Below are 57,671 nucleotides of genomic sequence, written 5' to 3' on the forward strand. Positions count from 1 at the left end.
TCTCGGTCGAGGCGCTGTGCGAGATCTGCCAGGCGTCGCCCGAGTTGCCTCGGGTGGCCTGTGCACTCATGGCGATGACCTTCAACGCGCCGGGCTGCACCTGCACGGTCTGCCCGGTGGGGTTGTGCAGCGAGACACTGACCCGGTCATCGCCCACCGCCTTGGCGTGCACGATCAGCGCCTTCAGCACGTCCGCCGGCAGCGAATCGGGCGACACCTTGGTGTGAGCGGCCATCGCCATGTCTCCCACCCGGACCGTGCCCGCCGGTTCAACGTCGACCTCCACGCTGACCGATTCGCCCGGTCCCATCGCCGATGGGGCCCAATTGCCCTGGTAGCGCGCCATGCGTGGGGGGTCGGAGCCGGGCGTATTGAAGAAGCCGATCCGTTCATGGGCATCAAGGGGCGAATCGGGTTGGTCGCTGCGCTGCAGGCGCAGGCCGATCTGGCGCAGGTCGATGTCCAGCCCGGTCTTCAGTTGCCAATCGGCCGAGCAGACCAACTCATACAAGCCATGCGTGTGAAACAGAACCTTGCCATCGGCCTGCAAGCTGAAGTCGGCGCCGGACTGGAACTGCACCACCTTCCATGGCACCAGGTTGTCGCTTTCGGGTGGGCAGAGGAAATCCCCCTTGAGCTTGTAGCGCCCGCGCGAATCGAATCGTGACTGGGCATGAACCCACCCGGGCATCAAGCCGGCGGCACCCAGTGCGCCAGCGACGGCGCAGCGGCCGAGCCAGTCTCGGCGTCGAGAGTCAACCAAGTTCGTCATCCAAGGCTCCCTTTCAATTGGAGGTTAGGGGAACCTGTTTTAGCTCACATGACCGCGCCGCGGAATGACGGCCGCAAAGAAAAAGCCGCCGGGGTCAGCCGGCGGCTTCGTCGAGACTCGCGACGAGCGGGGGTTTTACTTGCCGTCGCCAGGCACCCTGCCGTCAACGCCCTTGACGTAAAACTTGATGCCGCCGAGGAACTCGTCGTCGGCCACAGCGTCCTTGGCCAACACTTCCTTGCCGGCGTTGTCGACGATCGGCCCCTTCCAAATCACGAAGCTGCCGTCCTTCAGGCCCGCCTTGACCTGCTCGAGTTTGGCCTTGGCTTCGGCGGGCACGTCTTCAGCCACAGAGACGAAGTCGATCGCCCCCTCCTTGACGCCCCACCAGGCTTTGCCGGTGCTCCACTGACCTTCAAGGGCATCACGCGTGGCCTTGATGTAGTACGGGCCCCAGTTGATCACCGCCGAGCCGAGATGCGCCTTCGGGCCGTAGGCCGACATGTCGGAATCCCAGCCGACGGCGCGCTTGCCCTTGTCCTCGGCGGTCTTCAACACCGCGGCCGAGTCGGTGTTCTGCATCAGCACATCGGCGCCCCCGTTGATCAGCGAGGTGGCGGCCTCGGTCTCCTTGGGCGGGTTGAACCACTCGTTGACCCACACCACCTTGGTCTTGATCTTCGGATTGACGCTTTGCGCACCCAGCGTGAACGAGTTGATGTTGCGGATCACCTCGGGGATGGGGATCGAGCCCACCACACCGAGGGTGTTGGTCTTGGTCATCGACCCCGCGATCACACCCGCCATGTAGGCCCCTTCGTAGGTGCGCGAGTCATAGGTGCGCATGTTGGGTGCCGTCTTGTAGCCGGTGGCGTGCTCGAACTTCACGTCCGGCGTATCGGCCGCCACCTTGAGCATCGGCTCCATGTAGCCGAAGGTGGTGCCGAAGATGAGCTTGTTGCCCTGCCCGATCATGTCGCGGAACACGCGCTCGGCATCGGCCGCTTCGGGCACCTTCTCAACGAAGCTGGTGACGATCTTGTCGCCGAACTCTTTCTCCAGCGCCTTGCGCCCGTTGTCGTGCGCGAACGTCCAGCCGCCATCGCCCACCGGGCCCACGTAGGCAAAGGCGATCTTCAGCGGCTCGGGCTTGGCAGCAGGGGCCGAAGCGGCAGCACTGGCGGCCTCGGCCACCGGCGCGGCTTCTTCCTTCTTGCCGCAGCCCACCAACGCGGCGAGGGTGGCGACCGCCGCAGTGGCCAGCAGGGTTCGCTTCGAAAGACTCATGAAGGGACTCCGTACAGTGAAAGAAGAAGGTGAGGACATGAAACGGTCGAAATGATAGGCGCGCCGCGGTCGCCGGCTCAGAGGACGCGCGTATTTCTGCCGCGCCCGAAAGGCAGGCCAAAGCAGCGCCGATCGAGGCGCCCAGCGCAGCCATCGCTCGGGCTCTGGCGCGCATTGGCAACGATGCGCGCTGGGACTTTGGCATGCAAAGCGGGCATGGGTGAACGACCCTGTCAGGCCCCAGGGAAAAAGGGCTTGCCCAGCGAAGCAGGCATGTTGGCCTTGATCCAGGCCGGGTTGCGCGAGATCAAGACCAGCACGACGATGGTCGACAAGTAAGGCAGCATCGACAGCCACTGGCTCGGGATCTGCACCCCTTCGCCCTGCAAATGGAACTGCAGCATCGTGACGCCACCGAAGAGATATGCCCCGAGCAACACCCGCGCGGGCCGCCAGGTGGCGAATGTGGTCAGGGCGAGCGCAATCCAGCCCTTGCCCGCCACCATGCCCTCGACCCACAAGGGTGTGTAGATCACCGACAGGTAGGCGCCGGCCAACCCGCACAAGGCGCCGCCCGCCACCACGGCCAGCAGCCGGATGCGACGCACCGGGTAGCCGAGTGCGTGTGCAGACTCGGGCGACTCACCCACGGCCCGCAGCACGAGACCGGCGCGGGATCGGTACAGGAACCAGGCCAGGGCTGCAGCCAGCACGATCGCACCGTAGACGAGCGGGTGGTGGCGGAACAGCGCCGGCCCGATGAGCGGCACGTCGGCCAGGCCCGGCACCGCGAACTGCAGGCGTTCGCCGATGCGCGCCTGGGTGTAGGTGATGCCGACAAAGGCGGAGAAGCCGGCGCCAAACAGGCTGAGCGCCAGCCCGGTGGCGTACTGGTTGGTGTTCAGCCAGATGACCAGCACACCGAATGCGGCCGCCATCAACGCACCAGCCCCCATGCCCGCGACGAACGCCAGGGTGTCGGAGCCGGTGTGGACGGCGGTGGCGAAGCCGGCGATCGCCGCCACCAGCATCATGCCCTCGGCACCGAGGTTGACCACACCGGCCCGCTCGTTGATCAGCAGGCCCAGACCCGCGATGGCGAGCACGGTGCCCGCGTTCAGCGTGGCGGCCAGCAGCAGAGCGATCTCGTTCATGCGGCCCTCCCCTGGCCCCACTTCAGCCGATAGTGGATCAGCGTGTCGCAGGCCAGCAGGGTGAACAGCAGCAGGCCCTGGAAAACGCCGGTGAGGGCCTTGGGCAGGCCCAGCCGAGACTGCGCCAACTCTCCGCCGATGTAGAACATGCTCATCAACACGGCCGAGAAGACGATGCCCACCGGGTGCAAGCGGCCCACGAAGGCCACGATGATCGCCGCGAAGCCGTAGCCTGCCGGCACATACGGTGTCAACTGGCCCAGCGGCCCCGCGGCTTCGAGCGCGCCCGCGAGGCCCGCCAACCCACCCGAGAGAAGCAAGGCCGTCCACAGCGCGCGTCGAGAGGAGAAGCCCGCGTACCGCGCAGCCGCCGGCGCCAGCCCGCCTACCTGCAGCGCGAAGCCGCGGTAAGTGCGAAACATGAACACCCACATCGCACCCACCGCCGCCAGGGCCACGAACAGACCGATGTTCAGCCGCAGGCCCGGCACCAGCCGAGGGATCTTGGTGCTCGCATCGAAGGTGATCGTCTGCGGAAAGTTGTAGCCCGCCGGGTCTTTCCAGGGCCCGTAGACGAGGTAGGCGAGCAGCATGTCGGCCACGTACACCAGCATCAGGCTCACCAGGATCTCGTTGGCGCTGAAACGATCGCGCAGCAGTGCAACGATCGCTGCCCAGGCCATCCCACCGGCCATGCCCGCCAGCAGAATGGGGAGCACGATGCCTTTGCCCAGCCAGGCGGTGGCCGGCCCTGCCTGCATCGCCACCCACCCTGCGGCGAGCGCACCGACAACGAACTGTCCTTCGGCGCCGATGTTCCACACATTGGAGCGAAAGCAGACCGCCAAGCCCAGGGCGATCAGCACCAGCGGCACCGCCTTGACCGACAACTCAGACAAGGCATAGGCACTCTTGACCGGCTCGACGAAGAAGACCTGCAAGCCGCGCCACGGGTCTTTGCCGAGCGCCGCAAACAGCGCCACACCGATCAGCACGGTGATGACCAGCGCCAGCAGCGGCGAGCCGATCGACAGCGCCTTCGATGGCTGCGGCCGAGCCTCAAGCCGCAGCATGCGCCTGCTCCTTCTGGGCGGCGGCGCCCGATGGCCACAGGCCCGACATCCACTCGCCAATGCGCTCGACACTCGCCTCGGGGGTGGCAATCGGCGGCGAGACACGGCCCCGCGCCATCACCACCATCCGATCGCTGATCTCGAACAGCTCGTCCAGCTCTTCGCTGACCACCAGCAAGGCGCAGCCCTGATCGCGAAGGCGCAGCAACTCGCCGCGGATCTGCGCCGCGGCCCCCACGTCGACCCCCCAAGTCGGCTGCGCCACGATCAGCACCTTGGGCCGCGCATCGATCTCGCGCCCCATCAAGAACTTCTGCAGGTTGCCGCCGGACAGCGAGCGCGCCGCCGCATCCGGCCCGCCGGCCTTGACCTGGAAGCGGGTGATGAGGTCGGCCGCCATGTCGCGGGTGGCGGCGAGGTTCAGCCAGCCGCCGCGCCCCACGGCCTCGGTCCGGGTGAGCAAGGTGTTCTGCGACAGACTCAGACTGGGCACAGCACCGCGGCCCAGCCGCTCTTCCGGCACGAAATGCAGGCCTTGCAGGCGCCGATGGCGCGGCGAGGCTCGGGCGATGTCCGTGCCGAACAGGCGCACCGCGCCCGCGGGCGCGCGCCGGTCTTCGCCCGACAGTGCCGCCATCAACTCTTGCTGGCCATTGCCCGACACCCCGGCCACGCCCACGATCTCGCCGGCATGCACCTGGATCGACACCGCGTCCAGGGCCACGCCGAACGGGTCTTGCTGCGGCAGCGACAGCCGCTGGACCTCCAGCGCCACCGCGCCACGCGCCCGCGGCGCCACCTCACCGGCGCTGCGCAGCGCTGGCGGCTCGGCACCGATCATCAGCCGGCTCAGCGACGCATTGGTCTCCTGGGTGGGGTCGACCTCGCCGGTGACCTTGCCGCCGCGCAGCACCGTGCAGTGGTGGCACAGCCGCCGGATCTCGTCGAGCTTGTGGCTGATATAGAGGATGCTGCAACCTTCGCTGCTGAGCTGGCGCAGGGTGACGAACAGCTTGTCGACCGCCTGTGGCGTGAGCACCGAGGTGGGCTCGTCGAGGATGAGCAGTTTGGGCTGGGTGAGCAGCGCGCGCACGATCTCCACCCGCTGACGCTCGCCCACGCTCAGCGTGTGCACCGGCCGCAGCGGATCGACTTCCAGCCCGTAGCCGGAAGCCACCGCGCGGATGCGCTCGGTGACCTGGGCCAGGCTGTGATCACGCCCCAGCCCGAGCCAGACGTTTTCAGCGGCGGTGAGGGTGTCGAACAGCGAGAAGTGCTGGTAGACCATGCTGATGCCCAGCCCCCGCGCCGCCGCGGGGCTGGCCACTTTGACCGACTCGCCGTTCCAGCAGATCTCGCCCGCGTCCGGCTGGGTTGCACCGTAGATGATTTTCATCAGGGTGGACTTGCCGGCGCCGTTCTCGCCCAGCACCGCGTGGATCTGGCCCGGCGCCACGCGGAGCGAGACGCCATCGTTGGCTCGCACGGCGGGGTATTGCTTGGTGATCCCTCGCAGTTCGAGGCGCAACGGTGAAGCGGACATCAGCAGAGGTCGTTGGAATCGGTGGCGATCAGGCCGCGCCGATGGCGCTCGACGCCGGCCACGCGGGTGCTCACCACGTGGCGTTCGTCACCCAGCGTGAGCCAGGCGAAAACCGCATCATGCAAGTCCCGCGCCACCGATTGTCTGCGAGCTTCCACGGGGTTCGCCGCGCGGTCCCACACCACCAGGTCGGCTTGCAGACCGGGCTCCAACGAGCCGATCTCATGGCCCAGATGCAAGGCCTGGGCGGCGCCGCGGGTCGCCGCATGCAGCAGCGCCCAGGCGGTGATGCGCCGACCCGAGAGCGCCTGCACCTGGTACGCATCGGCCAGCGTGCGCGGCATCGACAGGCTGGTGCCGCCCCCCACATCGGTACCGAGCGTCACCGCGGCGCCAGCGTGGCGGGTGGCGGCCCAATCGAACAGGCCGCTGCCGAGAAAGAGGTTGGACGAGGGGCAGTGCGAGATCGAGGCGCCGTGGTGGGCCAGCATCGCGCGGTCGTCGGCATCCAGCCAGATGCCGTGGGCCAGCATCGCCCGCGGCCCGAGCAGGCCGAAGTGCCGATAGACATCGAGGTAGCTGCGCGCCTGGGGGAAGAGCTCGGCCACCCAGCGGACCTCGTCGGTGTTCTCGGCGACATGGGTCTGCAGGTACAGGCCGGGCGCGGCGGACATCAATGCACCGGCCATCGCCAGCTGGGCATCGGTCGAGGTCGGGGCGAAGCGCGGCGTCACCGCGTAGGCCAGTCGGTCGCGGCCATGCCAGCGGGCGATCAGATCGAGGTTGTCGCGCTCGCTTTGTGCCACGTCGTCACGCAGGAACGCGGGCGCGTGGCGGTCCATCAGCACCTTGCCGGCGATCAACCGCATGCCTCGGGCCTGCGCGGCGCTGAACAGCGCATCGACCGAGGCCACGTGCACCGTTGGAAAGACCATCGCGGCCGTCGTGCCGGCGGCCAGCAGGCCGTCCAGGAACAGCGCCGAGATCTGCGCTGCGTGCGCCGGATCGGCCATGCGGCGCTCGGCCGGGAAGGTGTGCTGCTCCAGCCAATCGAGCAGCGCCGTGCCGTAGGCGCCCAGCACGTCGACCTGCGCGCTGTGCACATGGGTATCGATGAAGCCCGGCAGGATGAGCCGCCCGGGGTGCCGCTCTCGGGGCCAGTCGGCCGGAGGGGGTTCGGCCTGCACGGCCGATATCCGCCCGTCGTCACCGATCAGCAGCCAGTGATCGGGCCGGTAGCGCACTGCCGGGCTGGCGGTGTCGTCCAGCGACGGCGCCGAGGTGAAGTCGAGCAGGTCGCCCTGCAAAGCGATGCGGGTCATCGGGCCTTGGGGGCGGAAGGGGCCGGCGCGGCCAGTTCACGGGCCACATCACGCACCTGCTCACGTAGCCAGCGTTGCGCGGCCGAGGCATGGGTGCGGTCGTGCCAGAGCTGGTAGTAGGCCAGCGGCGGAAAGACCACCGGGCACTTGACGATGCGCAGCGCCGCCTGGCCTCCCAGGTAGCGCAGGCAGAACTGACGCCCCGTGGTCAACACCAGCCGGCTCGACGCCACCATCTGAGGCGCGAGGCTGAAGTGCGCGCAGCGCACCGTGATGCGGCGCTCGTGCCCTTGGGCCGCCAGGTGCTCGTCGATCACGCCACGGGCCCCGGGGTGCAGAGGGGTGGGCGCGATGTGGTCGCTGTCCAGATAGCGTGCGGCGGTCCAGGCGCGCGGGTTCTTCACGGCGGGATGGTCGGCGCCCACCAGGCACACGACCTCGTCGGCCGAGAGGCGCCCCAGGTGCAACTCACCCGGCGGCGACAGCCAGTTGCCCACGACGAGATCGACATCGCCGGAGGCCAGCTTGCGGCGGTAGTCGAACTCGGCCGACAACGGGTGCAGTTCCAGCCGAACCCGGGGCGCCAGCTGCTGCAGCCGGGCCACGATGCTCGGCAGGAAAAGAGGATCCAGATAGTCGCTCGCCGCGATGCGCAGGGTTGCGGTGGCCTGGGCAGGCTCGAAGGCACGGCCCAGGCGCGAGGGGCCGAACAGCGCCTCGGCCTCGCGCAGCAGCCGCTCGGCGGGCGCCAGCAGCGCCAGCGCCGTGTCGGTGGGCGCCAGCCCCGAGCCCGCCCGCACCAGCAGCGGGTCGCCCGTCAGCGCCCGCAATCGACGCAGCTGCGCGCTGACCAGCGGCTGCCCGCTGCCCAGCCGCAACGCAGCCCTCGACACGCTCTGTTCGGAAACCACGGTGTGCAGCACCTTCACCAAGTGGAGGTCGATGTTCGCGAAATCTGGTGGCTGCGTCATACGTCTTGACGCATGATATCCATCCACAATCAGACATGCCACACGCCCGCCGACGGAGTAACTTCAAGCGATGAGCGAATCCCCCGCAACGATCCGTTTCGCCTTTCGCGGCGAGGTGGTCGCCGTGCCGGTGCCGGACCCCACACGCAGCGTGCTGCAGTGGCTGCGAGAAGACGCACGGGCCTGCGGCAGCAAGGAAGGCTGTGCCGAGGGCGACTGCGGCGCCTGCACGGTGATCGTGGCCGAGCTGGACGATGACGTGCCCCACCCGAGCCAGGCCGTGCGCAGCGCGGGCCTGGCGCTTCGGCCGGTGAATGCCTGCATCCGCTTCCTGCCCACCCTGCATGGCAAGGCGCTGCTGACGGTGGAAGACCTGGCCTCGACCGGCTCACTGCACCCGGCGCAGCAGGCCTTGGTCGATCACCATGGCTCACAGTGCGGTTTCTGCACCCCGGGCTTCGCCATGTCGATGGCGGCCTGCCACGAACATCATGCCCAGGCGGGCACCCGGCCGAACCGCCAAGAACTGGCCGACACCTTGAGCGGCAACCTCTGCCGCTGCACCGGCTACCGGCCCATCCTTGAGGCCGGCCTGGCGATGCTGGACCAGCCCGGGCCTCGACTGCCCCTGCACGGCCTGGCTGAGCAGCTTCAAGCGCTGCGGCAGCAGGCGCGCCCGGCCTGGCCCGCGTTCACGGCTCCAGGCGATCTGCCCTCGCTCGCGGCGGCGGTGCAGCACGACCCCGAGGCCACCCTGCTGGCCGGCGCGACCGACATCGGCTTGTGGGTCAACAAACAGTTCCGCCCCTTGCCCCGGCTCATCCACCTGGGCGACGTGACGGAGCTGCGCACGATCAGTGATGAAGGCGGCTGGCTGCGCATCGGGGCCGCGGTGCCCCTGGAGGACGCCTGGGCGGCGCTGGTCAGCCATTGGCCCGCACTCGCCGAGATGCACCGGCGCTTCGCCGGGCCGCCGGTGCGCCATGCGGGCACGCTGGTGGGCAACCTGGCCAATGGCTCCCCCATTGGCGATGCGGCCCCGGTGCTGATGGCCCTCGGCGCGGTGCTTCGCCTGCGCCACGGCGATCAGACGCGCGACCTGCCGCTCGACGAGTTCTACGTCGACTACATGAAAAACCGCCTGCAGCGCGGCGAGTTCATCGAAGCCGTGCGGGTGCCTGAGGGGCCACCGGGTTGGCAAGTGCAGGCCTACAAGATATCCAAGCGCTTCGACTGCGACATCTCGGCCGTCAGCGCCGGCCTGGCGCTGAGACTCGACGGTGAGCGCATCGCCGAGGCCCGGCTCGCCTTCGGCGGCATGGCTGCCACGGTGAAGCGCGCCGCGGGCGCTGAGGCCGCACTCGTCGGCCAACCCTGGACGGAAGCCACGCTGCGCGCCGCGCAGCACGCCTTGGCGAGCGACTTCTCGCCACTGACCGACCTGCGTGCCAGCGCAGACTACCGGCGGCAAGCGGCAGCGGGCTTGTTGGAGCGATGGTGGTGGGCGACGCGGCCCCATCAGGCCATGCCCGCCACGATGCTGAGGGTGTGGGCATGAACACCGTGTCGCCCTCCGACAGCCCCCCCCTTGCCGCCGGCGGCGCCGTGGTGGGGCAACCCGCGGTGGGCCAGCCATGGCCGCACGAGTCGGCCACGCTGCACGTCACCGGCCGCGCCCACTATGTCGATGACCTGCCGGAACTCGCCGGCACGCTGCACGCCGCGCTGGGCCTGTCGCCGGTGGCGCATGGCCGCCTCCTGGGCGTGGATGTGCACGCGTTGCGCCGCGAGCCGGGTGTCGTGGCGGTGCTCACCGCCGCCGACATTCCCGGCCGCAACGATTGCGGCCCCATCGTCCACGATGATCCGATCCTGGCCACCGATGAACTGCGCTACCTCGGCCAGCCGGTGTTCGCAGTCATCGCCACCACCCGCGAGGCGGCACGTCGCGCCGCCGCCCAGGCCCGCCGGGTGTTGCAGTTCGAGCCCTGGCCCGCCGTGCTGTCGGTGCGCCAGGCCCATGCCGCAGGCGACCACGTGGTGCCGCCGATGCATCTGGTGCGCAGCCAGTCGGCTGACGCGGCGGGCGCACCGGACACCGCCGCGGCCAGCGTGCGCCGCGCGATCGACCAGGCGCCGCACCGGCTGGCCGGCTCGTTCAGCTTGGGCGGGCAGGAGCAGTTATATCTGGAAGGCCAGATCTCCTACGCCCTGCCGCAAGACGATGGTGGCCTCAAGGTGCACTGCTCCACCCAGCACCCCAGCGAGATGCAGACGGTGGTGGCGCATGCGCTGGCGATTGCCGCCCATCAGGTGCAGGTGGAATGCCGACGCATGGGGGGCGGGTTCGGGGGCAAGGAGTCGCAGTCTGCCCTGTTCGCCTGCGTGGCCGCGTTGGCGGCGAAGGCGCTGAATCGCCCGGTGAAGCTGCGCCTGGACCGGGACGACGATTTCCTGATCACCGGTCGTAGGCACGGCTTCGAATTCGACTGGGAGGCGGGCTTCGATGACGAAGGCCACCTGCTCGGCTACGAGGTCACCTTGCTGGGGCAGGCGGGTCATTCGGCCGATCTCTCACCGCCGGTGATGACGCGCGCGCTGTGCCATGTGGACAACGCCTACTGGCTGCCCGAAGTGGCCATGCACGGCTACCTGCCGCGCACCCACACCCAGAGCAACACCGCCTTCCGTGGCTTCGGCGGCCCGCAAGGCGCCTTGGTGACCGAGGTGGTGCTCGACACCATCGCGCGCCACCTCGGCCGCGATCCCCTCGCGGTGAGGCGGGCCAACTGGTATGGCCGCAGCGAACGGCACACCACACCGTATCGGCAAACGGTCACCGACAACATCATCGAACCGCTGACCGACGAATTGGCTCGAAGCGCCCGCTACGCCGAACGCCGGGACGCGGTGCAAGTCTTCAATGCCAGCAGCCCCATCCTGAAAAAGGGGCTGGCGCTGACGCCGGTGAAGTTCGGCATCTCGTTCAACGTGAACCACTTCAACCAGGCTGGCGCACTGGTCCACGTGTACGTCGACGGTTCGGTGCTGGTGAACCACGGCGGTACCGAGATGGGCCAGGGTCTGAACACCAAGGTGGCCCAGGTGGTGGCGCATGAACTGGGTCTGCCGCTGTCGAGGGTGCGCTGCACCGCGGCAGACACCAGCAAGGTGGCCAACACCTCGGCCACCGCCGCCTCGACGGGCTCAGACCTGAACGGCAAGGCGGCCCAACACGCGGCCCGACAGATCCGCGATCGGCTCGCCACCCTCGCCGCCGCCGCGTGGGAATGCGCGCCCGAGCAAGTGGCATTCGCAGGTGGGCAGGCGCGCACCCCGGACGGCCGACACATCGCTTTCGATGCGCTGGTACAGCAGGCCTACCAGGCCCGAGTGCAGCTGTGGTCCGACGGTTTCTACGCCACGCCGGGACTGCACTGGGACCGCCAGACGCTGACCGGCCGCCCCTTCTTCTACTTCGCCTACGGCGCGGCGGTGAGCGAAGTGCTGCTCGATACGCTGACCGGTGAGTGGAAGCTGCTGCAGGCCGATCTGCTGCACGACGTCGGCTCGTCGCTGAACCCCGCCCTCGACATCGGCCAGATCGAGGGGGCCTTCGTCCAAGGCATGGGCTGGCTGACCACCGAAGAGCTCGTGTGGCACCCGGAGTCGGGCGCGCTGCTGACGCATGCGCCATCGACCTACAAGATCCCGACGGCGAACGACGTGCCCCTGGCATTCACCACGCGCCTGTATGGCGGGGAGAACACGGAAGACACCATTCACCGCAGCAAGGCGGTCGGTGAGCCGCCATTGCTGTTGGCGTTCTCGGTGTTCCTGGCCTTGCGCGATGCGGTGGCGGCCTGCGGCGCGCCCGGCTGCCAGCCGCCACTCAGCGCGCCGGCCACACCCGAGGCCTTGTTGCGCGCGATACGGGCGGTTCAGCCCGGGGCCGCGACCCCGACAGGCGCATGAACCATCCCCTTCCCACCGTCGAAGGCCGCGCGCGGACAGCGCAGGCACCGCAGAGCCTGCGCCTCGGCACGGGCCACACCGCCGCCGATCCCGAGCTGGCCACAGCACACCGCTGGCTCGCCGAGGGCGTGCCCGCCATGATCGTCGAGGTGGTGGCCGCAAGGGGCTCGGTGCCACGTGGCGTAGGCACGCGGATGCTGGTCGGCCCGCACACCACCGCTGGCACCATCGGCGGCGGCCACCTCGAGTGGGAGGCCATCGCCCGTTGCCGCGATCGGCTGGCGGCCGGTGACCACCACACTCTCGACTGGCCCGTGGCGCTGGGCCCCTCGTTGGGCCAGTGCTGCGGCGGCGCTTTGACCCTGCGGCTCGCCCCCCTGACCGCTGACAACCTGCACCATTGGCCCGCCACTCGGCCCCGGTTCCGGCTGCACCTCTTCGGGGCCGGCCATGTGGGCCGCGCCATCGTGCAGGTGCTCGCTGGGGTGCCTTGCCAGGTGGTCTGGATCGACGAACGCGAGCGCGAATTCCCTCCAGACGCCACGTCGTGGCCCCACGTCGAGCCGGTCTGCGTGGAGCCGGTCGAGGCCGAGGTGGCCGAGGGCCGACCGGGAGATGCGTATCTGGTGCTCACCCACAGCCACGCGCTGGACCTGGCGATCACCGAGGCCATCTTGCGGCGGGGTGATTTCGGCTGGTTCGGCTTGATCGGCTCGGCCACCAAGCGCGCCCGCTTCGAATCGCGGCTGCGTCAACGGGGCTTCGATGCGGCCACACTGGCTCGGATGACCTGTCCGATCGGCGTGCCCGGACTCGCCGGCAAGCAGCCGGCGGTGATTGCGATCGCCACAGCGGCTCAGCTTCTAGGGATTTACCCTTGAAACAAGCGCTCTCTCGGCTCGATGCCTCAGGGCCGGTGACGGCCCGTCTACCGCCGAGGATCGATCGTTGGTTTTCGCAGGTAGAAGTGACCCCGGATGGGCCCAGAATGAGCGAGCTGGCAGGCTGACAACGCCTCGCCGCTTCCGCCCTGCCCTCGATGCGATATGCCGCCGCCGCGTATCGTTAGCCGTTTTTCGCATGTTCAGCCCCGCACAATGACGAAAGACGCATAGGGCGAGCGCATTCCGCGACCGATCCCGGCTTGCGAACGGCATCGGGACGGGAGAGCAATCGTGGAAATTGATGGCATGCGGGTGGTGGCTGGCCTGATGGTCGGCACCATCGTCGGTATCACGGGTGTGGGCGGCGGGGCCCTGATGACCCCGATCCTGGTGCTGATGTTCGGCATCGCGCCGCAAACGGCAGTGGGCACCGACCTGCTGTACGCCTCGATCACCAAGATGTTCGGCGTGGCCGTTCACCAGAACCATGGCACCGTCGATTGGGGCGTCGTCGGCCGCCTGGCGATGGGCAGCCTGCCTGCTGCAGCACTGACGCTGGCCTGGATGCACTTCAATGAAGCCCACCAGATCAAGAGCGGCTTCATCATCAGCGCCGTCGCGATCGCGCTGATGATCACCGCGGTGGGCATGTTGGCCAAGGACTACCTGCACCGCGTGGGCCGCAGCCTGCGCGTCACCGATGCCAGCTACTTCAAGCACGTCCAGCCGGTGGCCACCGTGATCGCCGGCATCGTGCTCGGCGTGCTCGTCACGCTGACCTCGATCGGCGCCGGGGCGCTGGGCACCGTGATGCTCGTCTACCTGTACCCGATGCGCCTGAACGCCAGCAAGTTGGTCGGCACGGACCTGGCACACGCCATTCCGCTGGCGCTGATCGCCGGCCTGGGCCACCTCTCGCTGGGCAATGTGAACTACGGGCTGCTGGGCAACCTGTTGATGGGCTCGATCCCCGGCGTGCTGATCGGCTCGTTCATCAGCACCCGCGCGCCGCTGACCTTCATCCGCTATGCGATCGCCGGTGTGCTGGGGCTGGTGTCGCTGAAGATGTTCGGCTTGTTCTGAATCAAACCCCGCTTCATCAAGGGCCTGCCAAGCGCAGGCCCTTGTCTTTTCCGGGCCCGGTTTCTGGATAGCGCGTCCCAGAATGGCGCGATGGCTTCCACGCTCTCACTGCACGCCGCGCCCGCCGCGGGGTTGGACCAACCATTCGAACTGCTGGCCGCGTGCCACGACCGGGTGCGTCGCTCGCTCGACCTGCTGAGCCGCCTGGTGGACCATGTGGAGCAGCACGGTGCCGATGCGCCGGCCGCCGAAGCGGCGCGAGACGTGCTGCGCTACTTCAGCGTGGCCGCGCCGCTGCACCATGAAGACGAAGAGCGCCACCTGCTGCCCTTGCTGCGCGCCAGCGAGCAGGCCCCGCTGCGGGAGGTGGCCGAACAAATGGCCGCGGATCACCGCGCGTTCCGGGCCCTCTGGGGAGGGCTGGCTGCGGCGCTGCAGCAGGTGGTCGATCAGCACACCCCAGACGAGCCCGCGCTGCGCCGCCAGGCACAAGCCTTCATCGCGCTGCACGACAGCCACCTGACCATGGAAGACAGAATCGCCTTTCCGGCGGCCGAGCGGCTGGCCCAAGAGTGGCAGCGGCATGCCATGTCAGCGGACATGGCGACACGCCGCGGCGTGCCGCCGCCGGAGGGTCAAGCCAGCGTGTAGGCCGTCTTCACGGTGGTGTAGAACTCGGCGGCGTAGCGCCCCTGCTCGCGCGGGCCGTAGCTCGAACCCTTGCGACCGCCAAAGGGCACGTGGTAGTCGACGCCCGCGGTCGGCAGATTCACCATCACCATGCCCGCTTGAGCGTGCCGCTTGAAATGCGTGGCGTACTTGAGCGAGGTGGTGGCGATGCCGGCGGAGAGGCCGAAGGCGGTGTCGTTCGCCAGCGTCAGCGCTTCGTCGTAGTTCTTGGCTCGGATCACGCTCGCGACCGGGCCGAAGATCTCTTCGCGGTTGATGCGCATCTGCGCCGAGGTCTCGGTGAACAGCGCGGGCGTGAGGTAGAAGCCCGGCGCACCGTCGGCGTTCTGGCCGAGCGATTGGCCGCCCGCGACCAACTTGGCCCCCTCGGCCAGGCCGATGGCGATGTACTCCAGATCCTGCGCCAGTTGGCTCTCGTCGACGACGGGGCCGATGTCGGTACCTTGCGCGCGGGCATCACCCACTTTCAGAGCCGCCATGCGCTCAACCATGGCCGCCACGAAGCGGTCATGGATGCCTTCGGTGACGATGATGCGTGACGACGCGGTGCAACGCTGGCCGGTGGAGAAGAAGCCCGAATTGATCGCCGCGCCGACCGCCACGCCGATGTCGGCATCGTCCAGCACGACGAAGGGGTTCTTGCCACCCATCTCGAGCTGCACCTTGGCGCCACGCGCCACGGCCGAGGCCGCCACCTTCTTGCCGGTGGCCACCGAGCCTGTGAAGCTGATGCCGGCGATGCGATCGTCTTCCAGCAGCACCGCGCCCACGTCCGAGCCCCGGCCCATCACCAGGTTGAACACACCCGGCGGAAAGCCGGCACGCGAGAGGATGTCGGCCAGCGCCCAGGCCGAGCCCGGCACCAATTCGGCGGGCTTGAACACCACGCAGTTGCCGTAGGCCAGCGCCGGCGCGATCTTCCAGGCCGGAATGGCGATCGGGAAGTTCCACGGCGTGATGATGCCGATCACGCCCAGTGGCTCGCGGGTCACTTCCACCCCGACACCCGGCCGCACGGACGGCACCACCTCGCCCCCCGTGCGCAGCGCCTCGCCCGCGAAGAACTTGAAGATGTTGCCGGCACGCACGACCTCACCCACCGCCTCGGGCAGGGTTTTGCCTTCTTCTCGGGCGAGCAGGTCACCCAACTCGGCCTTGCGGGCGAGGATCTCGCTGCCCGCGGCGTCCAGCGCATCGAAGCGTTGCTGCGGCGTGGACAGGCTCCAGGCCGCAAAGGCGGCGTGCGCAGCGGCCACCGCATCCAACGCCTGCTCGCGACTGGCCACGGTGTAGTCGCCCACGACATCGCGCGTGTCTGACGGGTTGATGTTGCGGTAGGTGCGTACGCCTTCGGTCCAGGCGCCACCGATCAGGTTGAGCTTCATGGGTTCTCCTGCTGGGTCTTGGAAATGGGTTCACCCTTGGCGGGTCAGCCCGGGCGATACCCGCGCATTGTCCGGCTCGCCCGAGAAACGGGTGTGGCGCGTCCGCCCGGCAGCGGCCGAGGAAACGCTCACGCTGCCCGGATTTGTTGTATGTCATCGTACAACTAAAACCAGAGCGAGGCGTTGCATCAGGCTCAGGGGGCGCCTCTCGCGCGCTCAGCCTTCTTCGCGCTGCTGGGCTCGGCGCCGGCGTTCCCGGCTGTTGGCGAGGTGGGTGCGCATGGCGGCCCTGGCTCCATCCGCGTCCCCCGCGCTGATCGCATCGAAGATACTTTCATGCTCACCGTTGACGCGGCGCAGGTACTGCAGGCGCTCGTCGCTCATCGGCTGGGCAGGCTCGGCCTGCGTCAACCGGGCACGCGGAATGATCGAGCTGCCCAGCGTCGTCATCATGTCGGCGAAGTGGTTGTTTTGCGTGGCCCGCGCAATTTCGAGGTGGAACTGGAAGTCGGCTCCGACCGCGTCGCGCCGCTCATCCACCGCCTGGGCGAAGGCGTCGAGCGCCTGCCGCATGGTGGCCAGGTTCTCCGCCGAGCGGCGCTGTGCGGCCAGCGCTGCCGCTTCGGTCTCGACACCGATGCGCAGCTCCAGCACCGAGATCACATCGCGCAGGGTGTTGAACTGGTCGGGGCCGAGCTTGAAGCCCGGGGCCTCGCCCACGCCGATGACGAAGGTGCCGATGCCATGTCGTGTCTCGACCAACCCCGAGGCCTGCAACTTGGAGATCGCCTCGCGCACCACCGTGCGGCTGACCTGGAACTCACCCATGATCGCCGCCTCCGTGGGCAACTTGTCACCGGGCTGCAGTCGACCGTCCCGGATGCGGTCACCCAGCGCATCGACGAGTTCGAGAGCCAGCGTGCGCGGTTTGCGTCGGCTGGGCACGGGCGGCGGTGTAGAGCTCATCAGACGTATTAAGTGTTATCCCTCTGGGTGGCGGCCCATGGCAGCCGTACAGTTCATTCAAGTTGTACGACAACTGATGACAGACCACAAGACTGATTGTCACTGTAGCGCGAAGGCCCGCTGTTCATGCCCGCTCATCCCACATCGCTGCGATTCGATCGCCTGCTGCTCACCGGTGCAGCGGGCGGACTGGGTCGCACACTGCGCCCGCGATTGGCGGCGTACTGCCATCGCCTGCGCCTGTCGGACATCGAAGACCTGGGCAGCGCCGCCCCGCATGAAGAGCTGTGCCCCGCGCGCCTTGAAGATGCCGACGCGGTACACGCCCTGCTGAAGGGCGTGGACGCCGTCGTGCATCTGGGCGGGGTGTCGACGGAGCAAGCCTGGGCCCCGATCCTGCGCGCCAACATCGAAGGCGCGTTCCATCTCTATGAAGCGGCGCGGCGACATGGTGTTCGCCGCATCGTGTTGGCCAGCTCCAACCATGTCACGGGCTTCTACCGCCAGGACGAAGTCATCTCGCCCGCCGACCCCATGCGACCGGACGGCCTGTACGGCTTGTCGAAGGCCTTCGGCGAGAACCTGGCTCGCCTCTACTTCGATCGGCACGGCATCGAGACCGTGTGCCTGCGCATCGGCTCGTCGTTCCCCGAGCCCCGCAACCGCCGCATGTTGGCCACCTGGCTGAGCTACGACGACCTCGAGCGGCTGGTGGTGGCCAGCCTCACCACGCCGGTGGCCGGGTTCTCGGTGATCTACGGGGTCAGCGACAACACGACCAGCTGGTGGGACAACACCGCGGCCCGCCACATCGGCTACCGGCCGCAGGACAGCTCCGAGCCCTTCCGGGCCACGATCGAGGCGGCCGAGCCGCGACTTGACATGAACGACCCCGCCACCCTGTTTCAAGGCGGCCCGTTCGCACGCACCACGCCGGCAGAGTGAGGCTGCGATGACCACCGTCGAGCGACTCGTCGAGGCCCATGCCGACAGTGTGGGCGAGAGCCCGCTCTGGCATGCTGGAGAGGCCGCCTGGTACTGGGTGGACATCGAAGGCTGCGCCCTGCGCCGCTGGCGCTCCGGCCTGTTCCAGAGCTGGACACTCGGTGAGCGCATCGCCTGCCTGGCACTGCATGCCCACGGCGGCCTGGTGGCGGGCCTGGAATCGCGCATCGTGCATCTGGCCCTGCGCGATGACGGTGGGCTGACGATCGACACACTGGCCGAGTTGGCCCACCCGAAGCCCGGCATGCGCTTCAACGATGGCCGCTGTGACCGGGCCGGGCGCTTCTTTGCCGGCACCATGCTGCGCGACATGGCGGCCGCCCAGCCGGTGGGTGCGCTCTACCGGTTCGACGCGCGCGGGCCGAGCCAACCGCTGATCGACGGACTCATCGTGCCGAACGGCCTGGCCTTCAGCGCCGACGGACGCACCATGTACCTCAGCGACAGCCACCCACGCCGTCGGCTGATCTGGGCCTTCGATGTCGATGCGCAGGGCATGCCACAGCAGCGCCGACTCTTCGTCGACATGAACCACCACCCTGGCCGCCCGGACGGCGCCGCCATCGATGCCGATGGCTGCTACTGGATCTGCGCCAACGATGCCGGGCTCGTGCACCGCTTCACGCCCGACGGGCGGCTGGATCGATCGATCGCCGTGCCGACCGCCAAGCCCTCCATGTGCAGCTTCGGCGGCGCCCACTGGGACGAGTTGCTGATCACCAGCATCCGGCCCGCCGGTGACACCAGCGAAGCCGCCGGCGCCACCTACATCGCCCGGCCCGGCGTGCAGGGCCTGCCCGAAACACCCTGGACGCCCCACCCCGGTTGAGCGCCCTCTTCAAACAAAGCCGACACCCCGGAGACACCCCTCATGACCCCACGTTCACGCCTGCTCGCGGCGGTTGCCGCTGTCACCGCGCTGGCGGCCCTGGCCGCACCGGCGCAGGCCACCGAGTTCAGGTCCGCTGACATCCACCCCGATGACTACCCCACGGTGATGGCGGTTCGTCACATGAGTGAGACCCTCTCGAAAGCGACCAACGGCAAGCACTCGATCAAGGTCTATGCCAAGTCGGCGCTCGGCAACGAGAAGGACACGATCGAGCAGACCAAGCTCGGCGCCCTGGCGATGACGCGCGTGAACATTGCTGCGATGAACAACATCTGCGACGAGACCATCGTGCCCACGATGCCGTTCCTCTTTCGCTCCACCGACCACATGCGCAAGGCGCTGGACAGCGCCATCGGCGACGACATTCTCAAAGGCTGCGAGGCGCAGGGCTTCATTGGTCTGGCGTTCTACGATTCGGGCGCCCGTTCCATCTACACCGCGAAGAAGCCCGTGCGAACGCTGGCCGACATCAAGGGCATGAAGATCCGGGTGCAGCAGAGCGACCTGTGGGTGTCGCTGCTCGAGGCCATGGGGGCCAACGCCACCCCCATGCCGTTCGGCGAGGTCTACACCGCGCTGAAAACCGGCCTCGTCGACGGTGCCGAGAACAACTACCCATCGTACGAAAGCTCGCGCCAGTTCGAAGTGGCGAAGTACTACTCGAAGACCGAGCACTCCATGGCGCCCGAGATGCTGCTGTTCAGCAAGCGAGTGTGGGACACGCTCAGCCCGGACGAGCAAAAGGCCATCCGCGCGGCCGCGAAAGAATCCGTCGGCTACATGCGCAAGCTCTGGGACGAGCGAGAGGCCAAGTCGCTTGCGGCCGTGAAGGCCGGTGGCGCCGAGATCATCGAGGTCGACAAGACGGCGTTCCGCAACCAGATGAAGCCGGTCTACAACAAGTTCCTGCGCGAGCCCAAGCTGCTCGAACTGGTCAAGCGCATCAATGAAGTCCAGTGACGCCCCGGCCCAGGTCGTGCCGGGCTTCTACTCACGGCTGTGCGGCCGCATCGCGCACGCCTGCATGCTGCTGGGCGTGGGCGGCCTGGTGCTGCTGATCGTCGCGGTGCTCTACCAGGTGGTCGGCCGGTACGTGTTCAACGACACGCCCACCTGGGCCGAGAGCGGCGCCGTGCTGCTGGTGTTGTACGTGACGATGCTGGGCATGGCCGTGGGCGTTCGAGAGGCCAGCCACATCGGGCTGGAATCGTTCCTGGTGCTGGCACCAGCGAGCGTTCGGCAGGCGATGGAATACCTCATCCATGCGCTGGTCGGCGTCTTCGGCATGGTGATGGCGTGGCAATGCGCACTGCTGGCCGAATCGGTGGCGGCCTACAAGATCCCCACGCTCGGTGTCTCCGAAGCCTTCAAGTACGCGCCTCCGGCAGTTGCGGGCGTCCTGGTCGCCATGTTCTCGCTGGAACACATCCTCGCGCTCACCCGGGGCACCGAGGTCGAGTCCGCCTGGTAGGCCGTTGCGAACGGCCCCCTTCCCGCCACCATCTCGCAGCTCCCCATGGCTCTGACTCTGCTGTGCATCAGCTTCACGCTGCTGCTGTTGATGGGCGTTCCGGTCGCCTTCTCGATCGGGCTGTCCTCGCTGGCCACGCTGCTGTACGAGGGCCTGCCACTGGCTGTGGGCTTCCAGCAAATGATCTCGGGGATGAACCCGTTCTCGTTCCTCGCGATTCCGTTCTTCATCTTCGCCGGCGAGATCATGATGTACGGCGGCATCGCAGACCGCATCGTCGCCTTCGCCAAGAGCCTGGCGGGCCATGTGCGCGGCGGCCTGGGCATGAGCAACGTGCTCGCCTGCACGCTGTTCGGCGGGGTGTCAGGCTCGCCGGTGGCCGATGTGTCGGCCATGGGCGCGGTGCTGATCCCGCAGATGAAGAAGGAGGGCTACCACGCGGACTATGCGGTCAACGTGACGACGCACGCGTCGCTGGTCGGCGCGCTGATGCCCACCTCGCACAACCTGATCATCTTCACGCTGGCCGCCAGCGGCAAGGTGAGCATCGCCGCCCTCATCCTGGCGGGTGTCGTGCCGGCGCTGCTGCTGACGATCTGCAACCTCATCGCTGCCTACGCCGTGGCCGTGAAGCGTGGCTACCCGGCCGGTGAGTTTCCGGGCTGGGCCATCGTCGGGCGCTCGTTCGCGCAGGCCTTGCCGGGCCTGGCGGTGGTGGCCATCATCGTGACCGGCATCCTCTCCGGTGCCTTCACCGCCACCGAATCTGCCTCGGTGGCCGTCTTGTGGGCGCTGCTGTTGGCCACCCTGGTCTACAAGAAGCTGACGCGAGAGCAGTTCATGAAGGCGGCGGCCAAAGCGGTGAAGACCACCGGCACCGTGCTGCTGCTGATCGGCATCTCGTCGATGTTCGGCTACCTGATCGGGCTGTATGGCGTGGCCGAGCTGACCGGCCAGGCGCTCTCGGCGATGAGCACCGAGCCGTGGGTGATCTTCCTGCTGGTCAACATCATCCTGTTCCTGCTCGGCACCTTCCTGGACATGGCGGCCACGATCCTGATCTGCACGCCGATCTTCCTGCCGATCTGCCAGCAGTTCGGCATGAGCACCGAGCAGTTCGGCATCGTGATGCTCATCAACTGCGCGCTGGGGTTGAACACGCCGCCCGTGGGCACCACCCAGTTCGTGGGCTGCGCCATTGGCGGTGTCTCGGTCGGCACCGTGATGAAGACCATCTGGCCCTTCTACGGCGGCCTGCTGGCTGCGCTGATGCTCGTCACCTACGTGCCGGCCTTTTCGTTGTGGCTGCCCGGCCTGTTGCTCAAAGGAAGCTCCTGATGAACCGTCGACAATGTCTGAGCCTGGCCGCGCTGGCCGCCCTCGCCCCCTCGTGGGCCCATGCCGACGACGCTTGGCCCGCCAAGAACGTGCGCCTCCTGGTGCCGTTTGCCGCAGGTGGCACCAGCGACATCCTCGGCCGCCTGATCGCCGAGCGGCTGCAGGCCTCGTTGAAGCAGACGGTGATCGTGGAGAACCGTGCGGGTGCCGGCGGCGTGATCGGCGCCGATGCGGCCGCGAAGTCGCCGCCGGACGGCTACACGCTGCTGCTGGGCACGATCGCCAGCCACGCAATCAACCCTGCGCTGCAGCCCAAGATGCCCTACAACGCGGCGAAGGACTTCGCGCCGATCATCCTGCTGGGCAGCATCTCGAATGTGCTGTTGGTGGGCACCGATCAGCCGTACAAGACCGTGAAGGATTTGATCGCGGCGGCCAAGGCCAAGCCCGACGGCATCGCCTTCGCCTCCGCCGGCCAGGGCAGCTCGCAGCACATGTCGGGTGAGCTCTTCAAGCTGCTGGCCGGCGCGGATCTCTCGCACATTCCCTACAAGGGCAGCGCACCCGCCATCCAGGACGTGATCGCTCACCAGATCCCCTGCAGCTTCGAGACAGTGACGGTGGCGTTGCCGCACATCCAGGCGGGCAAGGTGCGCGCCCTCGCGGTGACTTCGGCGCAGCGCAGCGCCGCCCTGCCCCAGGTGCCGACGATGCAGGAGGCCGGCGTGCCGGACTTCGATGTGTCCAGCTGGCAGGCGATGTACGCGCCTGCCGGCACGCCGCCGGCGATCGTCGCCCGCCTGAACCGGGAAATCGAGAAGATCCTCGCCCTGCCGGATGTGAAGGCCAAGCTGGACGCACTCGGCCTGGTCCACACCGCCAACACCCCCGAGCAGTTCGCCGAGTTCGGCCGCAAGGAAATGGCGAAGTGGGCCCAGGTGGTGAAGGACGGCAAGGTCAAACCCGAGTGATGTGAGCGAGAGCGATGCGATGACGACACCCCGCGCGCCGCTGACGCTGCGCATGCACCCGGCCGACAACGTGGCGATCGTTGCCAACGATGGCGGGCTGCCCGCTGGCACGGTCTTGCCCGACAACGTGCCGGGTGCCGGCCTGCGCCTGCTCGACGCAGTGCCCCAGGGCCACAAGGTGGCCCTGGTCGACCTGCCTCCGGGCGCCGATGTCGTGCGCTACCAGGTCACGATCGGCCGCGCCGCACGGGCCATCCCCGCAGGCAGCTGGGTGCACGAGCGTCTGCTGGAAATGCCCGCCGCCCGCTCACTGCGGGGGCTGCCCATGTCCACCACCGCCGCGCCCGCCCTGCCAGCGCTCGAAGGCTTCACCTTCGAGGGCTACCGCAACCCGGATGGGTCGGTGGGCACGCGCAACCTGCTGGCGATCACCACCACGGTGCAGTGCGTGGCCGGCGTGGTGGAACAAGCCGCGCAGCGCATCCGAACCGAGTTGCTGCCGCAGTTCCCGAACGTCGACGGCGTGGTGGCGCTGGAGCACACCTACGGCTGCGGCGTGGCCATCGATGCGGTCGACGCGTCCATCCCGATCCGCACCTTGCGACACATCAGCCTGAACCCCAACTTTGGCGGCGAGGTGATGGTGGTGAGCCTGGGCTGCGAGAAGCTTCAGCCCGACCGCCTGCTGCCACCGGGTTCATTTGCCCTGGCCAACGCGCAGCCGTCCGCGCTGGACACGGTGTGTCTGCAGGACACCGCGCACATCGGCTTCATGTCGATGCTCGATCACATCGTGGCCCGGGCCCGCCCGCACCTCGAACGCCTGAACGCACGCCGGCGCGAAACCTGCGCGGCCAGTGAGCTGGTGGTCGGGGTGCAATGCGGCGGTAGCGATGCGTTCTCGGGTGTCACCGCCAACCCGGCGGTGGGCTTCGCGAGCGATCTGCTGGTGCGTGCCGGTGCGACGGTGATGTTTTCCGAAGTGACCGAGGTGCGCGACGGCATTGACCAACTCACGGCGCGCGCAGCCACCCCGGCGGTCGCCGAAGCCATGATCCGCGAGATGGCCTGGTACGACGAATACCTGGCGCGGGGCCGCGTCGACCGAAGCGCCAACACCACGCCCGGCAACAAGGCGGGCGGGCTGGCCAACATCGTCGAGAAGGCGATGGGCTCGATCATCAAGAGCGGTACCGCGCCCATCAGCGGCGTGCTCTCGCCGGGCGACAAGCTGGGCCGCGATCAGCGTGGTTTGATCTACGCCGCCACGCCCGCCAGCGATTTCATCTGCGGCACCCTTCAACTGGCCGCTGGCATGAACCTGCACGTCTTCACCACCGGCCGCGGCACGCCCTACGGGCTGGCCGCCTGCCCCGTGGTCAAGGTGGCCACACGCAGCGACCTTGCCCGCCGCTGGCACGACCTGATGGACGTCAATGCCGGCCGCATCGCCGACGGGGAAGCCACGGTCGAATCGCTGGGGTGGGAGCTGTTCCACCTGCTGCTCGACGTGGCCTCAGGCCGGCGCCAGACCTGGGCCGAGCACTGGCGCCTGCACAACGCCCTGGTGCTGTTCAACCCGGCGCCGGTCACCTGACGCCGCGGTGCGAACGCGGACGCGGCGACCGCCCGCCTGCGCGCCATTCGCGACGACGAATCGTCAGTTCGTGTAGAGCCGGCTCGCCGGCACCGGCACGTAGCTGGTGCTGCCCGGCACGCGCCAACGCCAGCGCATCTCGCTGCCGCCGCCGTTCTCGTAGTACTCCAAGGTCACCGTGTAGCGGCGGCCGGCCGTGAGGGTGATGCCGCCCGAGGTGTTGGTCGTCGGCGCGTGGTCGGTCCAGTTGTTGATCAACTGGGTGCCGTTCACCGACAGCCGCACGCCGTCGTCCGAGACGGTCTGGAAGTAGTAGACGCCAGTGACGGTCGGGTCGATGGTGCCCGTCCAGCGGACCGCGAAGTTGTCGACGTTCACGCCTGCGCCGGGCGAACCGGTGCCCCAGTTGAAGTCGATCGCCTCGGTACGCGTCAGCGCGGGCGTGCCACTGAAGCTGCGATTGTTGAAGTAGCTGCCCAGCAAGCCGCTGCCACCGACGATGGCCGGCTGGAGCTGCGCGGCAGGAATGGCGGCAAAGGTGCTGCTGCCCGGCGTGAGCCAGTGAAGACGCATGACCGCGCCACCGCCCCGCTCGTAGTACTCCAGCCGGATGTCGGCTGGGGTGCCGGCGGTGAGCGGTATCGCCGCGGTCGTGTTCACCGTCGGCGCATGGTCCGTCCAGTTGTCGACCACGGCCGTGCCGTTGATCCACAGGCGCACGCCATCGTCCGAGGTGGTCCGGAAGGTGTACAGCCCGCTGGTCGGAACGATCAGCTTGCCCGTCCAACGCACGGAGAAGTTGTCGGCCGCGATTCCCGAGGCGGGCGCGCCCGTGCCCCAGTCGAAGTCCACCGCTTCATTGCGCAGCACGGTGTAGCTGCCGCTCAATCCGATGTTGTTGAAGTACTGGCCGCTGAGCCCGGTTCCGCCACCCGAAGTGCCGCCCACGGCCGCCGACTCGTCGCCGCCGATTTCGGCCAGGTAGGCCACCAGGTTGCTCATGTCGCCGGGGCTGAGCACCACGCCGCGGTGCGCCGCCACGGCCGCGTCGAGCGTGGCCGCGGAGCCGTCGTGCAGGTAAGGCGACGTCATCCACACATCGCGCAGCGTCGGCACATCCAAGCCAGTGAGGGCGCCGCCGAGACGCTGGCCGCTGGTCGGCTTGATGGTGCCGATGTCGACTTGCCCCACGCTGCCCGAACGGGTGAAGTTCAGGCCGCCGTGGCACGCGGCGCAGTTGTGGTTGGTGAACACCGTCTTGCCCAACGTGGCCGCGCTGCTGAGTGAACCCGCCGCAGGACGCGCAGGGCTCGGCTCGAAGGTCGCCAGCGAGGCCACGTAGGCCGCCAACGCATCCAGATCGGCGCTTTGGCCCGCCTTGGCGTCACCCAGGGGCTGGCTGCGGGTGCCCGCGAAGTAGGCGGCATCGCTCATCAGGCCGGTACCGCCATGCAGGCGGCGGATCTGGCCTTCGAAGTCCTGCAGCTCGTCGAAGTTGGCACTCCAGTGCAAGGGGCCGTGGCCCATCGACGCGCGACCCCGAAGGTTGATGGTGTTGCGCAGGCCTTCGCCGCCGTCGCTCAAGTCCCACACCCGGCCGTCGGCCGCGCCGTCGTGGTGACACGTGGCGCAGCTGATGTAGCGGTCGCGTGACAAGCGGGTGTCCCGTGCGTCGTAGAACAGGCGCTTGCCTTGCAGCACCTGCGCCGCGAGTTTGTCGGCTGCGACGGTCGACACCGTGGCCACCACGGGCAGGCTCAATTGGCCGCGCTCGATCAGCGGCTTCAGGTCGATGACGCTGAGGCTGCGATCCATGAAGTTGCTCACCCACAGGCTCAGGCCGTCGGGTGACAGCGCCAGGCCCTGGGGCGCACGGCCCACATCCACCCGCAGGAGCTGCGATCGGGTGTGGGCATCCAGCAGAGCGACCTCGCGGCTGGTCTCGAGGGCCACGAACAGGTAGACGCCGCGCGAATCGAACACGGCCGCACTGGCCAGCCCCGCGTTGTCGTGGTCGACGCGCGCTGCCAGGTCCTCCGACTGCGAGGCCAGGTCGATGCGCGAGCTGACGGCACGGACGGTGTTCTGGAAGGTCAGCGGCAAGCCATCACGACGGGTGCCGCGCTTGACGTTGTCCTGCTTGCTCGGCACGTAGCCCTGCGTGCCATCCGGCGAGATCGCCAGCGCACCGAGGTAGTTGGGCACGCCGCGGCCTTGTGTCTCGGCATCGACCTTGTCGGAGTGCTGCAGCACGATGGTGCGTTGCACGGTCATCCCCACCGCGTCGACCACCATCACCTGCCCCCCCGTGGCGGCCGTCGGTTGCACCGTGGCCGTTCCTTCGCCTGGCAGCGGCGGCGTCACGAATCGCGAGACGTAGACGCGCGCACCGTCAGCGCTCACCGCCACATGACGGGCATGCTGTCCCACGGCCAGCGACGCCGTCTGCGTCCGGCTGGCGGTGTCGAAACGCAGCAGTTGGCCGCTGGCCTCGAGTGACACGAACGCCTGCGCACCGTTGGGCGACATCGCGATCGCATAGGGCTGCGAGCCGCGTGGCAGATTGACGGTGGCGATCACCGCCAGGCTCGACGGATCGATGACACTCACGCTCGCACTGCGCAGGTTGGCGACCCAGATGCGGCCATCTGCCGCGCGCGCCAAGGTGCGCGGTGCCGTGCCCACGCCGATCTCGGCCAGCTTGGTGCGACTGGTGAGGTTGAAGACGCTGACGCTGTCGTTGTCCGGGTTCACCACCCAGACGCGCGGATCGCCCGCCGACACCGCCTCCGTCAGCACCGGGCCCGATGCGGTAGGCAACGCCGAGGTGGCGGGCAGGTAAACCACCTGCAGAAAGCTCTGACTCTGTTGCGATCCAAAGGCATCGCGCACCGTGACCGTGGCGAAGTAGGTGCCCGCGCGGGTGTAGGTGTGGGTGGCCGCACCGCTGGCCGACCAATCGGTCGCCGGAGATCCATCGCCAAAGTTCCACTGGTACTGGACATCCTTGCCCGTTGCGCTCGCGTTGAAGTCCGCGCTCGATCTGGACTGCACCGGCCCGGTGGGCACGACCGCGCCCAATTGCAGCGGCACGTCGCCCTGGACCTGCCAGGTGATCGTGACCGAGGCGGCGTTGAACCCATCGCTCACGCCGAGCACCACGTTGTAGCTGCCCACTTGGGAGGGCTGGCCGGTGATCCGGCCGGTGGCCGCGTCAATCGACAGGCCGGGCGGCAAGCCCGCCGCGCTGTAGCTCAAAGTGTCGCCATTGGGATCGGTGGCCTGGAGCGCCAAGTCGACCGAAGTGCCGACCGTGTGTGCCTGATTGGCGGGCGTCGACAGCACCGGCACCACCGCCGGATTCGGATCGCTGGCAACCCCCATGAAGAGCAGCTTGGCCACCGATGGCACACCGTTGGCGTCGAACACGAAGAGCTGGTAGTAACCCGGCGGCGCGTCGGCCGCCCGGGTGGGCGCCTGGACACGCAAGCGGTTGCCTTCGGCACGGAACGACATCTCGACGAAACGCTGGTCCATGTTCCAGCCGTGCGTCGTGGAGCCTGTCTTGACCAGGGTGACGCGGCTGATGGCGCTGGCGCTGTCGACGTCGATCGTCAGGGTCTTGCCGATCTGCAGGTAGTCCGGCGTGGCCAGGATGGACGGGCGCGGCGCCTCTTTGCCGTCGGCCGTGAACAGGTAGGGCGGGTAGTAGATTTCAGCGTTGAGGTTGTTCAATGGCCCGGGCGCTCCGCCACCGGCCACCAGCACGGTGGCATCGGGCAGCAGCAGCGCATTCGAGTGATACAGCCGGGCGACGGCGCCTGCCGCACCCACCGTCCACTGGCCCGTCTGCGGGTTCCAGATCTCGGCATTGAGCGCCGCGTTGTTGATGTCGTTCCACACGGGGCTGCCGCCGGTGGCGAGCACGCGGCCATCGGCCAGCAAGGTGGCGGTGGCCAATCGCCGCTGCGAGGCCATCGAGGTGGTGGGCGTCACCGTCGGCGCATTGCCTGTGATGTCGATCACCGCCGCACCGTTGGACGAACCACCGAACTGCAGGATCCGGCCGGGGCGGAACATCGCCGCGCTCGCGTCCGAGCCCCGGTACGCTGCCGCGAACTGACCCGCCATCGTCAAGGTGCCGCTGGTCGTGTCGAGGTAATACATCCGACCGTTGCTGTCGTAGCCGAAGACGCGGCCGTCCGGCGCGACGAAGTTGCGCGGGTACATGTAGTCCAGCGCGCTCGTGTCGGTGTTCAACAACCGGAAGCTGCCGTCGCGGGCGCGGATCTCTGGCCGATCCGTGCCGCCGGATCCGCCTTGGACCAGCACCTCGCCGTTCAGGAGCACCGTCGACGTCGAGTACCAACGCGGGCGGTTCATGTTGATGCCACGCGCGAGCGAGTTGTCGGCGGCGTTCAGCAGGTTGCTGTTGTTGTTGCCGGTGTTGGTGGTGCCGGAGCCAGTCCAGTTGTCGCCACCGGCGATGAAGACGCGGGTCGATCCGGCATCCGGCAGCAGCACTTGCGAACTGCAGAAGATGTCGGTCGCGGTGCCGTTGGGCAAGGTGGTGTGACCACTGTCAACCGGTTGGCTGCTGTCCCAAAGGTCGTAGTTGAAGTAGCCCGTCTGCTGGCCATCCGGCTTGGTGCCATAGGACATCACGCGTCCATCGGGCATCAGCACCGCGTGCACGGCGATCACCGGCCAATTGGCGAGTCGACCGAACATGCCCTTCTGTGCCGCATCGGCCGGGATGGTGATGCCGGGCGGCACCACGTTCATGGCGCGGGCCCGCCGGCTCGCGCTGCTCGTCTTCTGGGCCGGCGTGTTGTCGTCAGCCGCTTCATTGCCGCCGCCCCCGCACGACGCCAACAACACGGTACCGGTCAACACCGAGGCGCACCAGCGCCAGCCGCGCGACGGCGCGCTGAATCGAGTCTTGTTCATTGTTGCCCGCCCCCTCCGGCGGTCCATCCATCTCAACCGGGCGAGATTGTCGGCAGGCGAGTTACAACCAGAGCCCCCTTGTTTCAGGGGGTTGCGCGTGAGCTACTGCACAGATCGGGGCATCGAAGCGTTTCCATCGGGCCACCCCTTGGGCCGCCGGCCCCCATGCATCAGTGGGTGTACAGCTTGTCTGTTGGAACCGCCACGTAGGCCGTGGTGCCCGGCACCTTCCAACGCAGACGCACCTCGGCCGGTCCGTTGTTGTCGAAGTACTCCAGCGTCACCGGCACGCGCTGTCCAGCGGTGAGGGCCAGCTTCTTGGAGGTGTTCACGGTAGAAGTGTGGGCCGTCCAGTTGGACACCAGCTTCACGCCGTTGACCCACAGGCGAACACCGTCGTCCGACACCGTCTGGAAGAAGTAGTTGCCGCTCGCGGGTACCTCGATGACGCCCGTCCAGCGCACCGAGAAAAGATCGGGCTGCACCCCCGGCCCGGGCGCCGCGGTACCCCAGTTGAAATCGACCGCTTCAATGCGGCTGAGCGCGGGCGTACCGCTGAGCTTCTTGTTGTTGAAGTACTGCCCCTGCAGGCCGCTGCCGGGCGCCGGTGCAGCCACTTCGTCGCCGCCGATCTCGCGCAGATAGGCCGCCAGATGGGTGAGATCGGCCCCCGACAACGACACGCCGCGGTGTGCCACGATGGCCTCTTCCAGCGTGGCGGCCGATCCGTCGTGCAGGTAGGGCGCGGTCGCCCAGACATCGCGCAGGGTCGGAACATCGATGCCCGTCAGAGGCCCGCCCAGGCGCTGGCCGCTGGTGGGCTTGAGCGTGCCGATGTCGATCAGGCCCAAGGTGCCAGACAAGGTGAAGGCCGCACCGCCATGGCAGGCGGCGCAGTTCTGCGCCTTGAACACCGTCTTCCCAGCTTCCGCAGCCGGGCTGAGCGCCCCCGCCGAGGGCCGGTTCGGGCTGGCCTCGAACGACGACAGGGAGGCCACATACGCCGCCAGCGCGTCGAGGTCGGCACTGATGCCGGACTTGGCATCACCCAACGGCTCGCTGCGGGTGCCGGCCAGGTAGGCGGTGTCGCTCATCAGGCCCGTGCCGCCGGCCAGGCGACGAATCTGGCCCTCGAAATCCTGCAGTTCGTCGAAGTTGCCGCTCCAGTGCATCAAGCCGTGGCCGGTGGCCGCGCGGCCACGCAAATCGATGGTGTTGCGCAGCCCTTCGCCCGCATCGCGCAGATCCCAGGTGCGGCCATCTGACCCGCCGTCACGGTGGCAACTGGCGCAGCTCATGTAGCCGTCGCGCGCCAATCGGGGGTCACGTGCGTCGTTGAACAGTTGCTTGCCGAGCAGCACCTGAGCGGACAGGGGCTCCTGCGCCACCGTGGACATCGCACCCGAGAGCGGCGGCACAACCAACTGCCCCATCTGGATGAGAGGACGCAGGTCGAACGCGCTGATCGAACGATCCATCTCGTTGCTGACAAACAGCGTGAGGCCATCCGGCGACAACGCAAGACCGCGCGGCGTTCGGCCCACGTTGAGCCGCAGCACCTGTTGGCGTGAGTGCGCATCCAGCACCGCCACTTCTCGGCTGGTCTCCAGGGCCACGAAGAGCAGCACACCGCTCGGGTCGAAGAGGGCAGAGCTGGCGACGCCTGCGTTGTCATGGTCGATGCGCCCGCCCAGGTCTTCTTGCCCAGTCGCCAGAACGACGCGTGAGCTGATGGCCCGCACGGTGTTCTGGAAGTTCAGCGGCAGCCCATCGCGCTGCTGGCCGCGCAGCACGTTGTCCTGCTTGGACGGCACGAATGCCTGGGATCCATCCGGGCTCAGCGCCGCGGCGCCCAGGTAGTTGGGCAGCCCACGGCCCTGGTTCTCGGCATCCACCTTGTCGCTGTGTTGCAGCACGATGGTGCGAACCAGGTTCATCGCCGCGGTGTTGACCACCCACACCTCGGCCCCGGTCGACGCCGTCGGCGATACGACGGCGGTAGATTCACCCGGCAGCGGAGCACTGACGAACCTGGAGACATACAGGCTCAAGCCATCGCCACTGACGGCCAAACCGGTGGGTTGGGGGCCGACCGACATCAGGCCCGTCTGGGCCATGCTGGCCGTGTCCAGCTTCATCACCTGCCCGGTGGCCGACAGGCTGACGTAGGCCTGCTGGCCGGAAGGCGACATGACGATGCCGTGCGGCTGAGAGGCCCGCGGCATCATCACCGTCGCGACCACGGTCAGCGAGGCGGGGTCGATGATGCTGAGGCTGCCGCCACGCTGGTTGGTGACCCAGATGCGGCCATCAGCCGCTCGGGCCAGCGTGCGCGGCTGCGGGCCGACGGCGATCTCGGCCAGCTTGTTTCGGGTGGTCGCGTCGAACACGCTCACGGTACCGCTGTCCGCGTTGGCCACCCACAACCGCGCCGCGCCGCCCTGCGCGCCATCAGCCAGCAGACTGGTCGACTGTGTGGGAAGGGCACCGCTCACCGGCATTTGCACCCGTTGCACCAAGCCCTGGCTGACCTGCCCGCCCGCGCCATCGCGCACCGTGACGGTCACCGTGAACAGGCCGGCGCGGGTGTAGACGTGGCTGGCGTGGCCGTCGGTCGACCAGTCCGTCTCGGCCGTGCCGTCACCGAAGTTCCACTTGTACTGGACCTGGTAGCCGGACGCCGCCGCCGTGACCACCAGCTCGCTGCCCACCATCGTCAGCCCTGGCGCGGCCACAGGCTCCATCTGCAAAGGCACGCTGCCGCTCACCTGCCAGAGGAGGTGGCGCGATGCGGTGTTGTAGCCATCCGAGACGGCCACGGTCACATCAAAGTTGCCGGCCGTCGTTGGGCTGCCGGTGATGCGCCCAGTGTCCGGGTCGATCGTCAGGCCCGTCGGCAAGCCCGCCGCGCTGAAGTGCAGCGTGTCGCCATTCGGGTCGGTCGCACTGAGGGCCAAATTCACCGTCGAGCCGAGGGGGGTCTGCTGGGAGGCGATCTCGGCCAGCAGCGGCGTCACGTCCGGCCGCGCTACCGGGGCCACACCGAGGTTCAGAATCCGCGCCTTCGAAGGCACCCCGGCTGCGTCGAGCACGAACAGCATGTAGTAGCCCGGGGGCACGTCGGCCGCACGCGCGGGCATCTGCGCATACAGGCGGCTGCCCTCCGCACGGAACGGCAGTTCCACGAAGCGCTGATCCATGTTCCAACCATGGGTGACGGAGCCTGTCTTGACCAGCACCACCCGCCCGATGCCCGGTGTGCTTTGCACATCGATGGCGATCGTCTTGCCCACCTGCAAGGAGTCCGGCGCCCCGGTGATCGACGGCCGCTCTGCCCATTGACCATCGGCAGTGAAGAGGTACGGCGGGTGGTAGATCTCGGCGTTGAGATTGGCCACCGGCCCAGGGGCGCCGCCGCCGGCCACCAGCACCGTGGCATCGGGCAACAGCAAGGCGGTGGAGTGATAGAGCCTTGGCACGGCGCCCGAGGCCCCCACCGTCCAGTTGCCGGTCTGGGGATTCCAGATTTCGGCGTTAAGGGCGGCATTGGTGGCGTCGTTCCAGACCGGGCTGCCGCCGGTGGCCAGCACCTGTCCGTCGGCCAGCACGGTGGCGGTGGCCAGCCGCCGTTGGGACGACATGGTGACCATGCCCGAGAGCACGGGCGCACCGCCATTGATGTCGATCACGATCGACTGGTTCGAGAAACCGCCCAGCTGAAGGATGCGACCCGGCCGGAACATCGCCGCCGTCGCATCGGTGCCCATGATCCCGTCACCAATCTGTCCGGCGGCCGTCATGGCGCCTGACGCCGGGTCGATGTAGTACATGCGGCCACCGCTGTCGAAACCGAACAGCCGCCCGTCCGGCGCCACGAAATTGCGCGGGTAGTAGAAGTCGAGCGCGCTCGTGTCGGTGGGGAGCATCCGGTAGCTGCCGTCCACGCCCCGGATTTCGGGGTGATCGGTGCCTCCCCAGCCGCCCTGCAGATAGACCTCGCCATTGAGCAGCACGGTCGAGCTGGCGTACCAGCGAGCCGCGCGGGTGTCGGCGCCGCGGCTCAAGGTGTTGGTGAGCGGATCGAAGATCGAGCTGCGGCTGTTTCCCGTGTTGGTGGTGCTGTCGCCCACCCAGTTGTCGCCGTTGGAGATGACGACCTGCGGCTGGCTGCCATTGCCGTTGAGCGGCACCAGCACCTGGGAGCTGCAGAACAGGTCCGTCGCCGTCATGTTGGGCAGCGTCAGGTGGCCGGCATCCGGGGCCTGGGTGCTGTCCCAGACGTCGTAATTGAAGTAGCCCGTCTGCTGGCCGTCCGGCTTGGTGCCGTAGGTCATCACCCGTCCATCGGGCAGCAATACGGCGTGGATGGCGATCAACGGCCAGTTGTACAAGGGCGAGAATACGCCCTTGTGGGCTGCATCCGCGGGCAGGTTGGCCCGCGGATGCAGTGCGGCTGTCCGTTGCCGATGGCGGTTGGCACTGGCCGGCGGCGCTGAATCGGCCGCCTGCGCGGAGGCGGACTCATCCGCACCCCCGCCACAAGCCACGAGCAGCATCGACGAGGCCAGCACGGCACCCAGGGTGGCCCCTGCAGCGCGCACGAGCGAACGGGGGCCCGTCGTCGGCCCGGACTTGGTTGCCTTGCGGCTCATCGAAACACCCTCCACGGCCCCCTGCAGAGGGCTCGAAGCAAAGGATGTTGACGACGGACGCCCCCCGGGGCCATCCCCAGTACGCGGGGCTCAGGCCCACCGACGCGCCCCAGGAAAGGGCATTGCCGCACGGCCACGAGGGACGATGCGCCGCCGGCCGCCGCACGCCCACCGCCACGGCCACGCCGTCACCCCAACGTTTTGATGACCTCGGAGCCGCTTTTCAGCCCGGCCCGTGGACGACTCACCACACCAGCGAGCCCATTCAAGGCGCGCCCAGCGCGTGCCAGCGGCCGATCAACGCGCGCTCTTCGTCGGTGATCTGGGTGGCATTGTTCAGGGGCATCTGCCGCAGCACCACCGCCTGCTGGTAGATGGCCTGGGCGTGTTGCCGGGTCAACGCCTCGGTGTGCAGCGCCACGTTCTTGTTCTGGACCTCGGCGTTGTGGCACAGCACGCAGCGCTGGTTGATCACCCCTTGAACCTGCTGCAGGCTGACCACCGGCGGTTGCGCGGCCGAGTCGGCGACGGGTTTCGCCGGCCGCAACGCCACCGCCAGCCCGATCAGCAGCAGAACGCCCGATGCCGCTGCATGCCAAGGCCACGGCTGCCCGAGTCGCCGGGCTGAATGCCGAGCCACGAAGGAGTGGCGGATCAGGGCACCGGCGAGCATCAAGGCCAGCAGCACCAGCCAGTTGTGGCGTGCCTGGACGAGCCATCCGTAGTGGTTGGACAGCATCGCCACCAGCACCGGCAGCGTGAAGTAGGTGTTGTGGACGCTGCGCTGCTTGCCTCGCTGGCCGTGGATGGGATCGACCGGCTGCCCGGCCCGCAGTTGCGCCACCACTTTGCGCTGGCCCGGGATGATCCAGAAGAACACGTTGGCGCTCATCGCCGTCGCGATCGCGGCGCCGGTCAGCAAGAAGGCCGCTCGACCCGCGAACCAGTGGCAGGCCAGCCAGGCCGTCACCGCCACCAGCACCACCACCACCGCGCCCACATACACGTCGCCTCGAGGGCCGCGACCCAGCGCACGGCACGCCAGGTCGTACAGCAGCCAAAAGCCGACGAGGAACCCGAGCGCCGTGGCCACCGCCGCACCGGGCGACCAATCGAACACCGCCTTGTCGATCAGAAAGGTGCCTGCCTGGAACAGGTACAGAACGGTGAACAGGGCGAAACCCGTCAACCAGGTGCTGTAACTCTCCCAGTAGAACCAGTGAAGGTGCTGCGGCATCTGCCTCGGGCCGGTGGGGTACTTTTGCGGGTGATAGAAACCACCGCCGTGCACCGCCCACATCTCGCCGGACACACCCTTGGCGCGCGCCTCCTCATCAGATGGCGGCACCAGGCTGGCATCGAGGAAGACGAAATAGAACGAGGAACCCACCCAGGCGATGGCCGTGATCACGTGGGCCCAGCGCAGCAGCAGGTTGAGCCAATCGAGGCCGTAGGCGTCCATCGTCTGCCTCAGGAGCCGCGGTAGGTGGAGTACGACCAGGGGCTCACCAGCAACGGCACGTGGTAGTGCGCTGCAGCGTCGGCCAAGCCGAACTCGATCACCACATCCCCCAGGAACGGCGGCTCGGGCAACGCCACGCCCGCCCCGCGAAAGTAATCGGCCACGGCAAACACCAGGCGGTATCGGCCTGCCTGCAAGGCGGCGGCACTCAGCAGCGGGCCATCGGCGCGCCCGTCGGCGTTCAGCACCAGCTCGCGCAGCGGCGCCGAGTCACCCTGACGCCACAAGGCCACGGCCATCCCGGCGGCGGGCCGACCGTGCATGGTGTCGAGCACGTGGGTGGTGAGCTGGCCCATGGCGCAGAAGGATGGTGGAGATGGAGGCAAAGTGTATACACTTCTGAATACACCGCAAACCTGCACGACGAGCCCACGCCTGTCCACGCGATCTCTCCGCCATGGCCCCGCGCAGCCCCAGCTTGAAGCACATCCGCCCGGCCCGGGCGCCAGCATCCAAGCGGACAGGCGGAACCGAGGCCGATGCCCAGACCAGCACCCACCGCATCGTCGATTCGATCAACGCCGCCATCGTCGAGCGGCGCTTGATGCCCGGCACCAAACTGGCGGAACAGCGCATCGCCGACATCTTCAAGGTCTCTCGCACCGTCGTCCGCCAGGCGCTGAACCAGCTGTCACGCGATCGGCTCATCGTGCTGCAGCCCGGGCGCGGCGCCTTCGTGCGCCAACCCAGCATCGAAGAAGCGCGTCAGGTGTTCGAAGCACGGGTCTTGGTCGAGGCGGGCCTGGTGAGGCAGCTGTGCGCGCAGATCGACGAACCCCAACTCGACCGGCTGCGAGACCACCTCTCGGCCGAGGCCGAAGCGATCGCCCGAACCGATGTGCCGGGTCGCACCCGCCTGCTTGCCGACTTTCACGTGCTGCTGGCACAACTGCTGGGGAACGAGGTGCTGGCCGAAGTGATGAACGACCTGCTGTCCAGGTCGTCGCTGGTGTCGCTGATGATGCAGTCGTCGCACTCGGCCGAGGCCTCGCATGCCGAGCATGTCGCCATCGTCGACGCCCTCACCCGCCGCGATGCCCGGTCAGCCGTTCGCCTGATGGGTGGGCACCTGGGCAATGTCGAGCGCAACCTGCGGCTGCATCCGCGCACCGGCGACCTGGCCGATGTGCTGCAGCCCCCCTCAGCCACCTCCTGACACCTCAGCCAGCGAGCACTCCGGCGCATGAACACACGCTATCCACGCGATCTCCGCGGCCACGGCCGTCATCCTCCCGATCCCCGCTGGCCAGGCCAGGCGCGAGTGGCCTTGCAGTTCGTGCTGAACTACGAAGAGGGCGGCGAGAACTCCGTGCTGCATGGCGATGCCGGCAGTGAGCAGTTCCTGTCGGAGATGTTCAATCCGGCCAGCTATCCCGCGCGGCATCTGAGCATGGAAGGCATCTACGAGTACGGCTCGCGGGTCGGTGTATGGCGCTTGTTGCGCGAGTTCGAGCGCCGCCAACTGCCGTTGACGGTGTTCGGCGTGTCGATGGCGCTGGAGCGCTGCCCGGAGGTGACCGCCGCTTTCGTCGAACTCGGCCACGAGATCGCCTGCCACGGCTGGCGATGGATCCACTACCAGGGCGTCGACGAGCCGACCGAACGAGAGCACCTGCAGCGCGCCGTCTCGATCATCCGGCAGCTCACCGGGCAGGCCCCGGCGGGTTGGTACACCGGGCGCGACAGCCCGAACACCCGACGGCTCGTCGTCGACCATGGCGGCTTCGAGTACGACAGCGACTACTACGGCGACGACCTGCCGTTCTGGCTGCAGGTGCGCACGACCGCGGGCCAGCTCACACCACACCTGGTGGTGCCCTACACCCTGGACTGCAACGACATGCGCTTCGCGTTGCCCCAGGGTTTCAGCCACGGCGACGAGTTTTTCCACTACCTGCGAGACAGCTTCGATGTGCTGTATGCCGAAGGTGCCGAGCGCCCGTCGATGATGAGCATTGGCATGCATTGCCGGCTGCTCGGCCGGCCCGGGCGCCTGCGCGCCTTGCAGCGCTTTCTCGATCATGTGCAGGCGCACGACCACGTCTGGGTGGCGCGCCGGGTCGACATCGCCCGGCACTGGAAGGCCACGCATCCTTTCGATGCCGCGACGGCTTTCGTCTGGGAATAGACCTCGATGGACACCACATGCTGAGCCTGGACGCCCTCCATGCCGCGCCGACGGCCACCGAATTCGCCGCCTTGCTCGACGGCATCTACGAGCATTCGCCGTGGATCGCCGAAGCCGCCTGGGCGCGACGCCCCTTCGCCAGCCTGGCGGCGCTGAAGCATGCCCTCGCCGGCGTGGTGCGTGCGGCGCCCCCCGAGGCCCAGCGCGGCCTCATCTGCGCGCACCCCGAGCTCGCGGGCAAGGCCATGGTGCGGCGTGAGCTGACGACCGAATCCACTGGGGAACAGCGCAGCGCCGGGCTCACCGATTGCAGCCCCGAAGAGTTCGACACCTTGCAGCGCTTGAACGCGGCCTACAACGCGAAGTTCGGCTTTCCGTTCATCCTGGCGGTGCGTGGGCCGCGCAGTGTGGGGCTGACGAGGCAGGAGATCATCGACACGTTCACGCGCCGGCTGGGCCACTCTCCGGCGGCCGAGCAAGCAGAGTGCTTGCGCCAGATTCACCGCATTGCCGAGATCCGCCTGAACGATCGCTTCGGTGCCGTGCCGCTGCAGGGGCGCCAGGCCTGGGATTGCGCCGAACTGCTGGCACGCCACACCGAAGCCGCGGATGCCCACACACTGACCGTCACCTACCTCACGGCCGCACACCGGGCATGCCAGCGTCAATTGCAGCAATGGATGCAGGAATGCGGCTTCGACGAGGTGCGCATCGACGCCGTCGGCAATGTGGTGGGCCTCTACCACGGCACCGATCGTGATGCGCCGCGCCTGCTGACAGGCTCGCATTACGACACGGTTCGCCACGCCGGCCGCTACGACGGGCGCCTGGGCATCTTCGTGCCGATGATCGCGGTGCGAGAACTGCACCAGGCGGGCAGGCGGCTCCCGCACGGCATCGAAGTGGTGGGCTTCGCCGAGGAAGAAGGCCAGCGCTTTGCCGCCACCTTTCTCGGCTCCAGCGCCCTGACGGGCCATTTCGACCCCGCATGGCTCGATCAGGTGGACGCCGACGGCGTGTCGATGCGCGAGGCCATGCGCGAAGCCGGGCTGCCCGCCACGATGGAGGCGATCGCCTCCGAACGGCGCGACCCTGCACAGTACCTGGGGTTCGTCGAGGTGCACATTGAGCAGGGGCCCGTGCTGAACGAGCTGGACCTGCCGCTGGGCGTGGTCACCTCCATCAACGGGAGCCGCCGCTACCTGGGTGAGGTGGTGGGCACCGCCAGCCACGCCGGCACCACCCCCATGGACCGACGGCACGACGCTGCATTGGCGGTGGCCGAGCTCGCGTTGGTGGTCGAGCGCGCGGCCCGGCGTGAGCCCGACCGTGTGGGCACCGTCGGGATGGTCAACGTACCGGGCGGCTCGATCAACGTGGTGCCCGGAAGGTGCCAGTTCAGCCTCGACCTGCGCGCGCCCTCCGACACGGCCCGCGACGCCTTGGCCGACGAGGTGACCGGCGCCTTGGACCGCATCGCCACGGCCCGTGGCCTGCAGTACCGGCTGACCCCCACCCTGTGCGCCAGCGCGGCCCCGAGTGCGGCCGCGTGGCAAGCGCGGTGGGAAGACGCGGTGCGCCAGCTCGGCCTGCCGGTCCACCGTTTGCCCAGTGGTGCCGGGCACGACGCGATGCAGTTGCACCGGCTGATCCCGCAAGCGATGTTGTTCGTTCGGGGCGGCAACGCCGGCATCAGCCACAACCCGCTGGAGACCGTCACCGACGACGACGCGCAACTGGCCGTCGATGCATTCCGCCACCTTCTGGAGAATCTCGCATGAGCCGCATCGACGACACCCTCGACCGCTGGATCGACGACCATTTCGACGAGCAGGTGCGCTTCCTGCAGGCCCTGGTGCGGGTGCCGACCGACACCCCACCCGGCGACAACGCGCCACACGCGCTGCGCACCGCGGCGCTGCTGGCCGAAATGGGCCTGACCGCCGAATCGCACCCGGTGCCCGCCGCCGAGGTGCAGGCACAGGGCATGGTCTCGATCACCAACCTCATCGTTCGGCAGCGCTTCGGTGCCGCCGACGAGGGCGGCCCGACGATTGCGCTGAACGCACACGGCGATGTCGTGCCGCCCGGCGATGGCTGGACGCATGACCCCTATGGCGGCGAGATCGACCGCGGTCGCCTGTACGGCCGCGCGGCCGCCGTCAGCAAGAGCGACTTCGCCACCTACACCTTTGCCTTGCGCGCGCTGGCAGCAAGCGGTGCGCCGCTGCAGGGTGCCGTCGAGCTCCACTTGACCTACGACGAGGAGTTTGGCGGCGAGCTGGGCCCTGGCTGGCTGCTGCGACATAGCCTCACCCGCCCCGACGCGCTCATCGCCGCAGGCTTCAGCTACCAGGTGGTCACGGCCCACAACGGCTGCCTGCAGATGGAGGTGACCCTGCATGGGCTGGCCTCGCACGCGGCCTACCCGGATACCGGGGTGGATGCGCTTCAGGCCGCCAACCGGCTGTTGACGGCGCTGTACGCCCACAACGCCGTGCTGCGCGAACGCCGCTCCAGCGTGCCGGGCATCACCCACCCGTACCTCAACGTGGGCCGCATCGAAGGCGGCAGCAACACCAACGTGGTGCCGGGCAAGGTGGTGCTCAAGCTCGACCGACGGATGATTCCGGAGGAAGACAGCGCCGAGGTCGAGGCCGAGCTGCGCCGTCTCATTGCCGACGCGGTGGCGCTCAGCCCGGGCGTGCGGGTTGAGCTTCGGCGGCTGCTGCTGGCGCAGTCCTTGAAACCACTGCCCGGCCACGAGAAGCTGGCGGCGACCGTCCAGCAACACGCCCAGGCCATCTTTGGCGAACCGATCCCTTGTTGCGGCACCCCTCTGTACACCGATGTTCGGCTGTACGGCGCCGCCGGCGTGCCCGCCGTGATCTACGGGGCCGGTCCACGCTCCGTGTTGGAAAGCAATGCCAAACGGGCCGACGAACACCTGCTGCTCGAAGACCTTCGCCGGGCCACGCAAGTGGTGGCTCGCACACTGGCTGAGCTGCTGACGCCGGCCGGCTGAGCCTGCCCCACGACCGGGCCGCGGCGTGACGGCTGCCACAGGCCCGCTCGCCGTCAGAAACACCAGCGCCACATCCGGCCGCCATGCGCCGGTGACAATCGACGCGCGCCTTCGCCTGGCTGTACCCTCACGACGTCGACGACGACCTTGCGCCCATGAGCCTTGCCCCACCGTCCGGTGCCTCCGACGCCCGCGATCCCTCGTCTGCTTCTGCTGAGCAGGCCACGCTGCTGCGGCGCTACCTGGACCAGTGCCAGTCCGACGCCGCCGCCCTGCTGACACAGGTCTGCCGCGAGGCCAGCAGCGAGACCGGCGGCAAAGCCAACCAGCTCTGGCTGACACCGGCGCAGCGCCAGGCCCGTCAAGAGCTGCCGCGCCTGGCCCCGGCCTGGATGGCCCACCTGAGCCGGCCCGTGACGCCCCAGGCCCCGCCGGCCACCGCGCCCATGCCTTTCCTCGCCAGCGGCTTCAACGTGCCCAGCGGCTTGAGCCTGATGTCGGATGACGATGTCGACGAGGACATCGAGTCCACCCGCGTCGTACAGGCCATCGAAGGTGCCGCCGAATGGTCGCTGCGCGACCTGCGCAGCCGGCTGGCCAGCGGTTCGACCTCGGGCCCGCCGCAGGACGATGCGTTCCCGTTGGGGCCGGAGAAGGTGGTGGGGGCGCTGTGCGCGACCTTGCACGAAGCCGGCCTGGACGGCCCGATGCGGCTGGCCGCCCTGCGCTCGGTGGCCGAGCCGCTGGCCCGCGGGCTGGCCGATCTGTACCAGCAGCATGCCGCACTGCTGGGTGAGTGGGGCCTGCAGCCCGCACGCTTCACCATCCGCCGCGAGCCGGCCGCACGCGCTGCCGCTGGTTCGGCGGGCCGCGAGGTCGCGGCCTCTCGTGCGGCAGACGCGGTTGGCGTGGCCACCAACCAGATCCCGGCCCTGCTGGCCCAGGTGGCGGGCGAAGCCGGCCTCAGCAGCGGCATGCAGGCGCTGATGAACCGCTTGGCCGTGCCAGTGGCCCGCAGCGTGGCCGAAGACCAGCGACTGCTCGATTCGGTCGACAACCCGTTGTGGCGCCTGATCGACCGCCTGGCCTCACTCGGCCAACTGGACACCCAAGCCACCCCAGGCAGCCTGCAGTTGCCCCTGCACCTGCGGCTCGAGCCGATCATCGCCCGCCTCGAAGCGGCCGTGCAGCCGATGCCGGTGGAGCGATATTCACAGGCCCTGGCCGAAGCCGAAGCCGAGGCCCACCAGGTGGCCGATGTGCATGGGCACACGGGGGCGACCACGGCCACATCGACTGTCGCTCCCACCACACCACTGAAGCTCAGCACATCGACGGCCCCGCTGCACGCCTCGCCCACCGCGGCCGCCGTCGCGGCGGAGCGCCAACGCCTCGCGCTCGAGCCCATGATGCGGGCGCAGATGGCGGCCCGGCTGCGCGATGACCCGGTGCTGCCGGAGGTGCGTCAGTTCCTGCTCGGGCCGTGGTTGCAGGTGCTGGTCAAGGCGATGGCCGAGCAAGGCGAAGAGGCCCCCTTGACCCAGCGCGTGCTGGGCGCGGTCGAGTCCTTCATCAACGGCGGCAGCTACCGGCGACGCGCGCCGCTGGGCCGCGCCGAAATGGATTGCCTGCGGATGGAGGCCGAAGACGGGCTGCTGCAGGTGGCCCAGATGCCGGGCGACCGGGTGCAGCAGCATGTGCTGGATTTGCGCCGGTCGCTGGCCACCTGGCCACGGCCGGTGCCGGATACCGAGATCAGCGCCCTGCTGGACGAGCCGGAAGAAACACCGGCCATCGACGAACAGGCCGACTGGCCCAGCCACCACGAGCTCGCCACCGTGCCGATCGCCCTGGACGCCCACAATCCGGACGAGCGCTCGATGCGCGACTGCGAGTCCTGGCTGGATGGTTTGGCCACCGGCGACATCTGCCGCATCCAGCGCCAGGGCCAGTGGGCCACCCTGCGCCTGAATTGGCGCAACGACAACGGCACCTACTTCGCTTTCGGCAACTCCACGGGTCTGGCCTTCTGCACCAGCCGGCGGGTGCTGGGCCGGATGCGGCTCGAAGGGTTGGCCACGACGATGGCGCGCGGGCAGTGGCTGCGGCAGGCGGTCGACACCCTGCCGATGGCGCTGGAATGAGCGCCACCCGACAGCCCGCCCCCACCGATACCGCGTCCGACGCCCCCGCCGTGCCGGGCCGGGGTTGGCGCGGACGGCTCGCGATCGACTACCGCCGCGACGGCGAACGCACCATCTCGCACGACGTGCATGAAGGCCCGTTGCGGGTGCTGCAGCGCCTGTATCCCGAAGGCCCTGGCATCTGCCACCACGTGATGGTGCACCCGCCCGGCGGGCTGGTCGGCGGCGACGAGTTGCAGATCGACCTGTCGCTGGCCTCCGGCAGCCACGCCGTGATGACCACCCCCGGCGCCGCCCGCTTCTACCGAAGCGCCGGAGCCCCCGCCACCCAACGCGTGTCGCTGCGGCTGGACGAAGGTGCCCGCCTGGAATGGCTGCCGCTGGAAACCATCGCCTACCGCGGCTGCCTGGCCCACAACCACCTGCAGATGAGCCTGGCGCCCGGCGCCCAGATGATCGGGTGGGACATGCTGGCCCTCGGCCTGCCTGCGGCGGACCAACGTTTTGACAGCGGCGCGATCGAGCAGCGCGTCGAATGGCCCGGTGTCTGGCTGGAGAGAGGCCGGATCGCGGCCGACGACCACGCCTTGATGCGCTCGCCGCTCGGCTTGGCCGGGCAGAGCGTGATCGGCACCTTGTGGTGGGCCAGCGGCACGGCCTTGACCAGCGCCGACCGCGAAGCGTGGCTCGACGCCGCTCGGCAATGCTTCGCCGACCACCCCACGCTCGCAGCCCGAGCTGGCGTCAGCGCCATCGATGGCCGTCTTGTCGTCGCCCGGGTGCTGGCGGACCGGGTCGAACCGGTGTTCGGGTTGTGGCGACAGGTGCGCGACCGCTGGCGCGAGCTGGGCTGGAAGCTGGCCCCCGAGCCGCCACGGATCTGGCGGACTTGAACGCGAATTGAACACCGGGTGAACGCCTGGTGAACGCCCGCCAGCGACCGGTCTGGCGCCCCGGGTGCCACTGGCCCCATATGGTCTCTAATTGGTATTAATACCAAGGCCGCTAGGGCATCGCCCATCTACGAAATCTCACTAAGCTCAATTAGGCTCGCGTCGTTGACCAGCGGATGGTCTGGTACTATACTGGTATCAGACCAATTCACTGAATCTGCTCCCATCAGCAGGAATTCACCCGTGACCCTGAGCTTTCTCATCGGCGTGGACGGCGGCGGCACCGGCACGCGCGCCCGTTTGTGCGACACCCGCGGACAGGTGCTCGGCCAAGGCAATGCCGGGCCGTCCAGCCTGTCGCACGGGGTGCCTGGTGCCTGGCTGCAGATCTTGCAGGCGGTCGAACGGGCCTTCGCCGCCGCGGCCCTGCCCACGCCCCGCTGGCAAGACTGCGCGCTCGGCGCCGGGCTGGCGGGCGTCAATGCCCCCGAGCAGGCGGCCGCCTTTCGGGCCGCAAACCCTGGCTTTTCGACCCTGGTGGTCGACACCGACAGCTTCACCGCCCTGGTGGGCGCCCATGCCGGTGAACCCGGCCTGGTCCTGATTGCAGGCACCGGCAGCGTCGCCGAAGTGTGGCGGCCCGACGGCACGCGGCGCATCGCCGGCGGCTGGGGTTTCCCGATCGGCGACGAAGGCGGTGGCGCCTGGCTCGGCCTCGAGGCCGTCCGCCTCGCCCAGCAGACGATCGATGGCCGGGCCACCCCCGGCCCGCTCTCCGAAGCGGTGTGCCGCGCCACCGGCCACGACGCCGACAGCATGCTCAACTGGTGTGCGCGCGCCAACCAGACCGCCTACGCAGGCCTCGCCCCGCTGGTCTTCGACCATGCCGAAACCGATGCGCAAGCCGCCGCGCTGCTCGACGCCTCGGTGCTCGCACTCGACGCGCTGGTGCATGCGCTCGATCCCCAGGAAAAGCTGCCGGTGGTCTGCAGCGGCAGCGTGGCCAAGCGGCTTCAAAACCGATTGCCCAGCGTTCTGCGACAACGCTGTCGTGAACCCCGCGGGGACGCCGCCGACGGGGCGCTCCACCTGCTGCGTCTGAAGCTGGCGGAGGCCCCATGATCAACGGCTTGCCCTTCGAGCTCAAACCGGACGAACGGACCACCGTCCCGCTGTATGTGCAGCTGTCGCAGAAGATCGCGCAGGCCATCCGTGCCGGTCGCTACCAGGCCGACGAAGCCCTGCCCTCCGAGCGCATGCTGAGCGAATCGCTGGGCCTGTCGCGCGTGACCGCGCGCAAGGCGATCGATCAACTCGTGGGCCAGGGCCTGGTGGTGCGCAAACGCGGCTCGGGCAACTACATCGCGCCGAAGCTGGAGCAACCCTTGACGCGGCTGACGAGCTTCTCCGAAGAACTGCAGCAGCGGGGCTTCCGCCCTTCGTCGCGCTGGCTCAAGCGGGCGCTGACGGCCGTCTCTCCCGACGAGCAGTTGACGCTGGGCTTGTCGACCGGCGCACGCGTGGCCCGGCTGGAGCGACTTCGCCTGGCCGATGACGTGGTCATGGCCTACGAGGTGAGCGTGCTGCCGGAGCAGATCCTGCCCGACCCTGGTGCCGTGGAAGCGTCGCTCTACGCCCACCTTGAACACACTGGCAAAGCGCCGGTGCGCGCCCTGCAGCACCTGCGTGCCCTCAATGCCGATGCCACGCTCGCGCAGCGCCTGAATGTGCCGACCGGCCAGGCCGTGCTGCACATCAGCCGCGTGGGCTACCTCGAGACCGGCCAGCCCGTGGAGTTGACGCAGTCCTACTGCCGCAGCGAGTACTACGGGTTCGTCGCCGAAATGCGCCGGGAACCATGAGCCCCCGAGCTCCCGCCGGTCGCAGCGCCCCGCACGGGCGCTGGCAGCGGACCGACGGAGCCTTACGCCATGCGAACGGCTGGGAGCGTGGCCGCGCCTTCGGAGCGCCACCAACAGGAATGAGATGAGACATTCGATTCAAGGCGCGATCCTCACGCCCTCGGGCTGGCGGCTCGGTGAGTTGCAGCACGAGCACGGCCGCATCGCCGCCATCAACGCAGAGCCGGTCGACGAGGCCACCGCGCGGGCCAGCGGCGCACCGATCGTGCTGCCGGGCTTCATCGACCTGCACGTGCATGGCGGCGGTGGCCACGACACGATGGACGCTGGCGAAGCGGTGAAGCACATCGCCCGCACCCATGCGCGGCACGGCACCACCTCGATGCTGGCCACGACGATGACCGCTCCCGCCGAAGACATCCTTCGCGCCTTCGAGGCCATGGGCGCGGTGTGCCGCGAGCGGCCCTCGCAGGCAACGCGGGTGCTCGGCGTGCACCTGGAAGGGCCGTACATCAACCCGGGCAAGCTGGGCGCCCAGCCAGACTACGCCCGCGAAGCTTCGCTGGACGAAGTGCGCGCGCTGCATGCGCTGGCACCCATCCGCCTGATCACCGTCGCCCCCGAGCTCAAAGGCCACATCGAACTGATCGCCCAGCTGGTGCGTGAGGGCTTCCGCGTGCAACTGGGCCACAGCGCGGGCTGCTACGAAGACGGCGTGGCCGCGCTGAAGGCCGGGGCGGGTGGCTTCACCCACCTCTTCAATGCGATGACCGGCCTGCACCATCGCGACCCCGGCATGACGGGCGCTGCGCTGGCGCACGCCGAATACGCCGAGGTGATCCCCGATCTGCTGCACGTGCACCCGGGCGCCTTGAAGGTCGCGCTGCGATCGATCCCGAAGCTGTACGGCGTCACCGATTCGACCGCTGCCACCGGCATGCCCGATGGCGAGTACCACCTGGGCCGCCACAAGGTCTTCAAGTGCCTGGGCGGCGTGCGGCTGGATGACGGCACGCTCGCCGGCAGCGCGCTCACCATGGACCAGGCCCTGCGCAATTTCGTCAGCCTCGGCCTGTCGGTGGCCGAAGCCTCGGCGCGCACGGCCACCCACGCGGCCGACTACCTCGGCCTGGCCGGGCACGGCCGCCTCACCGTCGGCGCCGCCGCCGACATCGTTGTGTTCGACCCCGCGCTGCAATTGCAACGCGTCGTCATCGAAGGAGAGACCATTGACCACCCGGATGCTTGAGGAAAGCCGCGAGGCCCCCCAGGCCGTCGCTCGCCAGCTGGAAGCCGACGCCGACGCCTATGCCGCTTTGACGCAGGGCCTGCGCGACACCCCGCCGCAAAGCGTGCTGACCGTGGCCCGCGGCAGCTCGGACCACGCGGCCCACTACATGGCCTATCTGGTGATGGCGCGGCTGGGCCGGCTGGTGACCTCGTTGCCGATGTCGGTGGTGACGCTGTACCAATCGCAGATGCGCTGCGAAGGCCTGGTGTCGTTGGCCTTTTCGCAGTCGGGCCAAAGCCCCGACCTGGTCTCGCCGACCCGTTTCTTCCGCAGCGGCGGCGCCCGCACGGTCGCGATCGTCAACCAACCCGACTCTCCGCTGGCCGAAGCGGCGCAGTGGGTGCTGCCATTGCACGCCGGCCCCGAGCGCAGCGTGGCAGCGACCAAGAGCTACATCGCGCAGCTGGTCGCGGGTGCCCGCATCGTGGCCGGCTGGCGTGAAGACCAGGCCCTGCTCGCGGCGCTGCATCAGCTGCCGCTGTCATTGGCCCAGGCGCTCGATTGCGACTGGACGAGCGGCGTCGAAGCCCTGCGCGGCGCCAATCGCCTGTTCGTGATCGGCCGCGGCACGGGCCTCGCGATCGCGATGGAAGCCGCGTTGAAGTTCAAGGAGACCTGCAACATCCAGGCCGAGGCCTTCTCGGGCGCCGAGGTCAAGCATGGCCCGATGGCGCTGGTCGAAGAGGGCTACCCGCTGCTGGTGTTCGCACCCCGCGGCCCCGCCCAGGCTGGCCTGATCGCGCTGGCGGCCGAGATGCGCGAGCGCGGTGCGCGGGTGCTGCTGGCCGCGCCGCTGGGCACGCCGGGCGCCGAGCTGCCGCTCGCCCAGACCGCCCATGAAGACCTGGACCCGATCGCCGCCGTGCAGAGCTTCTACCCCATGGTCGAGGCCCTGGCGCGCGCCCGCGGGCTCGATCCCGATCAGCCGCGGCACCTCGCCAAGGTCACGAAGACACACTGAGGCGGCCCATGGACAAGACCTCGTTCCACGATCAGGCCGCCGTCGCCGGACTGGGCACGCAGCTGCCCGCTTCTCAACAGGCGGGGGGCTGACATGCAAACGCTTCAGCCCGGCCACCTGGTCATGGTGGACATCGAAGGCAAGACGCTGTCGGCCGAGACCGCGGCCTTCTTGCGCGAGCACCACATCCGCGCCGTCTGCCTGTTTCGCAAGAACCTCGGCACCGAGGACGAAGTGCGCCGATTGGTGTCGGACCTGCGCGAGGTGCTGGGCCCGCAGGCCCTGATCGGCATCGACCAGGAGGGCGGATCGGTCGCACGCGCCACTTTCTTGCCGCAGGCACCCGCCGCGATGGCGCTGGGCGCCATCGAGAACACAGCGGAAGCCGAGATGGCGGCCCGGGAGATCGGCGCGGCCGTGGCGCGTGGCCTGCGCGGGCTGGGCATCAACTGGAACTTCGCGCCGGTGCTGGACGTGAACAACAACCCGGCCAACCCGGTGATCGCCGAGCGCAGCTTCGGCGCCGACCCGCACCGCGTCGCTCGCCTGGCGGGCGCCTGGATGGCCGGCTCGCTGGCCGAAGGCGTGGCCTGCTGCGTGAAGCACTTTCCCGGCCATGGCGACACGCACGTCGATTCGCACCACGCCTTGCCCACCGTGGACAAGAGCCTCGATGAGCTCGAAGCGCTGGAGCTGATCCCCTTCCGGGCCTTGAAGGACGACGCGCCGGCGTTGATGACCGCCCACATCGTCTACCCGCAGCTGGACACCGAGCACCCGGCCACCTTGTCGCGCCGCGTGCTCACCGGGCTGCTTCGCGAGGCCATCGGCTACCGCGGCGTGGTGATCAGCGATGCGCTGATGATGAAGGCCATCTACGACCGCTACGGCCACGCCCGTGGCGCGGTGATGACCCTGGCAGCAGGGGCCGACATGGCGCTGGCACAAGGCACGCTGGCGGATCAGCGTGCCGCCATCGAGGCCGTGGGCGCGGCGATCCATGATGGCCGCCTGGACCCGGCGGCGATGCAAGCGTCGCGGCTGCGGCTGGACAGCCTGGCCCGCCGATTCCCGGCCGGTGCCGTGGCCTATCCCGCAGACCGGCGAGCCGATGACGATGTGGTGATGCACGCAGCCTGGGCCCGAGGCCTGTGCGCGCTGGGCGGCGCCACGCCGCCGGGGCGGGACACGCCGTTGCGCGTGCTGACCCAGGCCCGTGTCGACACCGACGGCGTCAGCGAAGCCGGCCTGGCCGCTGAAGAGGTTGAGGCGCTGTTCGCCGGCCACCGCGACATCGAGCTGCTGTGCGTGCCCGATCTGCCTCAGTTCGACCCCAGCACCCTGCCTCGCGACGGCCGCCGAACCGTGCTGGTCTCGAACCACCGCCGGCGCTACGGCGCCGCGATGGCCGGCTGGCGGCCCGATTTGCACCTGTCGCTGTGGAATCCCTTCCAGGTCGCCGACATTGCCGCACCGGCCGTGGTGACCTGGGGCTATGCCGATGGCGCCCTCGCCGCCTTGCGGGCGTGGCTCGAAGGCCAGGCCGGCGCCACCGGCGTCGCCCCCGTGCCCTTGGCGCCGCACGCCTGACGCTGCGCCCGCCCTCCTCGCTGTACCCCCGGAGTTCGAACGTGACCACCGACACCGCCGCCACCGCAGCCCCGAAGCGCTCGCCCATCACCTGGGTGCCCAGCCTGTACTTCGTGCAGGGCCTGCAATTCTTCGTGGTGATGCTGATCGCCGGCCTGATGTTCAAGAACATGGGCGAGCCGAACGACCGCATCGCGCGATGGACGGGCATCCTCGGCCTGGCCTGGGCGTTCAAGCCCTTGTGGAGCCCGTTCCTCGAACTGGCGCGCAGCAAGAAGATGATCGTGGTGGTGATGCAGTTCACCGGCGCTGTCGGCCTCGCGCTGATGGCGCTGGCGATGCAGATGCCGTTCTACTTCGCGGCCTGCATCGGGGTACTGTTCCTGTTGGCCTATGCCTCGGCGACGCACGACATCGCCTGCGACGGCCTCTACATGGCCAGCCTCAGCCCGAAGCTGCAAGCCGCCTATGCCGGGTGGCAAGGCGCTTTCTTCAACGCGTCGAAGTTCCTCACGCTGGGCGGCCTTCTGGTGTTGGCGGGTCACCTCGAGAAGACCATCGGCGTCGCCCCGGCCTGGTCGGCGATCTTCGGCCTGCTGGCCGTCACGCTCGGCCTGCTGGCGGCCTACAACGCCTGGGCCCTGCCCGGCGCACTGAACGTGGGCCATGCCGATCTTTCTGCCAGCAGTGTGGTGAAGACGCTCGGCGAGGTGATCGCCGACTTCCTGCAAAAGCCCGGCATCTGGCTGGCGATCGTCTTCATCGTGCTGTTCCGGTTCGCCGAAGGCCAGGTACAGACGATCGGCCCGCTGTTCCTCATCGAACCCCGAGAGAAGGGCGGGCTCGGCCTCACCACCGAACAGGTGGGCGTGGTGTACGGCAGCGCCGGCACCCTGGCCTTCCTGGTGGGCAGCGTGCTGGGGGGCTACTTCACCGCCTGGCTCGGCCTCAAGCGCGCCATGCCGGTGCTGATCATCGCGATGGCGGTGCCGAACATGACCTTCTACGCCCTGGCCGTGCTGCACCCGAGCGACCTGTCGTTCATCGGCGCGCTGGTGAGCCTGGAGATGTTCGGCTATGGCTTCGGCTTCGTCGGCATGATCCTGTACCTGATGCAGGCGGTGGCACCCGGCAAGTACCAGACCGCCCACTATGCGCTGGGCACCGGCGTGATGCAGCTGGGCTTCATCTTCTCGAAGACGATCAGCGGCGACATCCAGGTCGCCATGGGCTACGAGCGCTTCTTCCTCTGGACGATCCTGTGCGGCGTGCCGGCGCTGGTGCTGATGTTCTTCGTGCGGCTGCCGGGCCGCGACGCCGCGGCATCGGCTGCCACCGGCTCACCCGAGACCGCGGAAGCAGCGGCATGAAGCCGCGCCACGCCGCGGCCCTGGCCGGCCTGGCGCTGTACAGCGTCGGCCTCATCGTGGCGCTGCTGCTGAGCGCCGGCAACGCACTGGCCGAGCAGGCGAGCAAGGCCGATGCCCCGGCTGGACAAGCGCCCCCGGCCGTGCCGCAGCGCTTTTTCGACGACTTCAGCTACGACAGCGCCGAGCAATTGGCCCGCCTCGGCGGTTGGGCCTTGCGCCACGGCCCCGGCTACCCCGGTGTGGAAGGCGCCGCCTGGCGTGCCGATGCGATCGGCCTGGTGGACGACGAGGCCGCCGCCGGCAACCGGCTGCTGCGCCTGACGGCACGCACCGATGGCACCGGCGCCGGCACGGTGCAAGCGCAGCTTTGTCACGCCCGCAAGTACCTCGCCGGCACCTACGCGGCCCGGGTGCGGTTTTCCGACCAGCCCATCTCCGGCGTGGACGGCGATCCGGTCATCCAGACTTTCTACGCGGTGAGCCCGCTGCGTTTCGACTACGACCCCGAGTTCAGCGAAATGGACTGGGAGTACCTGGCCAACGGCGGTTGGGGCAGCGACAAGAGCCGGCTCTACGGCATCACCTGGCAGACGGTGCGGCTCGAACCTTGGCATGCCTTCAACCAGCCGCACGAGGAATTCGGTGCGCTGGGCCATCAGTGGCACACGCTGGTCATGCAGGTGCTGCCGCCGCCCATCGGACGGACGCGGTGGTTCCTCGACGGGCTGCAGATCTCGGAGCACAGCGGCCGCAACCACCCGGTGGTGCCGATGGCGATCAGCTTCAACCTGTGGTTTTCGCCGGGCGGCCTCTTGCCCGCCAGCGCCGAGCCGCGCGTGTACCAGCAGGACGCGGACTGGGTCTTCCACGCCCGCAACGAGGTGCTCTCGCCCGCCGAGGTCGACAACGCGGTGGCCGCCTGGCGGCGCAGCGGCACCCAGCGGCAGGATTCGGTGCCCCCCGCCGAGCCCCCGCTGGCCAGCCCCTGCAACTTCTGATGAACCGACCGCCCTCACCGCGGCTGGACAGCGTGGACGCGCTGCGCGGCCTCACGGTCGCGATGATGATCTTCGTCAACGACCCAGGTGACTGGTCGCACCTGTGGTGGCCGTTCGAACATGCCGAATGGCATGGCTGCACCCCCACCGACCTCATCTTCCCGACCTTTCTGTTCCTCGTGGGCGTGTCGCTCGCGCTGGCCGGTGGCCCCAAGCTGGATGCAGCAGCCGACGTCACCGGACTGCAGCGCGCCTGGTGGTGGCGCAGCCTGCGCATCCTGCTGCTGGGGTGGGGCCTGGCGGCCTTGACCGCGTTCAGCTTCGACCAGCACATGCGCCTGCTCGGGGTGTTGCAGCGCATCGCACTGTGCTTCGGCCTCGTCGGCTGGCTGTATCTGCACACGTCGTCGCGGCAGCGTTGGCTCACGCTGGCCGGGTTGCTGGGCGGCTACGGCCTGCTGCTGGCCCTCGGTGGCGATCTCGGACGAGATGGCAGCCTGCCCTCGCGCGTGGACGTGGCCCTGTTGGGGCCCTGGTCCTACCGCTACGACGCCGCCACCGGCCTGGGCTACGAGCCTGAAGGCCTGCTGAGCACGTTGGGCGCCGCCGCCAGCACGCTGTGGGGCACGCTGTGCGGCGACTGGCTGCGGCGCCGTGAGTCCCGCTCGATCATGGCTGCCGGAGTGACCGCCGCCCTGGCCGGCGTCGCACTCAGCACCTGGCAGCCGATGAACAAGGCGCTGTGGACGCCCGCCTTCGTGCTTTTCACCGGCGGCGTGGCCGCCCTGGCACTGGTGGCGTTGCACACCGCCATCGACCGGCGTGGCGCCCCGCCCATCGGCCGTCGATTCGGCGTCAACGCCATCACCGCCTATGCCGGGAGCATGGTGATGACCTGCGTCATGTATGGGGTGTCTTGGCAAGGCCGATCGCTGCACGAGCACCTGTTCGACGCCGGTTTCAGCTGGATCAGCCCCCTCGGGGGCCCCGAGGCAGCGTCCCATGCATGGGCACTGGTGCAGGTGGGCTTCTGGTGGGGCGTGCTGCGCTGGATGGACGCCCGCCGGATCCGCATCAGCATTTGAAGGGCTGATCGGCCCAAACGCGGTGCCGGCCACCGGCGTGGCTTGGGCGCGTCGTCCAGCCTGCGGTCGTGGGATGGTGCCGGCCGCGGCAGACGGGACATGATCTCTCCCCCGCTGAGCCAGCCCGGCCGGCCAGCCCCTGCAATCTTGAGAATCCGGCGTCCTGAGGCCAGGATCCGCCCGCCTGCGGCCCCATGCATTCCTCTTCCTCCCAGCGCTTCGTTTCGGTCGACGCGCTGCGTGGCCTGACGGTGGCCACGATGATCTTTGTGAACGACCCCGGCGACTGGTCGCACATCTTCGGCCCGTTCGGCCACGCCGCCTGGAACGGCTGCACGCCCACCGATCTCGTCTTTCCCACCTTCCTGTTCATCGTGGGCGTGTCGCTGTCGCTCGCCGGCGGCCCCACGCTGGACCAGCGCGCCGACACGACGGCGCTGCAGCGCAGCTGGTGGTGGCGCTCGCTGCGCATCGTGGCGCTGGGATGGCTGCTGGCGGCCATCGCGGTGTGGTCGCTGCCGGCCTCACCGAACGATCCGGTGCCCTGGCGGCCCATGGGCATCCTGCCGCGCATCGGGCTGTGCTTCGGCCTCGGCGGTTGGCTGTATCTGCACCTGGCGGCGCGCACACGCTGGCTGGTGTACGCCGGCTTGCTCACGGTGTATGGGGGCCTGCTGCTGTGGTGGGGCGATCTCACCCGAGACCACAGCCTGCCGTCGCGGGTGGATGCGCTGCTGCTCGGCCACTTCGCGCAGCACTACGACCCGGCCACCGGCCTCGGCTTCGACCCGGAAGGCTTTCTCAGCACCCTCGGAGCCTTGAGCAACACGGTGCTGGGCACGCTGTGCGGCGATTGGCTGCGCCGCCGCCGGGTGGCGCCCATCGTGCAGGTGGGCCTGGGCCTGGCCGTGACGGGCCTGGTGCTGCACTGGGCGCTGATGCCGATGAACAAATCGATCTGGACACCGCCCTTCGCGTTGTTCTCAGGCGGCTTTTCGGCCTTGGCGCTGGCGCTGGTGCACACGCTGGTCGATCGATACGGCGTGCCCCCTTTGGGCCGCCGCTTCGGCGTCAACGCCATCACGGCCTACACCGGCGGCATCCTGATGGTCTGCCTGCTCGATGGCACGCCGCTGCATGCCTGGCTGTACGGCCACCTGTTCGACTCGCTCATCCCGGCACTCGGTGCCAAGGTCGTCTCACACCTGTACGCGCTGTCCGAGGTGCTGTTCTGGTGGCTGGTGATGTGGTGGATGGACAGCCGCCGCATCAGACTGAGCATCTGAGGCGGCGGTGTTTGACGGGCCGAGCCGATCGCTCGGCTCAGCCCGCTCAGGGCTGTGCGGTGGTGCGGCGCTCGGCGAAATCGGCCCACAGGCCGGCCAGCGTCACCAGGGCCGGGTCGCCCTTCACCTGCGACAAGGTCTGCCGCGCTTCGGCCGCCTGGCCGGCCAAGGCCAGCGCCATGCCGTGGTGCAGCCGGGCCTCGTCGATGCGGGTGAGCCCGCCGCGCTGCAAGCCTTGAGCGATCAAGGGCAGTCCGGTGTCTGTCTGCCCCTCGGTGACCCAGGCCCAGCCCAGCGACACCAGGCCCTGGCCATCACGAGCCTGGCGTGCGGCAGCTTCATCGCGCGCACGGTTGCGACGGTCCGCCTCGGCCTGGCGCTGCGCCAACAACCGTTGCTTGGCCAGCTCGGCCTTTTGGGCTTCGGTCACGCCGGGTGCGGCCAGCGCCTCGTCCAGGACCTTCACCGCCTCACCCGGGAAGCCGGCTTGCTGCGCCTGCGCCGCCAGGCTCAAGGCATGGTCGGCACCGCTCAAGGCACCAGCCGCCCGCAGCAGACGCTGCACATCCAGCAACTGACGCTCGGGCCACGTGCTCGGCTCGCCGAGTTCGCGCTGCACCAGTTCCGCCCAGATGGCAGGCTGCGGGTACTGGATGGCCATCTTGCGCAGGGTCTGGCGATAGCCGGCGTCATCGTTGAGCTGCCTTTGCGAGCCGGCCAGCAGCTTCCACGTGGTCAACGAGGTGGGGCGTGACGCCGCCGCATCGGCCTGCGTGCTGGCGACCAGCAAGGTGCGGGCGGAGGCGTAGTCCTTCGCGAAATAGGAGGCGGGCGCCCGCAGGGCCAGCACGTCGGCATCGGTGCCGCCGGCCTCGGCATACCGCTGCAGCCATTTCGCGGAGGCGACGTAGTCCTTCGCGCGGTACAGGGTCTGCCCCAGCGAGGCCATGATCTGCCACTGCTCGGCCGGCGCCAGGCGCTGCGTGGCCAGCACGGCTTCGAAGGCAGCCTGGGCCCGCGTCAGATCGTTCTCCTGCATGGCGGCTGCGGCTCGAAGGCGTTGCAGCATGTAGGCCTCGTAGCCGTTCAAGGGGCCCATCGATTCCACCGCCTGCAGCTTGGCTGTCGCCGCGGCGCCCTGGCCACTGTTGACCAGTGCCTGGGCATCGCTGAGCACAGCGCCGATGGCCGGCCGCGCCGACTCGGCCGCCGCAGCGGGTTGAGGATCGGCCGCGTGCAGCGACGCGCCGCAACTGAGTGCCACCGCGCAAACCAGCCGGGCCAGCACAGAGGCTGAAGGAAGAGAAGAACGGGAAAGGGCAGACACGGAAGACATGGCGTGTGAAGAAGCCGTGAAGGGTGGAAACGAAGGCGCCAAACAGATACCAGTAAGATACCACTTTTCGACAAGAAACAGTCTTTACCTCTGCAAAAGTGGTAACACAGTGGCATGCAATCTTGAGCAGCGCGCTGTCGGTAGAACTACCCCACACAGGCGGTAGTTCGCCGTCTTGCCCGAGTATGACGGGCCCTCGTCCAATCGGCCGATGAACCACCTCGGGAGGCCGGCTTCGCGCCGGGTGATTGCGCTGGATGTCGGCGGCACGCACAGCCGCGTCGCGCTCATCGAAGACGGGCGCATCATCGAACGTGCCCAACGCAGCACACCCGCACGCCATGGCCCACCCGCGGTGGTCGCCGCGCTGGATGAATTGCTCGCGCCCTGGCGAGCCGAGCCGTCCTTGCCGATTGGCGTGGCGATCGCTGGCGTGGTCGCGGGCCCCGGTGTCACCGCCCACGCGGGGCTGCCCGGGTGGAACGCCTATCCGCTGGCCGCTCGGCTGGGTGAGTTGCACCAGCGGCCGGTGCACGTGATCAACGACGCACGCGCGGCCGCGTGGGGCGAGTATTGCCACGGCGCCGGTCGCGGCTGCAGCGAGTTCTGTTTCGTCACCGTCTCCACCGGCGTGGGGGCCGGTCTGGTGCTGGACGGGCGCCTGCACCGAGCCCGCAACGGGCTGGAAGCCGAGCTCGGCGAGACGCTGACCACCGACGGCCGGCCGATGGAAGACCTGGCCTCGGGCACCGCGCTGGACAGGGCGGCCCGCGAGATGGGCCTGGCGAACGCGAGCGCGCTGTGCGATGCCGCCGACAACGGCCACCCTGCTGCCGCCGCGGCATTGCAACAAGCGGTGTCCATCCTGGCTGCCAAACTGGCCGATCTGACCGTGCTGCTGGGCATCACCCGCAGCGCCATCGGCGGCGGGCTCGGGCTGCGGCCGGGCTATCTCGATCGGCTGCAGCAAGCGATGCAAACGCTTCCACCCCTGTGTCGACACGAATTGGTTCCGGCCGCGCTCGGCGCCGATGCCGGCCTGCTGGGCGTGGCCGCCTGGCTGGCGCGGGCCTGAGCACCCGTGATGGACCCGCAGCCGCGGCCCGCCGCAAGCGGGGGAAACCTCCACGTTCCGTTGGCCGCGGAAGCGAGGCCTTCGCCTATGCTGCCGCCCACGCCGCACGGCACGAGTGCGGCACCGCCTCACGCCCCTGCAGTCACCGTGCTCGACGCCCACCTGCCGTTTGTCCACCGCCGCTGGCCATGGTGGGCCGCCTCTCTCGCACTGGTGCTGGGCCTGTTCGTATCGACGACCCTGGGCTGGCAATGGTTCAAGGACCAGCGCGCTCAGCAGGACCACCGCAGTGCCCTCGACGGCCTGTGGCTCGAACAGACCATTCGCTCCACGCTCGACCAGCACCAGCGCATGCTGGTCAATTGGGCGCACGACCTCGCACCGCCCTCGCCCGCCGCACTGGACGAATTCACCAGCCGCATCGACGGCCTGATGAAGGAGCACCCCGCCCTTCTGGCCATCGATTTCGTCGATCGCCAAGGCCGCCGCCTGGCCGGCCTGCCCGCCTACGACCTGAGGCCCAGCCAGCTGCCGCCGCTGAGCGACCCGCTGATCGCCAGCGCCGTCGAGCGTGCCCACACCCTGCAGCGCCCGGCCTACAGCAAGGTGATCGAGCAAGGTGCACCGTTGTGGGTGTTGGCCATCCCGGTGAGCGACGACAACACGGCGCACGGCACCTTGCTGGCCACCTACGACCTCGACCGCCTGCTGGAGCAGGAGGTGCCGTGGTGGTTTGTCCAGCGCTACGACCTGGCCCTGGTCGACCGGCAGAACAAGCGCCTGTCACCGCGCGACGTGTCGCCCTCGCTCGACGTCACCACCGACGGCGTCACCCACCGCCAACTGGGCTTCGGCCCGGCCGATAGCGGCCTGTCGCTGTGGCAGCAGCCACATCCCAGCGGCCACCCGTCCGCACTGCTGGCTGGCCTGGCGGCGGCGGTGGTGGCTTTCGGCTTGCTGATCGTGGCACTGCTTCGGGTGCTGCAGCGTTGGTTGCGCGAGCGTGTGGCCGCCCAGCAGGCCCTGGCCGATGCACTGCAGTTCCGGCAGGCGATGGAGAACTCGCTGCTCACAGCGCTCGTGGCCTTCGGCCGCGATGGTCGCCTCATCTACGCCAACCCGGC

Annotated in this window: 43 protein-coding genes (2 of these 43 cut by a window edge); 29 read left to right on the forward strand and 14 right to left on the reverse strand. The window is 68.7% G+C overall.

What is annotated here, in order from left to right:
• From AACH06_RS22440 to AACH06_RS22470, 7 genes are all read right to left on the reverse strand, one after another.
• Positions 1-772, reverse strand: partial view of a hypothetical protein gene (locus AACH06_RS22440; protein WP_341428014.1) — the 5' portion only. 104 nt of this gene lie to the left of the window's left edge; only the first 772 of its 876 coding nucleotides appear in the window; the start codon lies at positions 770-772; its stop codon lies off the left edge, out of view.
• Between the two features lie 135 nt (positions 773-907).
• Complete coding sequence (locus tag AACH06_RS22445; protein ID WP_341428015.1) at positions 908-2,059, reverse strand: BMP family ABC transporter substrate-binding protein; 1,152 nt, start codon at positions 2,057-2,059, stop codon at positions 908-910.
• 233 nt (positions 2,060-2,292) lie between these two features.
• On the reverse strand, positions 2,293-3,213 hold the full coding sequence (locus AACH06_RS22450; protein ID WP_341428016.1) for an ABC transporter permease: 921 nt from the start codon (positions 3,211-3,213) through the stop codon (positions 2,293-2,295).
• Positions 3,210-4,286 carry an ABC transporter permease gene (locus AACH06_RS22455; protein ID WP_341428017.1) on the reverse strand — a complete coding sequence of 359 codons (1,077 nt, stop codon included), beginning with the start codon at positions 4,284-4,286 and terminating at the stop codon, positions 3,210-3,212. Before AACH06_RS22455 ends, AACH06_RS22450 begins: the two co-directional genes overlap by 4 nt.
• Positions 4,273-5,829, reverse strand: coding sequence for an ABC transporter ATP-binding protein (locus AACH06_RS22460; RefSeq protein WP_341428018.1), 1,557 nt, complete (start codon positions 5,827-5,829; stop codon positions 4,273-4,275). The genes AACH06_RS22455 and AACH06_RS22460 overlap by 14 nt, the downstream gene beginning before the upstream one ends.
• A complete protein-coding gene (guaD, locus tag AACH06_RS22465) occupies positions 5,829-7,151 on the reverse strand; it encodes a guanine deaminase (protein WP_341428019.1) in 1,323 nt (440 codons plus the stop codon). Before guaD ends, AACH06_RS22460 begins: the two co-directional genes overlap by 1 nt.
• Positions 7,148-8,122, reverse strand: coding sequence for a LysR family transcriptional regulator (locus AACH06_RS22470; RefSeq protein ID WP_341428020.1), 975 nt, complete (start codon positions 8,120-8,122; stop codon positions 7,148-7,150). Before AACH06_RS22470 ends, guaD begins: the two co-directional genes overlap by 4 nt.
• 70 nt (positions 8,123-8,192) lie before the next feature.
• Between AACH06_RS22470 and xdhA the strand changes: the two genes are divergently transcribed.
• The 5 genes from xdhA (at position 8,193) to AACH06_RS22495 (ending at position 14,715) form a co-directional block, all read left to right on the forward strand.
• The gene (xdhA, locus tag AACH06_RS22475) at positions 8,193-9,680 is read left to right on the forward strand and encodes a xanthine dehydrogenase small subunit (protein ID WP_341428021.1); all 1,488 of its coding nucleotides are present in this window, start codon (positions 8,193-8,195) and stop codon (positions 9,678-9,680) included.
• A complete protein-coding gene (xdhB, locus tag AACH06_RS22480) occupies positions 9,677-12,097 on the forward strand; it encodes a xanthine dehydrogenase molybdopterin binding subunit (RefSeq protein ID WP_341428022.1) in 2,421 nt (806 codons plus the stop codon). The genes xdhA and xdhB overlap by 4 nt, the downstream gene beginning before the upstream one ends.
• Entirely contained in the window at positions 12,094-12,978 is an 885-nt protein-coding gene (gene xdhC, locus AACH06_RS22485; protein WP_341428023.1) for a xanthine dehydrogenase accessory protein XdhC, read from the forward strand. Before xdhB ends, xdhC begins: the two co-directional genes overlap by 4 nt.
• Positions 12,979-13,272: 294 nt before the next feature.
• Complete coding sequence (locus tag AACH06_RS22490; protein WP_341428024.1) at positions 13,273-14,064, forward strand: sulfite exporter TauE/SafE family protein; 792 nt, start codon at positions 13,273-13,275, stop codon at positions 14,062-14,064.
• A gap of 90 nt (positions 14,065-14,154) precedes the next feature.
• The gene (locus tag AACH06_RS22495; RefSeq protein WP_341428025.1) at positions 14,155-14,715 is read left to right on the forward strand and encodes a hemerythrin domain-containing protein; all 561 of its coding nucleotides are present in this window, start codon (positions 14,155-14,157) and stop codon (positions 14,713-14,715) included.
• On the opposite strand, the gene AACH06_RS22500 is transcribed toward AACH06_RS22495, so the two are convergent.
• Both AACH06_RS22500 and AACH06_RS22505 read right to left on the reverse strand, forming a co-directional pair.
• The gene (locus AACH06_RS22500) at positions 14,700-16,139 is read right to left on the reverse strand and encodes an aldehyde dehydrogenase family protein (RefSeq protein WP_341428026.1); all 1,440 of its coding nucleotides are present in this window, start codon (positions 16,137-16,139) and stop codon (positions 14,700-14,702) included. The genes AACH06_RS22495 and AACH06_RS22500 overlap by 16 nt on opposite strands.
• 216 nt (positions 16,140-16,355) lie before the next feature.
• A complete protein-coding gene (locus AACH06_RS22505) occupies positions 16,356-17,105 on the reverse strand; it encodes a FadR/GntR family transcriptional regulator (RefSeq protein WP_341428027.1) in 750 nt (249 codons plus the stop codon).
• A gap of 126 nt (positions 17,106-17,231) precedes the next feature.
• On the opposite strand from AACH06_RS22505, the gene AACH06_RS22510 reads away from it, so the two are divergent.
• From AACH06_RS22510 to garD, 7 genes are all read left to right on the forward strand, one after another.
• Positions 17,232-18,050, forward strand: a complete 819-nt coding sequence (locus AACH06_RS22510) for an NAD-dependent epimerase/dehydratase family protein (RefSeq protein ID WP_341428028.1) — start codon at positions 17,232-17,234, stop codon at positions 18,048-18,050.
• 7 nt (positions 18,051-18,057) lie between these two features.
• A complete protein-coding gene (locus AACH06_RS22515) occupies positions 18,058-18,939 on the forward strand; it encodes an SMP-30/gluconolactonase/LRE family protein (protein WP_341428029.1) in 882 nt (293 codons plus the stop codon).
• A gap of 42 nt (positions 18,940-18,981) precedes the next feature.
• Positions 18,982-19,962 carry a TRAP transporter substrate-binding protein gene (locus AACH06_RS22520; RefSeq protein WP_341428030.1) on the forward strand — a complete coding sequence of 327 codons (981 nt, stop codon included), beginning with the start codon at positions 18,982-18,984 and terminating at the stop codon, positions 19,960-19,962.
• A 64-nt stretch (positions 19,963-20,026) separates the two neighbouring features.
• Positions 20,027-20,473 (forward strand): TRAP transporter small permease, encoded by a 447-nt coding sequence (locus AACH06_RS22525; RefSeq protein WP_423222070.1) that lies wholly within the window; start codon positions 20,027-20,029, stop codon positions 20,471-20,473.
• Positions 20,474-20,518: 45 nt separating this feature from the next.
• Positions 20,519-21,811: a TRAP transporter large permease gene (locus AACH06_RS22530; protein WP_341428032.1), complete on the forward strand. Its 1,293-nt coding sequence runs from the start codon at positions 20,519-20,521 to the stop codon at positions 21,809-21,811.
• Positions 21,811-22,782 (forward strand): tripartite tricarboxylate transporter substrate binding protein, encoded by a 972-nt coding sequence (locus tag AACH06_RS22535; RefSeq protein ID WP_341428033.1) that lies wholly within the window; start codon positions 21,811-21,813, stop codon positions 22,780-22,782. The genes AACH06_RS22530 and AACH06_RS22535 overlap by 1 nt, the downstream gene beginning before the upstream one ends.
• Positions 22,783-22,801: 19 nt before the next feature.
• Positions 22,802-24,379: a galactarate dehydratase gene (gene garD / locus AACH06_RS22540; RefSeq protein WP_341428034.1), complete on the forward strand. Its 1,578-nt coding sequence runs from the start codon at positions 22,802-22,804 to the stop codon at positions 24,377-24,379.
• A gap of 63 nt (positions 24,380-24,442) precedes the next feature.
• On the opposite strand, the gene AACH06_RS22545 is transcribed toward garD, so the two are convergent.
• From AACH06_RS22545 to uraH, 4 genes are all read right to left on the reverse strand, one after another.
• Positions 24,443-29,329 (reverse strand): PA14 domain-containing protein, encoded by a 4,887-nt coding sequence (locus AACH06_RS22545; RefSeq protein ID WP_341428035.1) that lies wholly within the window; start codon positions 29,327-29,329, stop codon positions 24,443-24,445.
• A 170-nt stretch (positions 29,330-29,499) separates the two neighbouring features.
• A complete protein-coding gene (locus AACH06_RS22550) occupies positions 29,500-33,981 on the reverse strand; it encodes a PA14 domain-containing protein (protein WP_341428036.1) in 4,482 nt (1,493 codons plus the stop codon).
• 265 nt (positions 33,982-34,246) lie between these two features.
• Positions 34,247-35,443, reverse strand: a complete 1,197-nt coding sequence (locus AACH06_RS22555) for a urate hydroxylase PuuD (RefSeq protein WP_341428037.1) — start codon at positions 35,441-35,443, stop codon at positions 34,247-34,249.
• An 8-nt stretch (positions 35,444-35,451) separates the two neighbouring features.
• Positions 35,452-35,799, reverse strand: a complete 348-nt coding sequence (uraH, locus tag AACH06_RS22560) for a hydroxyisourate hydrolase (protein WP_341428038.1) — start codon at positions 35,797-35,799, stop codon at positions 35,452-35,454.
• 101 nt (positions 35,800-35,900) lie between these two features.
• Here uraH and AACH06_RS22565 point away from each other — a divergent pair, with 101 nt between their 5' ends.
• The 15 genes from AACH06_RS22565 (at position 35,901) to AACH06_RS22635 (ending at position 54,136) form a co-directional block, all read left to right on the forward strand.
• A complete protein-coding gene (locus AACH06_RS22565; protein WP_341428039.1) occupies positions 35,901-36,659 on the forward strand; it encodes a GntR family transcriptional regulator in 759 nt (252 codons plus the stop codon).
• Positions 36,660-36,686: 27 nt separating this feature from the next.
• Positions 36,687-37,631: an allantoinase PuuE gene (puuE, locus tag AACH06_RS22570; RefSeq protein ID WP_341428040.1), complete on the forward strand. Its 945-nt coding sequence runs from the start codon at positions 36,687-36,689 to the stop codon at positions 37,629-37,631.
• 17 nt (positions 37,632-37,648) lie between these two features.
• On the forward strand, positions 37,649-39,412 hold the full coding sequence (uraD, locus tag AACH06_RS22575; RefSeq protein ID WP_341428041.1) for a 2-oxo-4-hydroxy-4-carboxy-5-ureidoimidazoline decarboxylase: 1,764 nt from the start codon (positions 37,649-37,651) through the stop codon (positions 39,410-39,412).
• Complete coding sequence (locus tag AACH06_RS22580) at positions 39,409-40,656, forward strand: M20/M25/M40 family metallo-hydrolase (protein ID WP_341428042.1); 1,248 nt, start codon at positions 39,409-39,411, stop codon at positions 40,654-40,656. The genes uraD and AACH06_RS22580 overlap by 4 nt, the downstream gene beginning before the upstream one ends.
• A 155-nt stretch (positions 40,657-40,811) precedes the next feature.
• Entirely contained in the window at positions 40,812-42,800 is a 1,989-nt protein-coding gene (locus tag AACH06_RS22585) for a DUF1631 family protein (RefSeq protein ID WP_341428043.1), read from the forward strand.
• Positions 42,797-43,693 (forward strand): urease accessory protein UreD, encoded by an 897-nt coding sequence (locus AACH06_RS22590; RefSeq protein WP_341428044.1) that lies wholly within the window; start codon positions 42,797-42,799, stop codon positions 43,691-43,693. The genes AACH06_RS22585 and AACH06_RS22590 overlap by 4 nt, the downstream gene beginning before the upstream one ends.
• Positions 43,694-43,936: 243 nt before the next feature.
• Positions 43,937-44,815, forward strand: a complete 879-nt coding sequence (locus AACH06_RS22595; RefSeq protein WP_341428045.1) for a glucosamine kinase nucleotide-binding domain-containing protein — start codon at positions 43,937-43,939, stop codon at positions 44,813-44,815.
• The gene (locus tag AACH06_RS22600) at positions 44,812-45,555 is read left to right on the forward strand and encodes a GntR family transcriptional regulator (protein WP_341428046.1); all 744 of its coding nucleotides are present in this window, start codon (positions 44,812-44,814) and stop codon (positions 45,553-45,555) included. The genes AACH06_RS22595 and AACH06_RS22600 overlap by 4 nt, the downstream gene beginning before the upstream one ends.
• A gap of 124 nt (positions 45,556-45,679) precedes the next feature.
• Positions 45,680-46,804: an N-acetylglucosamine-6-phosphate deacetylase gene (gene nagA, locus AACH06_RS22605; protein ID WP_341428047.1), complete on the forward strand. Its 1,125-nt coding sequence runs from the start codon at positions 45,680-45,682 to the stop codon at positions 46,802-46,804.
• Positions 46,785-47,807: an SIS domain-containing protein gene (locus AACH06_RS22610; RefSeq protein WP_341428048.1), complete on the forward strand. Its 1,023-nt coding sequence runs from the start codon at positions 46,785-46,787 to the stop codon at positions 47,805-47,807. The genes nagA and AACH06_RS22610 overlap by 20 nt, the downstream gene beginning before the upstream one ends.
• Before the next feature lie 93 nt (positions 47,808-47,900).
• Positions 47,901-49,397 carry a beta-N-acetylhexosaminidase gene (gene nagZ / locus AACH06_RS22615; protein WP_341428049.1) on the forward strand — a complete coding sequence of 499 codons (1,497 nt, stop codon included), beginning with the start codon at positions 47,901-47,903 and terminating at the stop codon, positions 49,395-49,397.
• Positions 49,398-49,438: 41 nt separating this feature from the next.
• The gene (locus AACH06_RS22620) at positions 49,439-50,767 is read left to right on the forward strand and encodes an MFS transporter (protein ID WP_341428050.1); all 1,329 of its coding nucleotides are present in this window, start codon (positions 49,439-49,441) and stop codon (positions 50,765-50,767) included.
• Positions 50,764-51,765: a glycoside hydrolase family 16 protein gene (locus AACH06_RS22625; protein ID WP_341428051.1), complete on the forward strand. Its 1,002-nt coding sequence runs from the start codon at positions 50,764-50,766 to the stop codon at positions 51,763-51,765. The genes AACH06_RS22620 and AACH06_RS22625 overlap by 4 nt, the downstream gene beginning before the upstream one ends.
• Positions 51,765-52,850, forward strand: a complete 1,086-nt coding sequence (locus tag AACH06_RS22630; protein ID WP_341428052.1) for an acyltransferase family protein — start codon at positions 51,765-51,767, stop codon at positions 52,848-52,850. Before AACH06_RS22625 ends, AACH06_RS22630 begins: the two co-directional genes overlap by 1 nt.
• A 194-nt stretch (positions 52,851-53,044) precedes the next feature.
• Positions 53,045-54,136, forward strand: a complete 1,092-nt coding sequence (locus AACH06_RS22635) for an acyltransferase family protein (RefSeq protein WP_341428053.1) — start codon at positions 53,045-53,047, stop codon at positions 54,134-54,136.
• 46 nt (positions 54,137-54,182) lie between these two features.
• Here the strand turns inward: AACH06_RS22635 and AACH06_RS22640 are convergent, their stop codons facing one another.
• Positions 54,183-55,472 (reverse strand): tetratricopeptide repeat protein, encoded by a 1,290-nt coding sequence (locus AACH06_RS22640; RefSeq protein WP_341428054.1) that lies wholly within the window; start codon positions 55,470-55,472, stop codon positions 54,183-54,185.
• Positions 55,473-55,683: 211 nt separating this feature from the next.
• On the opposite strand from AACH06_RS22640, the gene AACH06_RS22645 reads away from it, so the two are divergent.
• Both AACH06_RS22645 and AACH06_RS22650 read left to right on the forward strand, forming a co-directional pair.
• Positions 55,684-56,547: an ROK family protein gene (locus tag AACH06_RS22645; protein ID WP_341428055.1), complete on the forward strand. Its 864-nt coding sequence runs from the start codon at positions 55,684-55,686 to the stop codon at positions 56,545-56,547.
• 87 nt (positions 56,548-56,634) lie between these two features.
• On the forward strand, positions 56,635-57,671 hold the 5' portion of the coding sequence (locus AACH06_RS22650; RefSeq protein ID WP_341428056.1) for an ATP-binding protein. 1,162 nt of this gene lie beyond the right edge of the window; the window shows 1,037 of its 2,199 coding nt (coding positions 1-1,037); its start codon is at positions 56,635-56,637; its stop codon lies beyond the right edge, outside the window.

Origin of the sequence: Ideonella lacteola (assembly GCF_038066555.1) — a bacterium.
In the GTDB taxonomy this organism is placed as follows: domain Bacteria; phylum Pseudomonadota; class Gammaproteobacteria; order Burkholderiales; family Burkholderiaceae_C; genus Ideonella; species Ideonella lacteola.

Bases quoted from the DNA above. Each gene is read 5' to 3' on its own strand.
- AACH06_RS22500 (WP_341428026.1), bottom strand. From the start codon at position 16,139: ATGAAGCTCAACCTGATCGGTGGCGCCTGGACCGAAGGCGTACGCACC.
- AACH06_RS22580 (WP_341428042.1), top strand. From the start codon at position 39,409: ATGAGCCGCATCGACGACACCCTCGACCGCTGGATCGACGACCATTTC.
- AACH06_RS22565 (WP_341428039.1), top strand. From the start codon at position 35,901: ATGGCCCCGCGCAGCCCCAGCTTGAAGCACATCCGCCCGGCCCGGGCG.
- xdhC (WP_341428023.1), top strand. From the start codon at position 12,094: ATGAACCATCCCCTTCCCACCGTCGAAGGCCGCGCGCGGACAGCGCAG.
- AACH06_RS22445 (WP_341428015.1), bottom strand. From the start codon at position 2,059: ATGAGTCTTTCGAAGCGAACCCTGCTGGCCACTGCGGCGGTCGCCACC.
- nagZ (WP_341428049.1), top strand. From the start codon at position 47,901: ATGCAAACGCTTCAGCCCGGCCACCTGGTCATGGTGGACATCGAAGGC.
- uraD (WP_341428041.1), top strand. From the start codon at position 37,649: ATGCTGAGCCTGGACGCCCTCCATGCCGCGCCGACGGCCACCGAATTC.
- AACH06_RS22535 (WP_341428033.1), top strand. From the start codon at position 21,811: ATGAACCGTCGACAATGTCTGAGCCTGGCCGCGCTGGCCGCCCTCGCC.
- AACH06_RS22590 (WP_341428044.1), top strand. From the start codon at position 42,797: ATGAGCGCCACCCGACAGCCCGCCCCCACCGATACCGCGTCCGACGCC.
- AACH06_RS22600 (WP_341428046.1), top strand. From the start codon at position 44,812: ATGATCAACGGCTTGCCCTTCGAGCTCAAACCGGACGAACGGACCACC.
- AACH06_RS22555 (WP_341428037.1), bottom strand. From the start codon at position 35,443: ATGGACGCCTACGGCCTCGATTGGCTCAACCTGCTGCTGCGCTGGGCC.
- uraH (WP_341428038.1), bottom strand. From the start codon at position 35,799: ATGGGCCAGCTCACCACCCACGTGCTCGACACCATGCACGGTCGGCCC.
- AACH06_RS22530 (WP_341428032.1), top strand. From the start codon at position 20,519: ATGGCTCTGACTCTGCTGTGCATCAGCTTCACGCTGCTGCTGTTGATG.
- AACH06_RS22520 (WP_341428030.1), top strand. From the start codon at position 18,982: ATGACCCCACGTTCACGCCTGCTCGCGGCGGTTGCCGCTGTCACCGCG.
- AACH06_RS22455 (WP_341428017.1), bottom strand. From the start codon at position 4,286: ATGCTGCGGCTTGAGGCTCGGCCGCAGCCATCGAAGGCGCTGTCGATC.
- xdhA (WP_341428021.1), top strand. From the start codon at position 8,193: ATGAGCGAATCCCCCGCAACGATCCGTTTCGCCTTTCGCGGCGAGGTG.
- AACH06_RS22495 (WP_341428025.1), top strand. From the start codon at position 14,155: ATGGCTTCCACGCTCTCACTGCACGCCGCGCCCGCCGCGGGGTTGGAC.
- AACH06_RS22550 (WP_341428036.1), bottom strand. From the start codon at position 33,981: ATGAGCCGCAAGGCAACCAAGTCCGGGCCGACGACGGGCCCCCGTTCG.
- AACH06_RS22640 (WP_341428054.1), bottom strand. From the start codon at position 55,472: ATGTCTTCCGTGTCTGCCCTTTCCCGTTCTTCTCTTCCTTCAGCCTCT.
- AACH06_RS22645 (WP_341428055.1), top strand. From the start codon at position 55,684: ATGAACCACCTCGGGAGGCCGGCTTCGCGCCGGGTGATTGCGCTGGAT.
- puuE (WP_341428040.1), top strand. From the start codon at position 36,687: ATGAACACACGCTATCCACGCGATCTCCGCGGCCACGGCCGTCATCCT.
- AACH06_RS22460 (WP_341428018.1), bottom strand. From the start codon at position 5,829: ATGTCCGCTTCACCGTTGCGCCTCGAACTGCGAGGGATCACCAAGCAA.
- AACH06_RS22515 (WP_341428029.1), top strand. From the start codon at position 18,058: ATGACCACCGTCGAGCGACTCGTCGAGGCCCATGCCGACAGTGTGGGC.
- AACH06_RS22630 (WP_341428052.1), top strand. From the start codon at position 51,765: ATGAACCGACCGCCCTCACCGCGGCTGGACAGCGTGGACGCGCTGCGC.
- AACH06_RS22525 (WP_423222070.1), top strand. From the start codon at position 20,027: ATGCTGCTGGGCGTGGGCGGCCTGGTGCTGCTGATCGTCGCGGTGCTC.
- garD (WP_341428034.1), top strand. From the start codon at position 22,802: ATGACGACACCCCGCGCGCCGCTGACGCTGCGCATGCACCCGGCCGAC.
- AACH06_RS22545 (WP_341428035.1), bottom strand. From the start codon at position 29,329: ATGAACAAGACTCGATTCAGCGCGCCGTCGCGCGGCTGGCGCTGGTGC.
- guaD (WP_341428019.1), bottom strand. From the start codon at position 7,151: ATGACCCGCATCGCTTTGCAGGGCGACCTGCTCGACTTCACCTCGGCG.
- AACH06_RS22585 (WP_341428043.1), top strand. From the start codon at position 40,812: ATGAGCCTTGCCCCACCGTCCGGTGCCTCCGACGCCCGCGATCCCTCG.
- AACH06_RS22625 (WP_341428051.1), top strand. From the start codon at position 50,764: ATGAAGCCGCGCCACGCCGCGGCCCTGGCCGGCCTGGCGCTGTACAGC.
- nagA (WP_341428047.1), top strand. From the start codon at position 45,680: ATGAGACATTCGATTCAAGGCGCGATCCTCACGCCCTCGGGCTGGCGG.
- AACH06_RS22510 (WP_341428028.1), top strand. From the start codon at position 17,232: ATGCCCGCTCATCCCACATCGCTGCGATTCGATCGCCTGCTGCTCACC.
- xdhB (WP_341428022.1), top strand. From the start codon at position 9,677: ATGAACACCGTGTCGCCCTCCGACAGCCCCCCCCTTGCCGCCGGCGGC.
- AACH06_RS22635 (WP_341428053.1), top strand. From the start codon at position 53,045: ATGCATTCCTCTTCCTCCCAGCGCTTCGTTTCGGTCGACGCGCTGCGT.
- AACH06_RS22450 (WP_341428016.1), bottom strand. From the start codon at position 3,213: ATGAACGAGATCGCTCTGCTGCTGGCCGCCACGCTGAACGCGGGCACC.
- AACH06_RS22470 (WP_341428020.1), bottom strand. From the start codon at position 8,122: ATGACGCAGCCACCAGATTTCGCGAACATCGACCTCCACTTGGTGAAG.
- AACH06_RS22505 (WP_341428027.1), bottom strand. From the start codon at position 17,105: ATGAGCTCTACACCGCCGCCCGTGCCCAGCCGACGCAAACCGCGCACG.